This is a genomic window from Diaphorobacter sp. MNS-0 (assembly GCF_019602835.1).
Classification (GTDB): Bacteria; Pseudomonadota; Gammaproteobacteria; order Burkholderiales; family Burkholderiaceae_C; genus Diaphorobacter; species Diaphorobacter nitroreducens.
In genome coordinates this window covers 2,168,065-2,225,735 of record NZ_CP080761.1, presented here as the reverse complement: position 1 = coordinate 2,225,735, position 57,671 = coordinate 2,168,065, and the positions used below count along the sequence as shown (strand labels likewise).

Genomic DNA, 57,671 nt, shown 5'->3' with positions numbered 1-57,671 from the left:
CGGATCTAATTTCACAGCCTCATACAGAGTTTTGTCCGAAATAAGCTTGAAATGAGTCTCTTTCCGGAGTCTCTTCACCTTCGCGATCACATGATCCATCAAATCACCCCCTCTCTAAAAAAGTGTAGTTGTTGATCCGAAATGCCCGCTGTATAACAACATCATCTGGTGTCTTATATTTTTCCTTGCTAATAAGAAATATCGACGCTCCCGCACTCGTTTTTATGGTGTAGAAATCGTACCCGTACAGCAAAAAAAGGGGATTAAAGTACAGCGCCTGTGATTTATAAGTAAATAAAAATAGAACGCCATATACAAAGAAGAGTGTTTCCCAGTTGCCGATACTTAATGCCACAAAAAAATAACCAAGGTAGCTAGGAAGAAAGCTGTTGTTTGCGTGTTCGATGCTGGCAACTTGCCCCTTCTTGAATTCGTCCTTCCCGAGTAGTTTTCCCAGCCAAAGGCTTAGACCGGTAAAGATGATAGGCACCACCATGTAGAGAATATATGAAAGGTAGTTTGGGAGTTCAGCTAAATACTTAATGTCAGGAAAGAAGTACGACAAAGCGTACCCTTTCTGGACAAGGAAGGTAATTACAAGCAATGAGGTTGCATTGAAGGCCAGAAGGATTCTAAATATTCTGTTGAAGTCAGATAAGTTTAAGCCCACGATATCCTCCGTTTAGTGAGCTTTACCGCCAATTTCGACAGAAGTCGTGGCGCAATATGGCTCGATCATTTTTGCTCCAGCAGCCCATCCACATCCTTGAGCTTGCGATAGATAGCTGGGTTTTCGCCCACCGCAAGCGCCTTGAAATGCGCCGTGCCGCACTTGATCCGGGCGCTTTCTGCATCACGCAAGTCGTCATCGAACAGGCTGCTCTTGGTTTCCACCACAAAGTACAGCATCTCCTGACCATCGCGCTCCACCAGCACGGCCCAGTCGGGGTTGTAGGTTCCCAATGGAGTAGGTACTTTGAACCAGCCGGGAAGCTTGGCATAGACCTTGATGGCCTCATTACGCTCCAACGCCTCGGCGAAGTCACGCTCGACCGTTGAGTCATACACCACGTGTTCGTAAACCGATTTCGTGGTGTCCTGCACCAGGTTCTTCAGGTAGCCCGTCAGCTCTTCGGTCTCGAAAAGCTCCTGGGCATAGAAATGCTCATCGCCAAGTCGCTGGTACTTGATGCCGTCCACCAACGCCAGCCGCTTGCAGCGGTTGATGGCATCCGCAGCCAACTCGATGAACTGCTGCGGGTTGCGCTTGAAGTCGTTCAGCCGGTGGCATTCGGTCAGAATGCGAGCAATCGTTTTGCGGGTGAGGTGCGTTCGATCCTGCAGCTCCGTCAGAACGTCGGGCAGTTCAATGTCACCCTCGTTCAAAGTGATCGAATCAGACACTGACAGCAGGGACGCATCGACGCCGGCCTTGTTAATCGCCATGCCGGCCTTTCTCCATTGCAGCCGTGTCTTGGCAACGGGAGGGGCGTCGTTCAAGGCTTCAATACAGCGTTCGATCAGCTTCTCATTGTCAAACTGCACCCGGTACGTGGTTTTGTGTTTGATGCGATCCCACAGGGCGCGGAATTCTGGGCTGATGAGCACCGACTTACGCACGGCAATCTGTTTGCGGTCATCGGCGTTCTTGACTTCCAGCTTGCCGGAAAGCTTCTTGAGCACCGCGACGACTTGCTGACGTTGTGCCTCGAACTCATTGGGTAACGACAGGGTGCCGTCCTTCAGCGCAGTCTTTAACGTGTCCTGCACCTTGCCCTTGTCATTGATGTAGCCCTGTGCCTTCAAGTGTGCCCACAAGGTCTTGGAGGCCTCAAAGCCCATTGGCTGTACGTCACCGGCAGCTTGCACCACGGCAATGCCAGCAAACTCGTGGTCTTGCACCACGCCAAACAGAATCCCGGTGTCTTTCTCGATGTCTTTCTGCAGGTTCTCGGCGAACTGCTCATAGCTTTCGGTGGCGATCACCGTCAGCGTGTTGACCTCGAACCCGCGCAACCGCTCACCCTTTTGGTTCACGCACAGCCGCAAGCCTCGGCCAATCGTTTGCCTGCGCCAACGCTCGGTTTCACGGGTTGAGAAGTTGCAGATCTGGAAGACGTTGGGGTTGTCCCAGCCCTCCTTCAGGGCAGAGTGCGAAAAGATGAACTTCAATGGCGACTCAAAGCTCAGCAGCTTTTCTTTGTCGCGCATGATGAGGTTGTAGGTGTCATCGTCAGCCGCTGTGCTGCCACTGGTGTCCTTGACCATCTCCACCGTCTTGCCACCGATCTTTTTCTTGTCGATGGAGAAGTAGCCGTTGTGCACCTCGTGGGCGGCCATGCTCAGGTCCACCTCGGCAAACAGGCTTTGGTAGTCGGGGTGACGTGCCCAGCGTTTGTATTCTTCCTCGAACATCAAGGCGTAGTCCCCCTTCACCGGGTTGCCTTGGTCGTCGTACTGGCGGTACTTCGCCACCTCGTCGATGAAGAACAGGCTCAGCACCTTCACCCCCAGCGGGCGCAGCCGTTTTTCCTTGTCCAGGTGCTCCTTGATCGTGCGGCGGATCATTTCGCGTTGGATGGCACTGGCTTCCACATCGCCCCAGGCTTCACCCACCCGCAAGTAGACCTCGCTGCCAGGCACTTTCAGCTCCAGGTACTGATCGCCCTTAGCGGTACGGATCTCACCAATACGGATGTCGGCGTACAGCGGGCGGCCCGTCTCCTGTTCCAGGTCAAAACCGTCTTGTACTGTGATGACATCACGACGCACCACACCGGCTGCGTTCTCACGGTCCACTTCGATGCTGGCCGTGATGACACCACGCTTATTGCTGACCGCTAGCAGCTTGACGTAGGGCTTGTTGTTACCCCCTTGCACCGTGGCTGCAGCAACCTCAATCTGCTTCACCAGCCGCTGCTCGTAGGCATCCACAGCGTCGAGCCGGTACACCATGTTGTGCTTGTCAACGTGCGTAGCCGAATAGCGCAAGGTGCAAAGGGGTGACATGTGGGCCAAGGCCTTCTTGCCTTTGCCGTCAATGCCGCCGTCCACGCTCTGCGGCTCATCCACGATCAAGATGGGTTGAGTACCGCGAATCAGGTCGATGGGGCGCTCACCGCCCGTTTTCTCACTGGCGCGATACATCTTGTTCTTGGACTTTTCCCGGCGTTTGGCCTCGTCCGACTCTTCTGCCAGCGCGGCAGTTTCATCCCCGAACTTGTTGATGGCACCGACCGTGATGACCATGATCTGGATGTTCGGGCTGGTCGCAAAGTTACGCACCTGGCCGAGCTTGTCCGAGTCGTACTGGAAGAACTCGTAGCCTTTGGCACCGGGGTACAGGGCCTCGAAGTGCTCACGGGTGATCTGCAGTGTCTTGTTCACCCCCTCTTTGATAGCGACCGATGGCACCACAACCACGAACTTCGTGAAGCCATACCGCTGGTTCAACTCGAACACGGTTCGCAAGTACACGTAAGTCTTGCCCGTGCCGGTTTCCATCTCCACGGTGAAGTCCAGCGGCAGGGACGCAGACAAAGGCTGAGACGGCGGTAGGCCATTGCGAAGCTGAACCTGTTGCAGGTTGGCATTCAGCTCTTCGTCGACCACCAGTTGCAGCGCATTGCCAATGCCGCCACTTTCAGTGAAGTGTTTGCCCTCAAAGCTCTGCTGAGCATCCCCACCCAGCGCCTGTGCTGTGACCGTAAAAACCGAGCGGCAGACCTCCTGACCACGGAACAGGTCACACACCGCCTCGATGGCCTCCCTCTGGTAAGGCAGGTCGGATTCAAAATGCAGTTTCATCAGAGGCTCCGCACCTGCTTGATGCCATGCTGTTCAAGAATTGCCGCCAGGTTGCTCTTGGCAATGTCGTTCTCGAACGCGCTGTCCCGGAAGACGGCTGTGGTGTCACCCACGGTGCCTTGCTCCTCGCGCCAGGCGGCCAGACCCAGAGCCAGCGCCTCCGCGTCAGACGCCTTGATGCTTTCATCCAGGCAAGCCATCAGCACACCGGCGCCGACGCTGCTGACTTGTTTGCCTGCAATTTCGCGTACTTCGATGGGAACGCAAAGGTCCAGCCCGAGCTTGAGCAGGATTTCGTAGAGGATGTCGTCGCTGCTGCGGCCTGTTTCTAGGTGTTCGAGGTGATCGAACAGGGATGTTTTCAGGTCGCTTGCCTTGGGGTTCCAGACACGGATGTTGGACGTATCAAGTTTGAAGACACGGAAACCAACGTCCCCTTTGAACAGTGGACTGTTTTCTTTGACACGTTTTCCGGCACCTTTAATTCGTGCTTTGGTTATGTCGGCAATTGAAGTCCAGCCTGCACTTTCCGCTCCGGGAAGAGGCTCCGGCAGTTGAACCAAGATACAACGTCGATTACCGCCATCTTCTGCGTTTTGCTGAAAAACAGCATCCATGGTGCTGCCCGTTCCCGCGAAAAAATCAACGACCAAATCATTATCATCGGGGTTGGTGGCAATCTGTAGGATGCGGCGCAGCAACCGAGTTGGTTTCGGTGTGTCGAATACCACATCAGAGTTTGGAAAATCCACGGTGGCAATCAGTTCCTTTTTTGCCTCCTGCGTGTGCCCAACCTCTTCATAGGACCACAAAGTTTGAGGGACCCTCCCGCCTTGCACATCGGACAGAAAACGTTTGAGACGCGGCATATTATTGCCATCATTCCCCCACCAAATTCGATTATCTCGATCAAGCTCGTCAAATTTTTCTTTTGACACGCGCCAGTATGTTCCTGAGGGTGGTCCATCAATTACCCTGCCTGAAGGGCAAGTAACCGGATATGTGCCTGCTCCGTAAAAGTTTCTGGCAGTTAAGTTGTCAGATGCCCAAGGTCCCCGCTCGTCATTGTCAAGATTTCCATACCTGGCTTCCATTTCTTCGCTACGAGGCAATAACCGAGGGGTCCATTTGTCCGCATTTTTTGCATAAACCACGATGTAATCGTGATCTTCAGAAAAGTGTTTGGCAGAATTCTTGGGGGCAAAAACTTTCCGCCAAATCACGCAAGCGATAAAGTTTTCCTCACCAAACACTTCGTTCATGACTGCACGAAGATTGTGAATCTCATGGTCAGCAATGCTGACAAACACTACGCCATCGTCGCGCAGCAGGTTTTTTGCCAATTTCAGACGAGGGTAAATCATGTTGAGCCAGTCGGTATGGAAGCGACCGCTGGCATCAGTGTTAGTCGTTAACTTGGCCCCGTCCTGAGCTTGTCCCGTCAGCTCCAGGTAGTTTTTGATGTTGTCCTGAAAGTTATCGGGATAAACAAAGTCTTTGCCCGTGTTGTACGGCGGGTCGATGTAGATAAGCTTGACCTGGCCGCCCTTGTTGCCATAGCTCTTCTGCAGCAACTTCAGCACTTCGAGGTTGTCACCCTCGATCATCAGGTTTTGCGTCGTTTCCCAATCAACGCTTTCACCCGGGCAGGGGCGGAGGGTGCCGGTGCTCGGCGTCAGCGCAATCTGCCGCGCCTTGCGCTTGCCATGCCAGTTCAAGCCGTACTTCTCATCCCCGTCATAGGCAGTGGCATCTCCTACCAGCGCCTTCAGTACGTCCACATTGATGGCCGCAGTTCCTCCGGTTTCAGTCAACAGTTCGGGAAACATGGCCCGCAGCTTGGCAATGTTTTCTGCCACCAAGTCGGCGCTTTGCGCCTCGGATGCGTGCGCTTCGATTTTTTTAATGGTCATTTCGTTGATCTCTTGTGATTCAGGGGCATCGGCGAACTCAAACGTCCTGCGGATTACCCATTTGGTGATCGAAGGACTGACGTATCAGCCCCATCACATACGGTAGATCGTCCATGTTTGATAACCCCACCTCTACGTCACCGTTGCCCCAACGGCCAATGTTTGAAATGTCCCGGCACATGCCCTTGGGGTCCTCGATGTCTTCAATGCTCAGATTCAGAACGAGCAACAATCGCTTTGCTTGTGGCACCACATCGACAAAGTTGGTTTCCGCTTTGTACGCTACGTACAACTTCAAAAATTCTTCGTTCACGCAGGGGTCCAGCGCGAGGATCGCTTTACGTAGCGCCTCGAACAAACCTTGCATTGGGCCGCTCGCCAAGTGGGGATGGTCAGTGATGGTGTACTGCTGACCGCCCTTGGCGGCTGCCGGTCGATAAGCATCCAACACATCAGCAGCGAGTTGCGGCGCGGTCCAGACCTTGGCTGCCTCGGTCGCCAACCTGGTTGCACGTGCCTTGATGGCATCTTCGTCCCACTTTTCGACCTCACCCAACCCCTCGTTCAGGTTCAAAGGGCTGTACTTGAAGCCGATCTTCTTGCCATCCTTGCTGGTGACCTGATCGCGCTTGTATGCGAAAGGGTGATCGCTGTATTCGCTGTTGTAGCCGGTCAGTGTCAGATTACCCAGTGTGTGCAGCCATGTTTGCTGAACGCGCTGCCATTCGGGGCCAAGTTCGGTTTGCCACTCAGCAGAAAGTGCTTCGTTTTGAGGCATGACGTGCTCGATGGTGTAGTCCTCCACCACCACCCGCTCTTTCCGGCCATGGTTTTCAAGGCGACGCAACCAGTAGCTTCGGCTTCGGAAGTTGTACAGGTCCCGCAGTTTGATTTCCCGTTGAAACTCCTCGTCGCTGGGGAAGCGGCGGTATGACGGCAGCAACAAAAAAGCCGCCTTCACGCTTTCCAAATAGCGGTCCTTCTTCAGGGTGCCGCTCATGCCCGCAAACGTTTTGTTCAACGAGTTCGTGGGGATGGCACAAATCGCACGGCGGAAGACGTAGCTCTCTACCAACCGCACGATGGTCAGCACTTCTTCGCTGGTCAGGCGGCCCTGCTTCAAGTCGTGGTACACGTCAAGCAGGAAGGGATAGGCCACATCGACCTTCAACTCCCGCAGATCATGGAAGGCCTGCTTGAGCGCACTGTCTTGCTCTGCTCCCAAGGCCATCGCGCAGTAATAAGTGGCGTAGGCATGGATGTCGGTTACCAAGCTGGTGATGTCGCCCTTGAAGCTGGCAGCAAAGCTCTTGAACGCGGTGTACACCTCGCGCACATTGGGAATTTCACCCGTCTTGGCGGTCAAGTAGTGACGCATGAAGGGGTCAAAGTGCACCCCGTAGGCAGTCTGCCCAAACGCTTTCTCCATGGGACGCCAGTACGTCTTGTACAGGTCGGTTTGCAGCTTGGGCTCAAGCCCCATCAAGATGTAGTTGCGAATCAGGTCGGCCTGACTGAGTTCCAAGCCGGTGGAGTTCATGCTCTCGAAAATGAGCTGCGGATTGTCTTGTGAGCGGTCCAGCGACACGTCCACGATCACGAGCTTGGACAGTCCACGGCAAATGGCTTCCAGTTCGCCCTGATGGGCTGCAATCAGCTCCTGGAACAGCTCATAGTTCTCCACGATGCGGTGACTGGCTTCAGTTGGCATCGGGGCGTTGTTCAGGATCGCCAACAAAGTGTCTTTGTCGGTCTCCGAAAGGATCAACTTGTAGTGGCGTTCGCCATCCTCGTAGGGGTTCAGCAGGTAATAGTTGCGAAGTTTTTTGGTTGAAAACGTCTCCAGCAGCTCCGCTACGCCCTTGGCCTCGAAGTGCTTGGCAAGGGCGGCAATCAACAACGTACTCGTGGTCAATCGCTGTTGCCCGTCGATGACCATCAACGGCTCCTGCGCCACCACGTTGTCTTGCCCCCGTTTGACATAGACGACTGCGCCAATGAAGTGGGCCTTGATCGCGTCGCTACGTCCTGCTCGCAGCAAATCCGCCCATAGTTGGCGACATTGCGTGGCCGTCCATGAGTAGTTGCGCTGGTAGATGGGAATGGCGAACTGCGGCGATTTTTGCAGAAACAGGAGCAGGCTGGCTTCGGTTGCTTTCACTCTCTCATCCCTTAAACATTGGCAGCGACACGCTGGCGTTCGGCCAACAGCGCCTTGATTTCTAGGTTGGCTGCCACTTGGCGGGCCAGTTGTTTTTCTTTGCTGGCGGCTGATCGCAAGCTGGCAATCTTGGCATCCAGTTCCCGGCATCGCTGCAGTGCCGCACGGCGCTCAGCGGCATGGGCGGGCGATTGGCTCAGCGCAAACCGCCCGGATACGGTGGCGGCTTGCCATGCTGACAGCGTGTCTATCCAGCCCTGATACAGCGCGTACAGATTGGCGCGAGGCTGTTGGCTCATGGTCAACGCCGCCAGAAAGGCAGAGCAGAACTCATCGGTCACGAGCATGGCGAACGAAGGCTCCCCATCGAGCACTGTTTTGTCTGCCTCTTGCTGCGCCCAGCGGATGTGGCACATTGACATGAACAGGTGCTCGCCTTCGCTCAGCACCACTACAACAGGATACGGAATGGCGCGGTGGAGCAGTTCGCTGATGCGCCTCACCTTGGTTGAGTTTGGGGGCGGTCCGCCCAAATCACGCATGGCGACAGTCAGTACAGCCACCTCCAGGTAGGTGCGCTGTGCGTCGTTAAAGTCAGGGACTCCGGCATTGGCGGGCTTGAGAGCTGCGACCCACGTCACCTGTTCAATATGGTCCTGAATCAACTTGCGGTCTGCTGCCGTGGGGACTCCGTTTTCAAGCAGCATTTTCTTGGGAACACGCTGGTTCACCATAGCCGCTGAGGGCAAGCCCATGGCTGATACGACTTGATTGGCGGTTAAACCCTGCAAGTCTTGACTCATGCTGCAGCACCTTCCGCGTGGTTGGGCAGGACCACCAGATAAGCCAGCACTTCAAAGTCATTCGACCCAGCGAACTCGCCTTTCATGGCATGGGTGCCGCCAGGGGAGAACAAGCTGGCGATAGCCCGCTCTTCTGACTTTCCAACGATGGATGACACAGCCGCAGACAAGAGCTTTTGTGCGTGGCGCATGTCTTCGCCTTGCTTGGTGGCACGGTCGAACTGGGCGCACGCGGAGGCGTCAGGCAGGTCACGACCAAGGCTCAGGCGCTTGAGCCGATCCAGGATGCGCTTGGCTTGCGTGTAGGGCAACAGCACGGTGCCGTCCTCCCCCACGTGAACCAAGTAATGCGGCGCAAGGGGGTAGCCGGGATCGATGGCTTTTTCAGCCGCTGCGTCCTCGGCACGCAGGCAAAAAATGATGCCAGGGGGTATCTCTGCATCGATGCTGGTGGTGACCGCAAAGCAACCCAATGGCAGGGACTCCAGCTTGCCAGGATGCGCTTTGACGAACTCGGCCAGGTCAATGCGGAAGTCGGTCAGTGTCAGGTCGGTGATGGCAACGCCGCTGGACAGATCTTCCAAATCGATGACGGTCTCTTGCAGCTTGAGCAACTGGTTGCGCCGGTACTCCAGATCGTTCATCTGGTTGCCGGACTGCTGCTCGATGATGTTTTCCTCGCCTGTGGCGGAGATGTCGAGTAGCACCATGCGGCCACTGACGCGCTGTTCCAGGTTGATGTACTCCTCCAGCTCCATGTTGGGCCAGAAGTTGACCAGTTGAATGCGGCCATTGGTGGAGCCGATGCGGTCGATACGGCCAAAACGCTGGATGATGCGAACAGGGTTCCAGTGAATGTCGTAGTTGATGAGCCAGTCGCAGTCTTGCAGGTTCTGGCCCTCGCTGATGCAGTCCGTGGCGATCAACAAGTCGATTTCGCCTTCACCGGCCAACTCCTCGGGGCGCTCTTTTGAGCGTGGCGAGAAGGCTGTCAGGATGCTCGTCAGATCACGCCGCAAGCTGGGAAGGGTGGTTTGGTTGCGACCAGACCCGGTGACCAAGGCTGTTTCAAGACCCATCTCTGCTTTGGCCCATCCAGCCAGTTGCTCGTACAGGTAGGTGGCGGTGTCGGCGAAAGCCGTGAACACCATGACCTTGCGGTTTCCGGGATTGATGGGGTTCTTGCACTTGCTGGCGATTTGCTCCCGCAGTTTCAGCAGCTTGTCGTCGCGTGCAATGCTGACTTGCTCTGCCGCCGCATACAGCGTGGCAAGGCGATTGCGGTCTTCGATTAGGTCTTGCTTCCAGCGCAACAGATCAACATCGCCCAACAGCACCTTGACCTTGCGACCAACCAGCAAAGTTTCAAAGGCCGGGTCATCGATGTCCACGTCTTCAATGTCGAGCTCTTCGATCTCCTCGCTGTGCGCTTCGATCTGTGCCAGGGTTTTTTCGACGTCTTTAAGCTGTCGATGCACCGTCAATGCAAATGACGACACCGCACTTTCCATGCGCTTGAGCACATTGACGCGCAGCAGGTGAATCAGGCTTTCTTCGCGGTCCACCTGTCGGAAGAAGCTCTCGCCACCACGAATCTGGGTGCTGTACTTGGCGTCGTAGGCAGCCTGCTTGTGGGGCAGTACATAGCGCAGGGGGGCGTAGGCAGCGAGGTTAAGCCGCTTGATTTCCAGGTTGATGTCCCGGATCGAGCGAAACTCGCCAGCCCGGTCTACATCCGCCTTGATGTTGATCGGCGGCAAACGGTCAGGGAAGCGACCAGTCTCGCTTGTACCGTAGTACTTTTCAATGTGACGGCGGGAGCGGGCAATGGTCAGGTGGTCGAGCAAGGCGAAGTAGTCAAAGCCGAGCATCTCCACCAGCAGCGAGGGTGTCTTTTCTTCGTTGGGTAACTCAAGCCAGCGGTTGAAGGCCTTCTGCGCCCGCCGTGTGGTGCTGTCGATGCTGGCAATGCCGTGCTCAAACAAGGCGGTGTCATCGCCTTCTGTGACGAAGGAGATCTGGTTTCGCAAGTCAGCCAAACGGTTGTTGACCGGCGTGGCCGACAGCATCAGCACACGGGTCTTCACACCCTCGCGGATGATCTTTCGCATCAGCCGGTCATACCGGGTCTCGTTGCCTTGGCGGGGCGATTTCTTGTTGCGGAAGTTGTGCGACTCGTCGATCACCACCAGGTCGTAGTTGCCCCAGTTGATGTGGGACAGGTCGATGTCGCCGGAATGGCCGCCGTCGCGTGACAAATCGGTGTGGTTGAGCACGTCATAGTTCAGGCGATCAGGAGCGAGAACGTTGCGCCGGTCGTTGGCCTTGTAGAGCGTCCAGTTGTCCCGCAGGCGTTTCGGGCAAAGCACCAGCACTCTGTCGTTGCGTAGCTCGTGGTACTTAATGATCGCCAGCGCCTCGAACGTTTTCCCCAAGCCAACGCTGTCAGCGATGATGCAGCCGCCAAACCGCTCCAGCTTGTCAATGGCCCCCACGACGCCATCCCGCTGGAACTTGTACAGCTTCTTCCAAACCACTGTGTTGCGAATGCCTGTGGCCGATTTGACGATACGCTCCTCGTCAAGACCGTCACCGCTGGAGGCAAACAGGCGCTGCAGCATCAACGCATACACGCTGGTGGCGTCTCGATGGGCAGAGAGGCTTTTGACCGCTGCGATCAGGTCGGCTTTGGCTTGGGGGTGCTCCTTCAGCGTGGCCCATTGCATGTCAAACCACTGGCTGAGCATTTGCGCTTCAGCAGGGCTTTCGGACGCCTGAATCAAGCTGAGAGGGTTGCCGGGGGTGACGCCCAAGCCTTCGCTGCTGAACGAAAAGGAGCCGAGCGCAGCCTGTTGTGCGGAGCCTTGTGCATCCCTCAGAACCAACGTGCCCTGGGGAATGGGGCCGCTGGCGTGACGAACATCGGCTTTGCTTTCAAGCCAGGCAGCCAACTTTCTCGCAAGCCAGGGAGCCTGCAACTTGTTTCGGGAGGCTCGGTCAGCTGCTGTCCCCAACAAGCCCAACTGCTCCTGCTCTGTACCCTTTGTTGGTGCGGTGGAGGTTGGTGGCACCACCAGGCGCGCATTCGACAGGTGAGGCAGCTCTGTCAAAACCTCGGAGAAGGCATACAGAGAGAAGGATGGCGACACCATGTCCATCCGATGGTTGGGCTTGAGCCAGGGGCGGATCAGGTCCAAAACCCGATCAGATCCAGCGTTACTGACAAACTTCATTGCGTCCCCCCCTCGCTCGACATCCCGTTGATTCTTTTTGCTTCGCTCACGCACTGCCTCCCCAATGCCCCTCGAAGTCGAATGACAGTTGCTTGTGGTGCTTGATTGACAGCAGGAAAAGGGTGTCTTCAACCTGCACGTACAGCACCAGGTAGTGGCTCATCACGTACTCACGCAAGCTGGTCAACGAGGTGCCCACCAGAGCAGCCAGCTTGGCTTTCAGTACGGCAGTGGCGTTGGTGGCCTCCGCAGAGCCGACAGCACGGTTGAAAAAAGGCCTGCCTAGCTCTGGAAACCGTTCAAGGTTGGGCAGCACTGTGCCGAGTAGCTCGTCGATCAGTCCGTCGAATGCCTGAGGAGCTTCCGCCTCGGTCAGGAACTGTTCGATGTCGGCCAGGTTCCGCTCGAAGTTGGCGGTGAGCTTGATGTTCACACGGTTGGTCATCGGATGCCAACGGTGCTCAAGCGGCTGCGCGTCGTTTTTTGAAGGCTGTCAGGGCTGCACGAGCGTCTTGTGTGCGTCCGGCAGCCACGTCATCCAGGCCCTTGGATGCTTCGTCGATCAGCAGCAAGTGGATGCGCTCGCGCTCTAGCTGGTGGTAGTAATCCAAGCGTTTCGCATCAATGATGGCGATGAACGCCTCACCGTTCTTGGTGATGATCTTCTCGGCACCCGCGCGAACGTCCTCCGCCAACTCAGAAAAGTTGGCACGAGCGTGGGACAGGGGGATCACGTCGCTGGCTGAGATTGCCATGGGGCCTCCGGGTGACGCAGATAGTGCAGAATTTTGTACAGTCTACAGCGTGCCACCCGTCTTGGAAAATAACGCTGCGTTAGTTTTCCGAGAACAGGTGGCACTGATGGGGCGGAACCATGTCGGCACTACCCCAAGGCGTTGTCAAACTAAGTCACTCGTTGATGACCAGGCCGACAAACACGTTGCCGGAATTGCGACGCTTCGCTTGATAGCCCTTTTTGACCATCACGTCCTTGAACTCTTTGACCCCGATAGGAGACTGATTGTTGTTCCTGGTAAACAGTTTGTAGCTGGCGTAGGCTTCGGATGCAGCAACCGCACCTCCTTCAACCTGGCGACAACTGTTCTTGAACCAAGTACCCACCGTATCAGCGCCTTGCTTCAGAGCGTTCAGGTACTTCAAGGTGGATTCAGGCCAGAGCAGCTTACCTAAGCGGTGGTACTTCACGGCACCCTCGATCAACCAGTTCAGAATGCCCGAGGCCTCGGCTTTGAGTTGTTCTTCGAGGTTGCTGTTGCACTGATCCCCGGCAAACTTCTTGGTGAAGCGGATGGCGAACAGGCGACGCCACATGGCCTCATGCTCAAACGAGATACGGGGGAAATAGTTGCTACTCAGGAAGATCTTGCATTGCGGCTTGAACGTGGTCTGCGAGCCATAGTTCTGGCGATAGCTGATAGGGTCAGAGCCGGTGATATTTTTGACCAAAGCCTCCTCCAGCTTTTCCCCTTCACCAAACTCAGACGACTGCACGAGTCGTGCACCTACCATAGGAGCCAACGCGGGCGTCGGCGCATTGGGGTTGGTGTTGTGCTTCTTGAGCAGCGAGTAGCTAACGGTGGTGGCGTACGCCCCAAAGACATGTTTCATCGTGTTGAGCAAAACACCTTTTCCGTTCGATCCTTCGCCGATCAGAATGAACATCACTTGATCTCGGACGTGACCGAACATGGCATAGCCGAAAGCAATGTGCAGCGCCTCAAGCAGTTGAACATCTTCACCGGTAATCTGGCTCAAAAATGTCAAAAAGCGAGGACAGTTCGCGCCAGAGATGAAGGGTGCCCCCATAGGCTTGCTCAGAAAATCCCCTGGCATTGCTTTTCGAACTACACCGGTGGTTAGGTCCATGGCAGCATATTTTTGCCCGCCCATGCCTTCAGGGATTTCCACCGCCACGGTGTCCACACGTGCGTCGAACACGTCAGACCTGATATGGCACCGTGAGTCAGTGCTGGCAAAGCGCATGACCTCTGTCATCCCTGCGATGCTTGCAAGCCTTGTGCTCAAGGGATGACGAGGGTTCTCACGAACAAAATCCTGAAGATATTGCCGGACCACGCCCTCGACGCTGGCTTTCTGTGACAGCCAAATGCCTGAGATAAAGGCATACCAACGATCCTCGATGGGGGAGTACTTCAAGCGCTCGCTCAGGTCTTGGACGAGCATCGAAGCAAAGTCAAGCATGTTCTCTGGGCCACGCGACCAGCTCACGTTGGACGCGCCCCCTCCCTGGCGTGCCAGGTAGCGCAGAGTGTCCCCAGTAATGCCTCCTTTGGCGCTGATGCTTTTCCACTGGCGCTTAGCTTCCTCTTCGTCGTACTTTTTGGATTGTGCAGACCACGGCAAGAACAATTCCAGTCCACCGTTATCAAACGACGACTTCAACGCCATAGCCACCTTGATCCAAATATCGCGATCACTTGGATCAATCTGCTGGAGGTATTGAATTGCCTCATCCTTTGTGATCGCCTTATTACTACGAAAAGTCGAATTTTGGTTTATCACAACCGCTGATTTGACGCTGGATTCAACAGCCTTTGGCAGTTGCGCTCGCTGCAAACCCAACCCTTCCATCAACTCATTTGCTGAATATGACGGCAAGCTTTTGTCGCAGTGCTCCAGCGTGACTAAAAATGGGCGATACGGATCTTTATGATTAAAAGTGCCGGGCAGTCGCATGACTCTCGCCAAATTCGATACCTTGGGGTCGCCGCCATACTTATCAGCCAGTGCCTTCTGTATCGCCTTGAATTTATTTGGCTTACAGCTGCGCGCCAACCAATATACGTGATAGTGCCCCTCTGAGGTTTTAACCACAATGTGCGGCTTCAGTTTGAATTTGCGCAGCAGTTTGTCTAAAGAAATGTGCTTCCATTCATTCCCATCGTAATCAAGGAAGAAGGCATTTACCCGAGCGATGTTTTCATCCTTGGTGCCCTTGCCATCAGACAGGTTCGGCATCATGAAGATGGCGTTGCCCTTTTTATTAAGGTCGGTGAGTGTTTCCCAGAGACCTTTTAATTTGCCCCGATGTTTATGAGGCACCTTATTTTTTCCGGAACCCTCAGTCACAGTCAGAAAGTCAGCGATACCATTACCCAACAAGGCCTGCTTGAACCGAAAGGCATCACGGCGGTTTTTATCCGTTGCTTTGTTTGACTTGCGGGTGCTGGGCAAGCGTGTAGTGGAGGGTTTTTTCATGACCGTTCCTCCCCAAGTGCGTCGTGCTCTCCCTCTGTGGTGGAAGGAGTGTAGGGAACCTCGGCACTTTTATTTTTCAAGTCATTGACTGAAAAAATACCGTGTGCCAAACCTTCCACTTCTTCCACTTTGTCGGGGGGAGGGGGCACCATGCGACCGCTCGCATTGTTACGCTCGATATAAGCACAGACCTCCTGAAAATCCCAGAGATTCTTACAACCAGGCCAGCGTACAGGCCGTGGTAAAAGCCCTTTTTTAATGTAGCGGTAGCGAGAGGATGCAGACAGACCGATCATTGCATCCAGCGTTTTGCTGTCGATCAATCTACGGGGGATGGTGGAGGCAGATGTTTTTGTGCCACCAAATTGATGCGTATGGTTTACGCTGCGATTTTGAATGACCTGTTTTTTGGGGTCGTTGATGAAATTAAATTCACTCATGTTCATCTCAATATCCACGGCAAGACCGGGAATAAAAGAAATGGACACAACTCACATTATTTTATAATTTTCAGGCAGAATTTTCGAGCTATTTTTTGTCAATAGCTAGGCTGCAAGGATTGCGCCGATTTCATAAAGAAAACCTTCAGAACCTTCTGAAGAACGTTGTGTAATATTGATTAGTTTGTGATGTACATATCTCTCCTTTGCACGTGCGGCTGGATTGAGACATGACCTAATTCGTCATTATTTCTTTATAAGCAGAATTTTCAGATCAACGTCGTTGGTGACGCCGATCAGGCTGCTGCGAATGGGCCAAGCTGCGTTGGCATTGAGAAAGACACCAAGGAACCTTGGTACTTTGTTTTGATTTGTTGTTGAATTTACTCAACTTGCACAGCTATAGGTTGCCACAGAAAGGCTATGAATGCAACATCACTCACGTGATTTCGATGCTTTGACTGAACTGACAGGTGGCACCGTTAGCCAGAGGTGGCTGCTTGGCATATGGATGGCGGGAGGGATGAGCACATGTTCGCCCAGTCATTCATCATCTTGAGCCGTTTGTCGAACATGTCTCCACGTCGGTATGCGGCCTCCACTTTGTTGGACACGGTGTGTGCCAAAGCCATCTCTGCCATCTCTGCTGGGTAGTCCGTTGCCTCTGCTGCCCAATCTCTGAATGTTGACCGAAAACCATGTACTGTCATGTCGTTGCGTCCCATCCTGCGCAGTACAGCCGTCAATGTCATGTCCGACAGGGGCTTGCGGTCACGAATGCTGGGGAACACTACTTGCTCCCCTTCTCGTCTGAAAGGCAGCAACTCCTTCAACAGAGCCACTGCCGGAGGGCTCAGTGGAATGCGGTGTTCACGTCCTGCTTTCATCCGCTCGGCAGGGATGATCCAAAGGCTTTCGGTAAGGTCCACTTCCCCCCAGGTCATGCCACGAACCTCTCCGGATCGCGCAGCGGTCAGGATCGTGAACTTCAACGCCAGAGCACCGATGCCTGGTTGCCCTGACAAGTCTTTCATGAAGTCACCAACATCCTTCCATGGCAGGGCGGCGAAATGCTGGACACGCGAAACTTTGCTCCTGGCTGGGAGCAACGTGTCGAGGTGTCCCTTCCAGCGTGCCGGGTTCTCCCCCGTTCGAAATTTGCGAACAGTTGCCCAGTCCAAGATTGCCTCCAGGCGTCCTCTCAGCCGCGATGCGGTTTCGGCCTTGGTTGCCCAAATGGGCTCCAGTGCTTTCATGATGTGAGGCGTATCCACCTTGTCAACAGCCACCGCTCCAAGCACCGGTGAGGCATAGGTCTTGATGGTGTTTACCCATTGATCGGCATGTTTGGGGTTTTTCCACCCGGCCTTGTGCGCGGCGATGTACTGCGTGGCGCACCAGTCAAAGTCAACAGCCTTGGCCGATTCGGCGGCAGCCTGCGCCATGGCCTCGCGCTTTTGTTGCACAGGGTCGGTTCCCTGCAGGATCTGTCGCTTGAGCATCAACGCTTTTTCCCGAGCGTCAGCCAAAGTCACCACTGGATAGGAGCCCAAACCAGTCCACTTCTCGCGCCCTTGAAAGGTGTATCGCAAGATCCAGGACTTCGACCCGTGCGCTGTTACTTTGAGCCAAAGGCCTGCGCCGTCACCGTGATACCCGGGCTCCTTGAGCCTCGCCACTTGCATCTGCGTCAGCTTGTTTGCCCTTGCCATTTTTTCGCCTTGAGGTAGCTGTTACGGGTGGGAGCATAACTCAACCGTTATACGAATTGTTATACGGAAAGATCGCTGCAAGAGGTTGAATTGGTTTGACTTGAGTTGACATCAGAAATTTCAAAATCAATTTTAAGTTGTTGTTTTTATTGGCTTAATTTCTATTTTTGTGAAATCTTTTGAACCACTTTGGAGTCCGGATTATAAGGACGCCCTCTCCGCCAGGCGTTCCAAGGGTTAGCAGGTACTCATCTGCTAACCCTTTTTCGTTGCGATTCCTCTAAGAACGAGGCCCGCAGCAGAGGCAGCCCCCCGCAAACCATATAAGGTTGGCGTGTGAACCAAGCTGGGCCGGTTATGCCTTCCTGGATGGCGAGATGACCGCCTCGCCTGCGACGGATGCGGGCCAGCCTGTGCAGGGCAAGCGGCCCACGCTGACTCCCCGGCACAGCGCGAACCTGTGGGTGACCAAGGCACTGGGGCACGGCTTTGGCCTGGGCGGCGGCCTGAACTATGTGGGAGCGCGGTTCGCCAACCCCGGCAACACGGTTACCTTGCCTGGCTACACCACGGTGGATGCCATGGCCTAACTACCGCCAGGGCGCCTGGGATGTGCAACTCAAGCTGAGCAATCTGTTTCGACCACCGCTATATCGTGGCGGGCATGGCAGTTCGCCGAACCTGAACCTGGCGGGTGCCCCGCGTTCGGCGCAGCTGGTGGCACGCTACGGATTCTGAGATTCAGGCCTCGGGGCATGCCGCAGGAGTCTTGGCGCGCCGACAAAGGCTCGATCATGGGCAACCAGCCGTCCTGAAAGTCCGCGCACAGTGACCGAAACGAACAACGGGCCTTACAGGCCCGTTGGTTCTTCAAGCAAGGGCGGTGTGGCGCACCCACCCCGCAGTCATTTCCGCAGGCTCACACCTGGTCTGCCGAAAGCCCGGCGGTTTGGCTGAAGCCGCCGTCCACATAGGTGATCTCGGCGGTCACGCCGCTGGCCAGGTCGGACAGCAGGAACGCGGCCACGTTGCCCACGTCTTCGATCGTCACGTTGCGACGCAGCGGGGCGGCGTCAGCCACGCGGCCCAGCAGCTTGCCGAAGTCCTTGATGCCGCTGGCGGCCAGGGTCTTGATGGGGCCCGCGCTGATGCCGTTGGCACGGATGCAGCGGCCGTCTTCAGTGCGGCCCACGGCTTCGGCCAGGTAGCGCACGCTGGCTTCCAGGCTGGCCTTGGCCAAGCCCATGGTGTTGTAGTTGGGGATGGAGCGCAGGGCGCCCAGGTACGACAGCGTCAGGAGCGCCGACTTGTCGTTCAGGTAGGGCAGGGCCGCCTTGGCCATGGCCGGGAAGCTGTAGGCGCTGATTTCGTGGGCCACCTTGAAGGCTTCGCGAGAGAGGCCTTCCAGGAAGTTGCCGGCGATGGCCTCGCGCGGAGCAAAGCCGATGGAGTGCACGAAGCCGTCGAACTTGCCCCAGGCGGCGCCGATGTCGGCAAACAATTTGTCGATCTGCGCGTCGTCGGCCACGTCGCAGTCAAAGACCAGCTTGGAGTCGAATTCGGCGGCGAACTCGGTGATGCGGTCCTTGAAGCGCTCGCCCACGTAGCTGAAGGCCAGTTCCGCGCCTTGTTGGTGGCAGGCCCTGGCGATGCCGTACGCGATCGAGCGATTGGACAGCACGCCCGTGATGAGCAGCTTCTTGCCGGCGAGAAAACCCATTGTTGTTCTCCTGAAATGCGATGTGCGAAGGGAAATGGCAAGCGTGGCGCGGGGGCTTGCGGGCCGCTTGCGTGGTGCAGAATTGTCGCATGCGGTTCTGGCGTATCTGTTTATTGATCGGTTGGCTGGGAGGGAGCAGCGTGGCGGGCGGGGCGGCCTGGGCCGCGCATGCCTACGCGATGTGGGGGGCGCCCGCGCTGGCGGCCGGCTTCGCGCACTTCCCCTACGTCAACCCACAGGCGCCCAAGGGCGGCGAACTGCGCCTGGTGAGCAATCTGCGCACCTCCACCTTCGACAAGTACAACCCATTCACGATCCGCGGCAACGCGCCGGCCTACCTGTCGGCGCTGATGTTCGACTCGCTGCTCACCGGATCGCTGGACGAAACGGCCACCGGCTATGGACTGCTGGCCGAGGATGTGGCGGTGGCGCCGGATGGCCTGTCGGCCACCTTCAGGCTGCGGCCCGAGGCGCGCTTTCACAACGGCAAGCCGGTGCTGGCCCAGGATGTAAAGCACAGTTTCGACACCCTGATGGGCCCTTACACCTCACCGGGCTACAAAACGCTCCTGATCGAGGTGGCCGGTGTGGATGTGCTGGACGACCGCACCGTGCGCTACCGCTTCAAGGCGCCCAACCGCGAACTGCCGCTCACCGTCGGGGGGCTACCCGTGTTCAGCCGCGACTGGGGACGGGGCGCCGACGGCAAGCCCAAGCCGTTCGACCAGGTGGTGATGGACATCCCCATCGGCAGCGGACCGTACAAGATTGGGCCCGTCAACTTCGGCAAGGACATCACCTATGTGCGCGACCCCCAGTATTGGGCGCGCGACCTGCCCGTGCGCAAGGGGACGGCCAACTTTGACCGTGTTCTGGTCAAGATCTACAAGGACAACACCGCGCGGCTGGAGGCGCTGAAGGCCGGCGAGTTCGATCTGATGCGGTTTTTCAGTGCGGGCGACTGGGCGCGGCGGGTCAACGGCCGCAAGTTCGACACGGGTGAGCTGGTCAAGGGCGAGTTCGCCAACAAGCTGCCCTCGGGCTTCCAGAGCTACGTATTGAACACGCGCCGCCCGCTGCTGCAGGACCGCCGCGTGCGAGAGGCCCTGGGGCTGGCGTTCGACTTTGAGTGGATGAACCGCCAGCTTTTCTATGGTGCCTATCAGCGCGTGCGCGGCATCTTCGGCAACACCATGTGCGAGACCCACGGCATGCCCACGCCGCAGGAGCTGGCGCTGCTGGAGCCCTGGCGCAAGGATCTGCCCCCCGCGGTCTTCGGCCCCATGTTCGAGCCGCCCACCACCGACGGCGCCACCACGCTGCGCGACAACCTGCGCCGCGCGCAGGCGCTGCTCCAGGAGGCCGGCTGGCAGGTGCAGGATGGCGTGCTGCGCAACGCCAGCGGCCAGGCCATGGTGCTGGAATACATGGACAGCAGCGAAGGCGGCGTGCGCACGTTGTCCTCGTGGATGCGCAACCTGCAAAAGCTCGGCATCACCCTCAAGTTCCGCTCGGTGGACTTCGCGCTGTACCAGCAGCGCCTGCAGAAGTTCGACTTCGACATCACCACCATTGCCTACCAGGGCACCAACAACCCGGGGCAGGAGTTTGCCGACCTGTTCGGCAGCGCGGCGGCAGACCAGGAAGACTCGGGCAATTTCCCCGGCGTAAAGAGCCCGGCCGTGGACGCAATGATCCGTGCCATGGTCTCCGCCAAGACGCAGGAACAGATGTTGCCCGCGTGCCATGCGCTGGACCGCATCATTGCGCATGGCCACTACCTCATTCCGCAGTGGTCCGCGGGCACCCATCGCATGGTCTACAACGCCTGGCGACTGGACCGGCCCGAAGTGGTGCCGCCGTATTCGACCGGAGAGATGTGGGCGGTGGATACGTGGTGGGCCCGTTCGCCTGCGTTGACCGCCGAGACCGCGCCCAAGGCCGCGACGCCGCGCAAGGACTGAAACCGCCATGTTCGCCTACATCCTCAAGCGCATCCTGCTCATGCTGCCCACGCTGTTGGGCGTGTTGCTGTTGACCTTTGTCGTGATCCAGTTCGTGCCGGGCGGTCCGGTGGAGCAGTACCTGGCCGAGGCCAAGGCCGGCGCTGCCGGCATGGGCGGGGGCGGCGAGGGCGGCGGCATGGCCTATCGCGGCGCGCAGGGCGTGGATCCCAAGCGGCTGGAGCAGATCAAGCAGCTCTATGGCTTTGACAAGCCAGCGCACGAGCGCTTCTTCCAGATGCTGGGCCAGTTCGCGCGCTTCGACCTGGGGCGCAGCTTCTTTCAGAACAAGGACGTGTGGCAACTCGTGAAGGAGAAGCTGCCCGTGTCCGTCAGCCTGGGGTTGTGGACCTTCTTCATCAGCTACCTCGTGGCGGTGCCGCTGGGTGTGGCCAAGGCGGTGCGCGCCGGCTCGCGCTTTGACTTCGTCACCACGCTCATCATCCTGGTGGGCTACGCGATCCCGGGTTTCGTGCTCGGCGTGGCGCTGCTGGTGATCTTTGGCGGGCAATTGCAGTGGTTCCCGCTGCGCGGGCTGACCTCGGCCAACTGGGACGAGCTGGGCCTGTGGGCCAAGGTGACGGATTACCTATGGCATATCGCGCTGCCCGTCACGGCCATGGTGGCCGGCAGCTTTGCGGTGACGGCGATGCTGACCAAGAACGCTTTCCTGGAAGAGATCCGCAAGCAATATGTGCTCACCGCGCGTGCCAAGGGACTGACCGACCGGCAGGTGCTCTACAAGCACGTGTTTCGCAATGCGCTGATTCCCATCATCACGGGCTTCCCATCCGCCTTCATCGGCGCGTTCTTCGCGGGCTCGCTGCTCATCGAGACGCTGTTCTCGCTCGACGGCCTGGGCCTGCTGTCCTATGAGAGCGTGATCCGCCGCGACTACCCCGTGGTGTTGGGCACGCTGTACCTGTTCACGCTGATCGGGCTGGTGACCAAGCTCATCAGCGACCTGTGCTACGTGTGGGTGGATCCCCGCGTCAAGTTTGATTGAAATATGGCTCCAACGCCCGACCACCAAGCGCTAGCAGCTATTGATTCGGTAGCTAATGGGACGCCTGCAGCGCCCGTTGCCGCCTCGGCGTCACCCAGCCGGCGCGCCTGGCAGCGCTTTCGTGCCAACCGCCTGGGGTTCTGGAGCCTGGTGGTGTTCTGCGCGCTGGTCGTGGTCAGCCTGGGGGCAGAACTGGTCAGCAACGACCGGCCCCTGGTCGTGCGCTATGAGGGTCAGACGTATTTCCCGTTGTTCAACGATTACCCCGAGACGACTTTCGGCGGTGACTTCCAGACGCCCACCGACTACCTCGACCCCTTCATTCGCGAGCGGCTGTCGCAGGGGGATAACTGGGCGCTGTACACGCTCAACCGCTACGGGCCAAACACGCTGAACTACTTCGCGAAGGAGCCCAACCCCTCGGGCCCGTCGCGCGACAACTGGCTGGGCACGGACGACCGCGGGCGTGACCTGCTGGCGCAACTGATCTACGGCTTTCGCGTGAGCGTGTTGTTCGGCATTGCCCTCACCGTGGTGGGCGTGGCGCTGGGCGTGGCGGCGGGGGCGGTACAGGGCTTCTTTGGCGGCAAGACCGACCTGGCTTTCCAGCGCTTCATCGAGATTTGGGGCTCCATGCCCGAGCTGTACCTGCTCATCATCTTCAGCGCCGTGTTCGCGCCCAGCATCGGGCTGCTGCTGGTATTGCTCAGCCTGTTCGGCTGGATGGGGCTGTCGGACTATGTGCGCGCCGAATTCCTGCGCAACCGGCAACTGGACTATGTGAAGGCCGCGCGGGCGCTGGGCGTGTCCAACGGCCAGATCATCCGCCGCCACATCCTGCCCAATAGCATGACGCCGGTGGTGACCTTTCTGCCGTTTCGCATGGGTGCGGCGATCCTGGCGCTGACGTCGCTGGACTTCCTGGGCCTGGGCGTGCCGCCCGGCACCCCCAGCCTGGGCGAGCTGCTGTCGCAGGGCAAGAACAATATCGACGCGTGGTGGATCTCCATCTTCACCTTCGGGGTGCTGGTCACCACGCTGCTGCTGCTCACCTTCATGGGCGATGCGCTGCGCGACGCGCTGGACCCCCGCAAGAACTGAGGCATCGTGAACCCTTCTGCCATGCGCGCTGCGCCCCCCCTGTCTCCCTCGTCCGCGCCGCTGCTGCAGGTGCGGGACCTGCGGGTGCGCTTCGGCGCCAAGCAGGTGGTGCATGGCGTGAGCTTCGACATGGCCCCGGGCGAAAAGCTCGCGCTGGTGGGTGAATCCGGCTCGGGCAAAACAGTGACCGCGCTGGCGCTGCTGCGCCTGACGGGCGATGCGCAATTGGAGGGGAGCGCGCTGATGCACGGGCGTGATCTGCTCCAACTGCCTGAGCGCGAACTACGCGGCGTGCGCGGCGGCGATATCGCCATGGTGTTCCAAGAGCCCATGACGGCGCTGAACCCGCTGATGACGATTGGCGACCAGGTGGCCGAGGTCTTGGTGCTAAAACAGGCCCTGAGCAAGGCGCAGAGCGCGCAAGCAGCTATCGAACTGCTAGCGAGTACCGGCATCCCCGAGCCGGCGCGGCGCGCGGGCAGTTTTCCGCACCAGCTTTCGGGTGGGCAGCGCCAGCGCGCCATGATCGCCATGGCCCTGGCCAGCCGACCGAAGCTGCTGCTGGCCGACGAGCCCACCACCGCGCTGGACGTGACGCTGCGCGGCCAGATCCTGGACCTGCTGTCCGACCTGCAGCGCCAGACGGGCATGGCCGTGCTGCTCATCACGCACGACCTACTGCTGGTGCGCCGCTTTGCCGATCGCGTGGCCGTCATGGAGCAGGGCGCGGTGGTGGAGCAGGGTACCGTCGCCCAGGTGTTCGACGCACCGCAGCATGCCTACACGCGCAAGCTGATCGGCAGTACGCCGCGGCGGGATGTGGTGGAAGGCGGTGCCGACGGCGACGCCGTGCCCGCCGCGCAGGCAAGCGGCCTGCGCGTGGCCTACCCCGTGCCGGTGCCGGGCATCCGCGGCTGGTTTGCCAAGGGCGAATTCGTGGCGGTGAAGGACGCGGGCTTTCGCATTGCGCAGGCGCGCACGCTGGGGGTCGTCGGCGAATCGGGCTCGGGCAAGTCCACGCTGGCCCAGGCGCTGCTGGGCCTGCTGCCGTCGCGCGGTGACCTGCAGGTGGCCGGCCAGGCCTGGCAGCAGCCCGCCCACCGCAACACCGCGCACAACCAGCAGCTGCGCCGGAAGGTGCAGGTGGTGTTCCAGGACCCGTTCTCGTCCCTGTCGCCGCGCATGACCGTGGAGGAGATCGTGGGCGAGGGCCTGCGCGTGCACATGCCTGCGCTGGACGTGGCCGAGCGCCGCGCGCGCGTGGCCGCCATGTTGGCCGAGGTGGGCCTGACGGACGCGCAATTCCCCGGCCTGCTGGCGCGCTACCCGCATGAGTTCTCGGGCGGCCAGCGCCAGCGCCTGGCCATTGCGCGCGCGCTCATCGTCGAGCCCCAGGTGCTGGTGCTGGACGAGCCCACCAGCGCGCTGGACGTCACCATCCAGCAGCAGGTGCTGAGCCTGCTGCAGCGCCTGCAGAAGGAGCGGGCGCTGTCGTACCTGCTCATCACGCACGACGTGGCGGTGGTGCGCGCCATGGCGCATGAGGTCATCGTCATGAAGGACGGCGAGGTGGTGGAAAGCGGCAGCGTGCACCAGGTGCTGGATGCCCCGCGCCACGCCTACACGCAACGGCTGGTGCAGGCCGCGCAGCCGGTCTGACCTGCCCGGCGGCGGGTCGCGCAGCAGGGTGTGCGGGGCCGTGGGCGACTACCGCGTTTGGTGTAGGACACGGGCGCGATCTGCTTGCATGTCCGTTGGCCGGTTGCTCTGCTATTCATAGCGTTGAATTTCGATTTCATCTGCCTGTCCGGTGTTTTACAGCGCAGAAGTCGGCTCCCGCTTTTCTGGCGATTTCATACATCAGGCAACACCTGACATTTGGCTGCCAGGTGCCGCGGGGTGCCGTTCTCACAATGCGCCCCGGGGCGGTAGGCTGGTCTGACGGCACCTTCCTCGGCAAGAAAAACCCCGGAGGCAATGAACATCATGCGCACGAAAACCCTCTCCTGTTGCAAGTATCTGGCTGGCGCCACCGCGCTGGCTGCCCTGGTCGCCTGTGGCGGCGGCGGTGGTGATGGCGGTGACGGTAGCGGCACCGGCACGCTGAAGCTGGCGCTGACCGATGCCCCCAGTTGCAGCTATGACGCGGTGAACGTCACCGTGCAGAAAATACGCGTGCACCAAAGCGCTACGGCGGCGGATGACGCTTCCGGCTGGCATGAGCTCACGCTGAACCCCGCGCGCCGCGTGGACCTGCTGTCGCTGACCAACGGCGTGCTGGAGGAACTGGGCGAGCTGCCGCTGCCCACGGGCAAATACACCCAGATGCGTCTGGTGCTGGCGGGCAATGGCGGAGCGGCCCCCTTCGCCAACTCCGTCGTGCCCACAGGGTCGGGCGAAGTAGCGCTGACCACGCCCAGCGGCCAGCAAAGTGGCGTGAAGATGAACGTGAACATCGACATCGCCGCCAACCAGATGGCGGACTTCGTGCTCGACTTCGACGCCTGCAAGTCCGTCGTCACGGCCGGCGCATCGGGCCGCTACCTGCTCAAGCCGGTGGTGGCGGTGATTCCGCGCCTGGTCTCTGGTGTGCAGGGCTTCGTCGAACCCGTTGCTGGCGCCACGGTGACGCTGCAGTCCCAAGGCGAGGTGGTGCGCGCCACCGTGCCGGACGCTTCGGGCCGCTACCTGCTGCGGCCGGTGGTGCCGGGCAGCTACACGCTGGTGCTGACGGCACCCGGCCGCACCACGGCCGTGGTGACCCAGGTGCCGGTGCAGTCCGAGCTGGTCACCTCCGTCGGCACGTCCACGCAGGCCGTGGCGCTGCCGGCATCGCCCGTTGGCACCGTGAACGGCACCACGTCGGTGGATGCCTGGGTGCGGGCCCTGCAGCCGCTGGCAGCGGCTGGCACGGTGCAAGTGTCGGCCAAGCCCGTGGACGGCGTGACCGGCGCCTACAGCTTCACGCTGCCCACGGCCGCCCCGCTGGTGGCGCCGTATGCCGCGGCGCCCACTCCGCTCGTGTTCACGGCCGATGCCGGAGCCGCAGGGCGCTACACCATCCAGGCGCGCCTGGCGGGGCAGGCCGACAAGCAGCAGGCCTTGACCCTGGGCGCGGGAACGACCCAGACGGTGAACTTCACGTTCCCCTGACGCCCACCACGCGTTCCTAGAATGAAGGGCGCCAGTCCGCGACTGGCGCCCTTTTTTGTACGAACGCCCTTCCTGTCATGCCCCGCCTTGCTGCCAACCTCTCCATGCTCTACGCCGAGCATGCCTTCCTGGACCGCTTTGCCGCTGCCGCGCGCGACGGCTTCCGGGGGGTGGAATACCTCTTTCCCTACGACCATCCTGCGGAGCAGATTGCGCAGCGCCTGGCCGAACATGGACTGACGCAGGTACTGTTCAATGCCCCGCCGGGGGACTGGGCGGCGGGCGAGCGCGGCCTGGCCTGCCTGCCGGGGCGCGAGGCGCAATTCCAGGAGGGGCTGCAACAGGCGCTGCACTATGCGCAGGCGCTGCGCTGCGAGCGCCTGCACGTGATGGCTGGCGTGGTGCCGCCCGGGCTGGCGCACGCCGACGCACGCGCCTGCTACCTGCGCAACCTGCGCTGGGCCGCCGGCCAGGCCGGGCGCCAGGGCGTGCGGCTGATGATCGAGCCCATCAACGGGCGCGACATGCCCGGCTACTTCCTGCAGCGCCAGCAGGACGCCCATGCCGTGCTGCAGGAACTGGGCGCTTCCAACGTGCAGGTGCAGTTCGACCTGTACCACTGCCAGGTCATGGAGGGCGACGTGGCCACGAAGATCCGCCACTACCTGCCCACGGGACGGGTGGGGCATTTCCAGATCGCCGGCGTACCCGAGCGGCACGAGCCCGACCAGGGCGAACTGCAGGTCGACTACCTGCTGGGCGTGATCGACGAGGTGGCGACCACCTGCGGTTTCGACGGCTGGGTGGGCTGTGAATACCGTCCGGCGATCGCGGGCCCGGGCGGCACCTCGCAGGGGCTGGCCTGGGCGCGGCGCTGGGGTGTCGTGCCGCGCGGCGCGGATTGAGGGCGTTCGCCCCGGCGCGGGGCGGGGGCTAGGGCCTGTTCACACTATTTTTGCCAGATGCGTTGCGATCAAAAAGGGCCAGGCGCAAGGCGCCAAACGAAGCTGGGGTGCTACCCCAGCGAGGCTTGGCAACGCCGCGAATGGCCCTTTTTGATCGCAACCCGGAGGGAACGGAGTGAAAACCGCGCCATTCGTCGTTGCCCTCCTAGCCAAGGCCCCGGCCTTGGCGTCGTCACGCGCCTAGATTGGCGCGGTTTTCACGCCATTCGCACTGGCAAAAATAGTGTGAACAGGCCCTAGCGTAGGGACGTCACAGTTCAGATAAAAAAGGCCTGCAGCGCTTATGCAGTAAGCGCTAGCAGCTATTGAATCGATAGTGAACCCGTCAGCGCAGCACCAGCACCGGCACGCTGCACAGCCGCAGCAGCGCGGTGGTGGTGCTGCCGACGATGAGCTGGCGGATGCGCGAGTGCCCGTAGGCGCCCAGCACCAGCAGTACGTTGCCGTGCGACTGCAGCAGGGCCGGCAGCGCCTCCTCCGGCACGCCCGGCACGATCTGCGTGGTGATGTCGAAGCCTGCGGCCTCCAGGTGTGACTGGGCGCTTTGCAGCGCTTCCAGCATCTCCAGCGTGGGCTCGCCGGCCAGGGCCAACAGGCCGGGCATGCCGCGCAGCAGCGGGCTGCGGCCCACGGCCTCTACGGCGCGGCGCGCGGTGGCGCTGCCGTCAAAGGCCACGACGAAGCCCGCCGGCGCCACGAACTCCGGCATGGTCACCACCATCACCGGCTGGCGCACGTTGCGCACCACGCCTTCCACACGGTAGTCCAGCCGCAGCTTGCGCGCGGCGGTGGCGCGGTGCTGGCGCCCCAGCACGAACAGGCGCGCGCTGGGTTCGTGCTCCAGCAGCACGTCGGTCAGCTCGCCCTGGCGCAGCAGCGCCTGCAGCGACGGCACGCGGGCGGCATCCACGCGCGCCTGGGCCTCGGCCAGCATGCGGCGCGCGGCCTCCTGAGCGACGTGGCTGCGCTCTTCATCGAGGGTATTCAGGCGCTGCAGCAGCAGGTCCTGCGCGCCCATGCCGATGACGCCGCTGTAGTCGCCCACGGGCGGCATAGGTTCAGGCCGCTCCAGTGCGTGCAGCAGCGCCAGGGGGGCCTGCAGGCGCTGCGCGGCCCACAGGGCCCCGTCCACCACGGCGTGGGTGGTGGCCAGCCCGTCGATGCAGGCATACACGGTGTCGTGGGTGTTCATGGCTTCCTCCTGCGCACGCATGTGATGGCCCGAGTGTGGCATCGCAGAGCGTGCAGTGCCACCGGGGGTGCCCCGCAGGCCGTGGGCGCGGGTGAACGCAAGTTTCAGGGAAATCGGGCTCCAGCGCTTGTCCGTCAAGCGCTGCCAGCTATTGTTTTGATGGCATTTCGGCATGCATCGGCCGCTGCTGCATCACCCGTGCGTACAGCGCCTGCGCGGCCACCGACAGGCCCCGGTCGCGCCGGCGCACCAGGTAGATCTGCCGCGTGAGCCCGGGCAGGGCCAGCGGCCGGGTGGCGAGGCCCTCCTGCTGGAAGTGGAACAGCGTGAGCGTAGGCACCACGCTGATGCCCAGCCCGGCCCGCACCATGCCCATGACGGTGGCCAACTGCTCCACTTCCATCAGCGTGCGCATCGCATGGGGATGGAAGGCCGCCTCCAGGTACTGGCGCACGCTGCTGTGCCGCGCGAGATGGATGAATGGCCACTCGGCCAGGGCGCGCCATTGCGCGGCGGCGCTGCGCCGGCCGGCGGGCAAGGGCTGCCGGGCGAGCGGATGGTCCGCGCGGCAGACCAGGTGAAAGCCGTCCTCGCAGAAGGGCTCGGCCTGCAGCTCGGGCGTGTCCGCGCGGATGGCGGCCAGCGCGAAGTCGGCCTTGCCCGTGGCCACGCGCTCGATGCAAGGCTCGGACAGCACGTCGGCAATGTCCAGTTCCACGCCCGGGTGCTGTGCGCGAAAGCCGGCCAGCACACCGGGCAGCCACCCTGCGGCCAGCGAGGGCAGCAGCGCGACGGACACACGCCCGCGCCGCAGCAGTGCGGCGTCGCGCAGCGTGGCCAGCGCGGCATCCACCTCGGCGCGAATGCGCAGCGCCGACGCATGGAAGTTCTCGCCCTCGGCCGTCAGGCTCACATGGCGCGTGCTGCGGTCGAACAGGCGCAGACCCAGGTCGTCCTCCAGCGCGCGGATGAGCGCGCTGAAGGCCGGCTGCGACAAGTGGCACTGCGCCGCGGCGCGCGTGAAGCTGCGCTGCGCCGCCAGGGCAAGGAAGGCGTCGACCTGCCGTGTGGAGATATTCATTTGATATCCAGATGAATTGATCTTGACAATCTATTTCACAGAATAACCTGCCGTGCCTACAGTGCGCCCTGGAGACATTCCCCAAGGACCCCTGCAATGGCGAACCCCTCACCCCTGCTCATCGGCTGTGCGGCCGGCTTCTCGGGCGACCGCCTGGATGCTGCCGCACCCGTGGTGCAGGCGCTGGTGGACAGCGGCCGGCCCGGCGTGCTGATCTTCGAGACCCTGGCCGAGCGCACGCTGGCGCTGGCCCAACTGGCGCGCCGCGCCAATCCCGATGCGGGCTATGAGCCGCTGCTGGATGAGCTGCTGCGGCCGGTGCTCGCGCAATGCCTTGAACACGGCGTGCGCATCGTGAGCAACTTTGGCGCGGCCAATCCGCGGGGCGCTGCGCTGCGTATCCAGCAACTGGCAGCCGAGCTGGGCGCGCGCCGCCCGCGCGTGGCGGTGGTGCACGGCGACGACCTGAGCGGCGCACAGCACCGCGCCGTGCTGGAGCGGGCGTTGGGCCCGTCCATGCCCGCGCAGCCCATCGTGAGCGCCAATGCCTACATTGGCGCGGAACCCATCGCCCAGGCGCTGCGCGCGGGGGCCGACATCGTGGTCTGCGGCCGCGTGGCCGACCCTGCGCTGGTGCTGGGCCCGGCGCTGGCGCATTACGGCTGGTGCATGGACGACTGGGACCGCCTGGCGCGCGCCACCATGGCGGGCCACCTGCTGGAATGCGGCGCGCAGGTCACGGGCGGCTACTTTGCCGACCCGGGCTACAAGGACGTGCCGGGCCTGGCCCGGCTGGGCTACCCGATCGCCGAGATCGACGCCGACGGCCATTGCACCCTCACCAAGCCGCCGGGCACGGGGGGGCGCGTGGACGAGCGCACGGTCAAGGAGCAGCTGCTGTACGAACTGCACGACCCCGCCGCCTACCTGACGCCCGACGTGGTGGCCGACATCACCCAGGCGAGCGTGGCGCAGGTCGGCAGCGACCGCGTGCACCTGCAGGGCGTGCGCGGCCATGCGCGGCCGCCGTCGCTGAAGGTGAATGTGTGCTTCGAGTCCGGCTGGTTTGCCGAGGGCGAGATTTCGTATGCCGGCGCGCGCGCCGAGGAGCGCGCCCGCCTGGCGGGCGACGTGCTGCGCGAGCGGCTTGCGAGCGTGGCACCGCTGCGCGTGGACCTGATCGGCGTGGCCAGCGTTTGGGGTGACGACGCAGGGCGGTGGCTGGCGGCGCAGGCAAGCCAGGGCGCGCAGGACGTACGCCTGCGCGTGGCACTGCAGCACCGCGACCATGCCAGCGCGCAGCGCCTGGTGCGCGAGGTGACGGCGCTGTACTGCTGCGGCCCGGCGGGGGGCGGCGGTGTGCGCACGGCCATGCGCCCGCGCCTGGGCACCGTTTCCTGCCTCGTGCCGCGCGAGGCGGTCAATCCTGGCTACACGCTGCTGGACTGAAGGACCACGATGAACCCTACCGATCTCACGGTTCCCCTGTATCGCCTGGCGCACGGCCGCACGGGTGACAAGGGCGACCGCTCCAACATCAGCGTGATCGCCTGGCACCCGGCCCTGTGGGACGTGCTGGTGCAGCAGGTTACCGAGGAGGCCGTGGCGCGCCAGTTCGCGGCGCGCGGGCCCACGCGCGTCACGCGCTATCTGTTGCCCCAACTGCAGGCGATGAATTTCGTGCTGGATGGCGTGCTGGACGGCGGCGTGAACGACGCGCTCAACCTCGACAGCCATGGCAAGGCGCTGTCCTTTCTGTTGCTGGACCTGCCGGTGCGGATGCCGGCGGCGCTTGTACATCACCTGGCCGGAGCGCATTGACGCGCGCCGGCGGCATTTTTCATCACCACAACCAAGGAGACACCATGAACCCGTTCCCGCATCGCCGCCGTGTACTGGCTGCCTCCGCTGCGGCCGTCCTGTGTGCCGCGGCCGGCGCCGCCAACGCACAGGCTCCCGCCTATCCTGCCAAGCCCGTCACTTTCGTCGTGCCGTTTGCGGCCGGCAGTGCCACCGACCAACTGGCGCGGGCACTGGGCCAGGCCGTGAGCACCGATGCGCGGCAACCCGTGGTCGTGGAGAACAAGGCCGGCGCCAGCGGCATGATCGCCGCGCAGTCCGTCGCCAAGGCACCGGCGGATGGGTACACGGTACTCATCACCACCAACACCACGCATGCCGCGAACGAACACCTGTACAAGAAACTGCCCTACGACCCGGTGAAGGATTTCGCCCCCGTCACCGGCCTGGGCAAGGGCGGCCAGGTGCTGGTGGTGAACGCGGGCGCTCCCTACAAGAACGTGGGCGACCTGCTGGCCGCCGCCCGCAAGAACCCCGGCAAGCTGAGCTTTGGCAGCGGCAGTTCTTCCAGCCGCATGGCCGGCGAGATGCTCAAGCAACTGGCGGGGGTGGACATCCTGCATGTGCCGTACAAGAGCAACCCGTTGGCCATCACCGATCTGCTCGGCGGGCAGATCGACCTGATGATCACCGACACGTCCACCGGCGTTCCTCAGGTCAAGGCGGGAAAGCTGCGCGCGCTGGGGTACTCCACGCAAACGCGCAGCACGCAGCTGCCCGAGGTGCCCACGCTGGATGAGGCAGGCGTGAAGGGCTATGACATGGGCTACTGGTTTGCGGCCTACGTGCCCGCCGGCACGCCCGCGCCCGTGGTGGCGCGGCTGAACGCGCTGCTGGCGCAGGCGACGAGGAGCCAGGCCGCCCAGTCGTTCTTCGAGACCGCAGGCTCCGAGGCCTGGACCACCACGCCCGAAGAGCTGGCGCGCTTTCAGGCCGCCGAGACCCAGAAGTGGGGCAGGGTGATCAAGGCTGCGGGTATTGAGGCGGAATGAGTGCGTCGGCGGGGTTGAAGGCGTTTTGGCCTTCAATGCCCGCCCATCAAGCGCTGGGAGCTACTATTTCAGGAGCGTTCTGCGCCGTCGTGCGGCGCGAACAGGTCCCAGGTGGCGATGAACAGCGCGGCGATCATCGGGCCGATCACAAAGCCCGTGAGCCCGAACAGCGCCATGCCGCCCAAGGTGGAGATCAGCACCACGTAGTCGGGCAGCTTGGTGTCCTTGCCGACCAGCACGGGACGCAGTACGTTGTCCACCAGCCCGATGACGAATACGCCATAGGCGGTGAGGATCACGGCCTGCCCCGGCGCGCCGGTCGCCAGGAAGTAGATGGCCACGGGCCCCCAGATCAGGCTGGCGCCCACGGCGGGCAGCAGCGACAGGAACGCCATCAGCACGCCCCACATCACCGGCCCCTGGATGTTCAACAGCCAGAAGATCAGGCCACCCAGGGCGCCCTGGACGGCGGCCACCACGATGTTGCCCTTCACGGTGGCGCGGATCACGGTGGTGAACTTGATGGCCAACTGCTCCTTGTGCCGCGCATCCAGGGGGATGGCCTCGCGGATGCGCGCCGCCAGCCGCGCGCCGTCGCGCAGCAGGAAGAACAACAGGTAGAGCATGACGCCGAAGCTCACCACGAACTGCAGCGTGTTCTGGCCCACGTCCAGCGCCTTGGTGGCCAGGAACTGGCTGGCCTGGGCGCCGATCGTGGTCAGGCGGGCTTGCAGCTCCGCGCGGGTGGTGAGGTGAAAGCGGTCCAGCAGCTCCAGCATCCAAGGGGGCAGTGCGGCCAGCACCTGCTGCAGGTAGGCGCCGAAGTTCAGCTGCCCGGAGCGGGCGCGCTCGTAGGCCACGCTGGCCTCCTGCACCAGCGAAGCGCCGATCAGCGTGACCGGCAAGATCACGATCACCAGGCACACGCCCAGGGTGGCAAGCGCGGCCAGGTTGCGCCTGCGCGGCATGCGCCGCTGCAGCCGCCGGTGCAGCGGCGTGAACAGGATGGCGAGCACCACACCCCAGAAGATGGCGCCGTTGAGCGGCCAGAGGATGGCGCCAAAGGCCAGCGTTACGACGGTGAGCAGGAGCAGCAGGGTGCGGGACTGGAGCGTGGGCGGGTTCATGGGGGCGGTGGAAGGAGCGAAGCCCAAAATGTAAGCCACACACACGCCTGTCTTGATACACCGCTCGCCGCGCGCGCAGGCGTTCAATGGCACAATAGCGGCCGCAAACGAGGCCCTTCCCCTGCCACAGTCGCATCCGCCAACCGGTTCAGCCGTGACGCGGAAGGTTTGTTAACCAGCTAACGCTTCCTTCAGGGAAGTGGAGGTCAGCGGAATATGAGCGATCCGACATCCGTCTACCAAGCCTACCAAGGCAACACCTATCTTTTCGGCGGCAACGCGCCCTACGTCGAAGAGATGTATGAGAACTACCTTGCCAACCCTGGCAGCGTGCCAGACTCCTGGCGCGAATACTTTGACGCACTGCAACATGTGCCCGCGGTAGACGGCAGCAATGCCAAGGACGTTCCCCACCTGCCCGTCATCAACGCCTTCGCCGAGCGCGCCAAGGCCGGCGGCACCAAGGTCGTGGTGGCCAGCGCCGACGCCGAGATGGGCCGCAAGCGCACCGCCGTCCAGCAACTGATCGCCGCGTACCGCAACGTGGGCCACCGCTGGGCCGACCTGGACCCCCTCAAGCGCACCGAGCGCCCCCAGATTCCCGAACTGGAGCCGTCGTTCTACGGCTTCAGCGATGCCGACCAGGAAACGGTGTTCGACGCGAGCAACACCTTCTTCGGCAAGGACAAGATGCCCCTGCGCGAGCTGCTGAACGCGCTGCGCGAGACCTACTGCGGCACCATCGGCGTGGAGTACATGTACGCCACCGACCAGGTGCAAAAGCGCTGGTGGCAGCAAAAGCTGGAAAGCATCCGCAGCAAGCCCAACTTCTCTGCCGACAAGAAAAAGCGCATCCTGGAGCGCCTGACGGCCGCCGAAGGCCTGGAACGCTACCTGCACACCAAGTACGTGGGCCAGAAGCGCTTCTCGCTCGAGGGGGGCGAGTCCTTCATTGCCGCCATGGACGAGTTGATCAACTCCGCAGGCGCGAAGGGCGTGCAGGAAGTGGTGATCGGCATGGCCCACCGCGGCCGCCTGAACGTGCTGGTCAACACCCTGGGCAAGATGCCCAAGGACCTGTTCGCCGAGTTCGAGCACACCGCCCCCGAGGACCTGCCCGCCGGTGACGTGAAGTACCACCAGGGCTTTTCCTCCGACGTCTCCACGACCGGCGGCCCGGTGCATCTGTCGCTGGCCTTCAACCCCTCGCACCTGGAAATCGTGAACCCCGTGGTCGAGGGCTCGGTGCGCTCGCGCATGGACCGCCGCGGCGACCCCAAGGGTAAACAGGTGCTGCCCGTGCTGGTGCACGGCGATGCGGCCTTTGCCGGCCAGGGCGTGAACCAGGAAACCCTGGCCCTGTCCGAAACCCGTGGCTACACCACGGGCGGTACGGTGCACCTGGTCATCAACAACCAGATCGGCTTCACCACCTCCGACCCGCGCGACCTGCGCTCCACGCTGTACTGCACCGATATCGTTAAGATGATCGAGTCGCCCGTGCTGCACGTGAACGGCGACGATCCGGAAGCCGTGTGCCTGGCGGTGCAGCTGGCGCTGGAATTCCGCATGGAATTCGCCAAGGACGTGGTGGTGGACATCGTGTGCTACCGCAAGCTCGGCCACAACGAGCAGGACACGCCGGCGCTGACCCAGCCGCTGATGTACAAGAAGATCTCCCAGCACCCGGGCACGCGCAAGCTCTACGCCGACAAGCTGGCCGCGCAGGGCCTGGGCGAGACGCTGGGCGAGGACATGGCCAAGGCCTACCGCGCCGCGCTGGAGGAGGGCAAGCACACGGTCGATCTGGTGCTCACCAACTTCAAGAGCAAGTACGCCGTGGACTGGAGCCCCTTCCTGGGCAAGAGCTGGACCGACGCCGGCGACACCGCCATCCCGCTGGCCGAGTGGAAACGCCTGGCCGAGCGCATCACCACGGTGCCGGAAGGCTTCACGGTCCACACCCTGGTCAAGAAGGTGCTGGAAGACCGCGCCGCCATGGGCCGTGGCGAGATCAACGTGGACTGGGGCATGGGCGAGCACATGGCCTTCGCATCGCTGGTGGCCTCGGGCTACCCGGTGCGCCTGTCGGGCGAGGACAGCGGCCGCGGCACGTTCACGCACCGCCACGCCGTCATCCACGACCAAAAGCGCGAGAAGTGGGACGAAGGCACCTACGTGCCGCTGCAGAACGTCGCCGAGAACCAGGCGCCGTTCACTGTCATCGACTCCATCCTGTCCGAGGAGGCCGTGCTGGCCTTCGAATACGGCTACGCCTCTAACGACCCCAACACCCTGGTGATCTGGGAAGCGCAGTTCGGTGACTTCGCCAACGGCGCGCAGGTGGTGATCGACCAGTTCATCGCCTCGGGTGAGGTGAAGTGGGGCCGCTTGAACGGCATCACGCTGATGCTGCCGCACGGCTACGAAGGCCAGGGCCCGGAGCACAGCTCGGCGCGCCTGGAGCGCTTCATGCAGCTGGCCGCCGAGGCCAACATGCAGATCGTGCAGCCCACCACGGCCAGCCAGATCTTCCACGTGCTGCGCCGCCAGATGGTGCGCCCGCTGCGCAAGCCGCTGGTCATCATGACCCCGAAGTCGCTGCTGCGCAACAAGGACGCGACCTCGGTGCTGTCGGAGTTCACCGAAGGCAGCTTCCAGACCCTGCTGGGCGAGAAGGACGAGGCCGTCGCGCAGAACGCCGCCAAGGTCAAGCGCGTGATCGCCTGCTCCGGCAAGGTGTACTACGACCTGGTCAAGAAGCGCGCGGAGAAGGAAGCCACCGACGTGGCCATCATCCGCGTCGAGCAGCTCTACCCGTTCCCGCACAAGGCCTTCGCCGCCGAGCTGAAGAAGTACCCGAATGCCACCGACATCGTGTGGTGCCAGGACGAACCGCAGAACCAGGGCGCCTGGTTCTTCATCCAGCACAACATCCACGAGAACATGCTCGATGGCCAGAAGCTGGGCTATGCCGGCCGCGCCGCCTCCGCGTCGCCCGCCGTGGGCTACGCGCACCTGCACCAGGAGCAGCAAAAGGCGCTGGTCGAGGCCGCGTTCGCCAAGCTCAAGGGTTTTGTCCTGACCAAGTAAGGCCGAGAACCCCCGCTACTGAAGTACAGACAAAACCCTCTTTTGGAAAGCATTCGAAACATGTCCATCGTTGAAGTCAAGGTCCCCCAGCTGTCCGAATCCGTGGCCGAAGCCACGATGCTGCAATGGAAGAAGAAGGCCGGGGAGGCCGTCGCCCAGGACGAGATCCTGATCGAGATCGAAACCGACAAGGTGGTGCTGGAAGTGCCCGCGCCTGCGGCCGGCGTGCTCGCCGAGATCGTCGTGGGCGATGGCGGCACGGTGACCTCCGACCAGGTCATCGCCAAGATCGACACCGAAGGCAAGGCCGCTGCGGCCGCGCCGGCACCGGCGCCGGCAGCCGCCGCTGCCGCACCGGCGGCCACGGCCTCCGCGCCGGCACCGGCCGCGGGTGGCAGCAAGGGCGACGTGGCCATGCCCGCAGCCGCCAAGCTGCTGGCCGAGAACAACCTGTCGGCCTCGCAGGTGCAGGGCAGCGGCCGCGATGGCCGCGTGACCAAGGGCGACGTGCTGTCGGCCGTGGCCGGCGGGGTGAAGTCCACCGCGGCCGTCATCCCCACCGGCGTGCCCACCAAGGCCCTGCCGCAGGTGGCCGCGCCCGCGTCCAAGGAAGAGCTGGGCGAGCGCCCCGAGCAGCGCGTGCCCATGACCCGCCTGCGCGCGCGCATCGCCGAGCGCCTGCTGCAATCGCAGTCCACCAACGCCATCCTCACCACGTTCAACGAAGTGAACATGGCGCCGGTGATGGACCTGCGCAAGAAGTTCCAGGACGCATTCACCAAGGAGCACGGTGTGAAGCTGGGCTTCATGTCCTTCTTCGTGAAGGCAGCGGTGCATGCCCTCAAGAAGTACCCGGTGCTCAACGCCTCGGTGGACGGCAACGACATCGTCTACCACGGCTACTTCGACATCGGTATCGCCGTGGGCTCGCCGCGCGGCCTGGTGGTGCCCATCCTGCGCAACGCAGACCAGATGAGCTTTGCCGACATCGAAAAGAAGATCGCCGAATTCGGCAAGAAGGCGGCCGACGGCAAGCTGGGCATCGAAGAGATGACCGGTGGCACGTTCTCCATCTCCAACGGCGGCACCTTCGGCTCGATGATGTCCACCCCCATCATCAACCCGCCGCAGTCGGCCATCCTGGGCGTGCACGCCACCAAGGACCGCGCCGTGGTCGAAAACGGCCAGGTCGTAGTGCGCCCGATGAACTACCTGGCCATGTCTTATGACCACCGCATCATCGACGGCCGAGAAGCCGTGCTGGGCCTCGTGGCCATGAAGGACGCGCTGGAAGACCCGTCGCGCCTGTTGTTCGACCTGTAATTCCCACAGGGTTCGACGCATACGAAAACCCACCCCCGGCCCGGTCCAGCGGTGGGTTTTTTCTCATCACCAGATACTGTTTTTGAACCATGAGCAAGCAATTTGACGTCATCGTGATCGGCGCAGGCCCTGGCGGCTACATCGCCGCCATCCGCGCCGCCCAGTTGGGCATGAATGTGGCCTGTATCGACGAGTGGAAGAACGCCGCTGGCGGCGCCGCGCCCGGCGGTACCTGCACCAACGTGGGCTGCATTCCCTCCAAGGCGCTGCTGCAGTCGTCCGAGCATTTCGAACATGCCAACCTGCACTTTGCCGACCACGGCATCACCGCCACGGGCGTGAGGATGGACGTGGCCAAGATGATTGCCCGCAAGGACAACGTCGTGAAGCAGAACAACGACGGCATCCTGTACCTGTTCAAGAAGAACAAGGTGACCTTCTTCCACGGCCGCGGCTCCTTCGTGAAGGCGGTGGACGGCGGCTATGAAATCAAGGTCACCGGCAAGGCCGAAGAAACGCTGACCGCCAAGCAGGTCATCGTGGCCACCGGATCCAACGCACGTGCGCTGCCCGGTGCGGCCTTCGACGAAGAGCAGATCCTGTCCAACGACGGCGCGCTCGCCATCGGCAGCGTGCCGAAGAAGCTGGGCGTGATCGGCTCCGGCGTGATCGGCCTGGAAATGGGCAGCGTGTGGCGCCGCCTGGGTGCCGACGTGACCATTCTGGAAGGCTTGCCCACGTTCCTGGGCGCGGTGGACGAGCAGATCGCCAAGGAGGCCAAGAAGGCCTTCGACAAGCAAGGCCTGAAGATCGAGCTGGGCGTGAAGATTGGCGAAGTCAAGACTGGCAAGAAGGGCGTGAGCATCGCCTACACCAACGCCAAGGGCGAGGCCCAGGTGTTGGAAGTGGACAAGCTGATCGTCTCCATCGGCCGCGTGCCCAACACCACCGGCCTGAACGCCGAAGGGGTGGGCCTGAAGCTGGATGAGCGCGGCGCCGTGGTGGTCGACGGCGAGTGCAAGACCAACCTGCCCGGCGTGTGGGCGGTGGGCGACGTGGTGCGCGGCCCCATGCTGGCGCACAAGGCCGAGGAAGAGGGCGTGGCCGTGGCCGAGCGCATGGCTGGCCAGCATGGCCATGTCAACTTCAACACCATCCCCTGGGTCATCTACACCAGCCCCGAGATCGCCTGGGTCGGACGCACCGAGCAGCAGCTCAAGGCCGACGGCGTGAAGTACAAGGCGGGCACCTTCCCGTTCCTGGCCAATGGCCGCGCGCGCGCGCTGGGCGACACCACCGGCATGGTGAAGTTCCTGGCCGACGCCGCCACGGACGAAATCCTGGGCGTGCACATCGTCGGTCCGATGGCTTCCGAACTGATCGCCGAAGCCGTGGTCGCCATGGAGTTCAAGGCATCGAGCGAAGACATTGCGCGCATCTGCCATGCCCACCCCTCGCTGTCCGAAGCCACCAAGGAAGCGGCGCTGGCCGTGGACAAGCGCACCCTCAATTTCTGATAATTTGAGGCAAAAATAGCTGCCAGCGCTTGTGTGACAAGCGCTGGCAGCTATTGTTTTTGAAGCATAGGGATAACATGCGGGTGAACGTCAGGCAGGCGTACGAGGCCGAGCTGGCCGCCAAGGGCTTCAAGAGCGATCCGGCCCAGTTGCGGGCCGTGGATGCGCTGGAGCGTTGTGCCCAGGAATGGGGAGCGTACAAGCAGCGCCGCTCCAACACGCTGAAGAAGCTCATCAACCGGCCCCAGGTGCCGCGTGGCGTGTACATGTACGGCGGTGTGGGGCGGGGCAAGAGCTTCCTCATGGACTGCTTCTTCAACGCCGTACCCATCAAGCGCAAGGTGCGTCTGCACTTTCACGAATTCATGCGCGAAGTGCACCGTGAACTGGCTGGCCTGCAGGGGACGCAGAACCCCCTGGATGTGCTGGGTGCGCGCATCGCCAAGCGCTATAAGCTGATTTGTTTTGACGAGTTCCACGTCGCGGACATCACTGACGCGATGATCCTGCACCGCCTGCTGGCGGCGCTGTTCGACAACGACGTGGGCTTTGTCACCACTTCCAACTTCAAGCCCGACGAACTGTACCCCGGCGGCCTGCACCGCGACCGCATCCTGCCCGCCATCGACCTGCTCAACGAGCGCATGGAAGTGGTGAACGTGGACAACGGCACGGACTATCGGCGCCGTGCGCTGGAGCTGGTCGAGCTCTACCACACGCCCCTGGGCCCCGCGGCGGACGCGGCCATGCAGCACGCCTTCCAGCAGCTGGCCGAAGTGCGTGACGAAGACCCGGTGCTGCACATCGAGGCGCGCGAGATCAAGGCCATCCGCCGTGCGGGCGGCGTGGTGTGGTTCGACTTCCGCGAGCTGTGCATGGGCCCCCGGTCGCAGAACGACTATCTGGAAATCGCCTCGCAGTTCCACACGGTGCTGCTGTCCAACGTGCCCTACATGCCTGTCAGCATGGCGTCGCCCGCGCGCCGGTTTACCTGGCTGGTGGACGTGCTCTACGATAGGCGCGTGAAACTCGTCGTCTCCGCCGCCGTGCCGCCCGAGCAGCTCTATACGGAAGGCCCCCTGGCGCATGAATTTCCACGCACCATTTCGCGCCTCAACGAGATGCAATCCAAGGAATTCCTGGCGCTTGAGCGGCGCGTCGTCGATACCGGACTGACCTGATGCCTGCACTGCCTTCCCGCTTTCTTGCCGCAGCCCTCCTGTGCATGGGTGGGGCAGCGCTGCCTCCCCTGGCGGCGTGGGCTGCCGACGCTCCTGTGACCGATGCAGCGCAGGCGCAGCGGCAGCGCCGGACCCAGCGTGAGCACATCCAGGCGCAGCGCCGGGAGATCGAGGCGCAGCGTGAGCGCGGCGAGGCGGCTTGCTACCAGCAATTTGCCGTGGAGGATTGCCTGCGCAGGGTGCGTGTACAGGCACGTGAGGCCGACAACGTGCTGCACCGCCAGGAAGTGCAGATCAACGATGCGGAGCGCCGGGAGAAGGCGGGGCAACGCCTGCAAGCAATCGAGGAGCGCAAGCAGGAGCAACGCCAGAAACTGGAAGCCGGGGAGCGTCCCGCCCCGATGCGGGTGGCGCCTCGCAACGCGCCGCAGAAGCCCCGCGAGCAGGAGGCGCGCGACCGTGCGCAGCAGCAGAGCCGCCGCGCAGCCGAGCATTCGGCCGATGTGCAACGCCGTGAGCAAACGCAGCCCCAGCGCATCCAGGATTCCCGCGCCCGCTACGAGGCCAAGCAGCAGAAAGCGCGTGAGCGCCGCGAACGCCTTGAGCGCCAGCAAGCCGAGGCGGCCGGCCGCAAGCCGTCGCCGGCATTGCCGCCGCCGGCCCCGGCCGCGGGCAGCGACCGTTGAGTGCCCTTTAGGGCCCGGTGGACGCCACGGCCCATGCGGGGCCGTCTTCCACGCGCGTTTTAGGTGGCGGGTGTGAGTTGCGCCAAGCGTGGAGGCTTCTTTTCCTCTACCAGAGTTTCGATCTTCACGATGGCGAGCGACAGGTTGTCGCCGCCTCCGCGTGCGCGCGAGCGCGCCTTGTCGATGAGGAACTCGGTGGCCTCGCGCGGCGTCAGCGAATCCAGGACCGACGCCAGTTCCGCAGGTGAGAAGTAGTGCCACACGCCGTCGCTGCAGGCCAGCAGCACGTCGCCCGGCTGCATCTGCGGAATCAGGTGGGTGGTGATGGGAGGGTCGCTCTCGGTGCCCAGACAGCCGACGAGGATGTTGGAGTGGGGGTGGGTGTTGGCCTCGGCTTCCGTGATCTCGCCACGGTCCACGAGCGCCTGCACATAGGAGTGGTCGCTGGTGCGGAACACCAGCCGCCCCCCCTGGAAGTGGTAGATGCGCGAGTCCCCTGCGTGGGCCCAGTGGCAATCGCCGCGTGGGTTGATCACGAATGCCGCGATGGTGCTGTGTGGCTCCTGTTCCGCGGAAATCGCGGTGAGGCGGATCACGATGTGCGCCTCCTCCACGATGTGCTTGAGCAGGGCGGCGGCGTCGTCCGTTTCTGGCGAATAGCGTTCAAACAACTGGCGCGCGGTGAGCATCACCTGGTCGGACGCCTTGCGTCCTCCGCTGCGGCCACCCATGCCATCGGCCACCACGCCCAGTACGCATCCATTGAAACGCGGGTGCGACAGCAGGGCGACCTGGTCTTGCTGGTACTCGCGGTCACCCTTGTGGATGCCGGTCGACGCAATGAGGCGGAACGCTTTGGTCATGGGATTGGAGCGGAGGACGAAAGGCCGCCTCGCAGTCGCGAAAGCGGGGGAGCCGCCTATTATGATCAACTCCCGGGCCTTGTCATCGCTGGTGCGTCTGCTTGTGTTTTTAGAGCATCACGGCCGGTGCAAGGCCATTCCTTTCTGACACTTCTTTTGGCCTGCGGCGCATGTCCTTGAGCGATCTCGTCCTCCCGGTGTTTGCGCCCGACGGACCCCTGGCGCGTGTGCGGCCTGATCTGCGTTCCCGCCCGGGGCAGGCGGCCATGGCCGTCGCTGTGGCGCAGGCCATCAACGCCCGGGAGTCACTGGTGGTGGAAGCGGGAACGGGGATTGGCAAGACCTTTGCCTATCTGGTTCCCGCACTGCTGAGCGGCGAGCGTGTGCTCATTTCCACGGCCACCAAGACGCTGCAGGACCAACTGTTGACGCGCGACCTGCCGCTGCTGCAGCAGGCGCTGGCGCTCCCGCTACGCGTAGCGGCCCTCAAAGGCCGGGCCAATTACCTTTGCCTTTACCGACTGGAGCAGGCGCGTCGCAACGGGGAGGGGCATGACGAAGCAGTCGCCCACGATCTGGCGTGTGTCGAGCGATGGGCCCAGTCCACGCGCAGCGGAGACCTGGCGGAGGTCCCCGGTCTGGATGAATACTCAGCCGCCTGGAGGCAGGTCACTTCGACGGTGGACAACTGCCTGGGTTCCGGATGCCCGCGGTTGCGCCAATGCCATGTCTACCGCGCACGGCACGACGCGCAGGCGGCGGATGTGCTCATCATCAACCACCACCTGTTCTTTGCGGACCTCGGTGCGCAGGGGGCGGGGGCCGCGCAACTGCTACCGGACACCCGGGTCGTGGTGTTCGATGAAGCCCACCGGTTGGCCGAGACCGCGGCCCAGTTCCTGGGCACACATGTCAGCACCAGCCAGCTGCTGCAACTTGGGCAGGATGTGGTGGCGGCTGGGGCGCGGCATGCGCGCGGCGCTGCGGATTGGCAGGGGTTGCTCCAGCACCTGCGCCAGTGCGCGCACGCGCTGCGCCTGGCGGTCGCTCCGGGCGAAGATGCCGATGCAGCCGGCTCCCGCATCGCCTGGACGGGCATCACACCCGAGGCCTTGGATCCGTCTGCCTGGGACGGTGCGCTGGAGGGGGCGGTGGCGGCACTCCGCGCGGTGCTGGCCGCACTGGACGGCGTGGCGCAGCACGCTCCCGATCTGGCCCACCTGCACAGCCGGACGGTCGCGTTGCTGGAGCGTGTACTGCATTTCTGTTCCGACGCGGACGCTGGCACGGTGCGCTGGATTGAATCTGCAGGCGCGTTGCGCATGGTGGAAACACCCCTGGATGTGGCCGGCGCCCTGCGCACGCTGTGGAAGGGAAAGCCCCCCACGCAGGGCGCCTGGGACGAGAGCGACGAACCGCCTGCCGCGTCCGCACCGCGTTCGTGGATCTATACCTCCGCCACGCTGGGCGATGGCAAGGACCTGCGCTGGTTCACCGATGCCTGTGGATTGGAGGGCGCTCGTACCCTGCAGGTGCCTAGCCCCTTCGACTACGCGCGGCAGGCGGCGCTGTATGTGCCGCCCGCACTCCCGCTGCCTTCCGACGCGGGGCACAGCGTTCAGCTTGCGCGCTGGGTGGGTGATGCCGTAGCAAGGCTTGGCGGGCATACGCTGGTGTTGACCACCAGTCTGCGGGCGCTTGCGGTGATCGCGGATGAGCTATGCCGCCGTTTCGCGCCCGGCGGCGGCATCGAGGTGCTGGTGCAGGGACATGCCTCACGGTCGCGCATGGTGGAGCGCTTTCGTGCCCAGCTTGACGCGAGCGGCCGGCCGGCGGGCCATGTGCTCGTGGGGGCGGCGTCGTTCTGGGAGGGGATCGACGTGCCAGGCGAGGCCCTGCAGATGGTGGTGATCGACAAGCTGCCATTCCCCGCTCCGGGTGACCCGTGGGAGCAGGCGCAGGCACGGCGGCTGGCGGACCAGGGTGGCAACGTGTTCCGCAGACACGCCCTGCCATCGGCGGCAGTGGCGCTCAAGCAGGGGGCCGGCCGGCTGATCCGCAACGAGAACGACCACGGCATACTGGTCATCGCCGACACACGTCTGTTGCACAAGGGCTATGGCAAGCCTCTGCTGCGGGCATTGCCCCCCATGCGGAGGCTGCATACGCAGGAAGAGTTCGGCGCGGCACTGGATGCCCTTACCAGAACTTCCACCAGGGGTTCGCCTTCGCCTTGAATCCCGTCTGCGGCAGGCTGCTCTGAGGATAGGAAGCATCCATCACGCGGCGGGTGTCGTCACGCAGTTGCGTGAGTCCCAGCGCGTCGTACGACCGAACCAGGATGTACAGAGCCTCTTCCGTCGCTGGAACGTCCTTGTAGTCGGCAACCGCACTCTGCGCGCGGCTCACGGCGGCCACATATGCGCCGCGTTCATAGTAGTAGCGCGCCACGTGTACCTCGTACTGCGCCAGCGAGTTGACGATGTAGGTCATGCGCTGGCGGGCGTCGGGCGTGTAGCGCGACTCGGGGAAGCGGGTCACCAGTTCGCGGAAGGACTCGAACGAGTCCTTGGCGGCCTTCTGGTCGCGCTCCGACAGGTCCTGGCGCGAGAGCCACGAGAACAGGCCCAGGTTGTCGTTGAAGTTCACCAAGCCTTTGAGGTACAGCGCATAGTCGTACGCTGGGCTGGCGGGGTGCAGTTTCATGAAGCGGTCCAGCGTGGCAATAGCCTGCGCCTTCTCGCCGCCCTTGTATTGCGCGTAGGCCTTTTCCAACTGGGCCTGTTGTGCCAACGGCGTGCCGGCGGCGCGTCCTTCCAGCTTTTCCAGCAGCGGCACGGCTTTGTCGTAAGAGCCGCCATTGAGCTCGTCGCGTGCTTCCGAATAAATCTTGTCGGTACTCCAGCCAGCGGTCTTGTCTTCAGGCGTGCTGGAGCAGGCAGCCAGCAGGCCGGCGGCGAGCAGGGCAGAAATCAAAGGCAGGGGAAAACGCGGCATGGCGGCAGCTCTTGTACTAAGGGTGTGCGACGGCGGCGGCACCTCCATGGAACTGCCGCATGGCGCCATTGTAAGGATGCTGCGCGCGGGGCCCTGAGCAAGCATGGGACATGCCCGCGTTCCTACAATGCCGCATGTTTGTCCACTTGCGCTTGCACACTGAATTTTCCGTCGTGGACGGAACCACCCGTATCGACGAGGTCGTCAAGGCGGCGGCGAAAGACGGCCAGCCCGCCCTGGCGATCACTGACCTGAACAACCTGTTCGGCGCGATCAAGTTCTACAAGGAAGGCCGGGGCAAGGGCGTCAAGCCCATCCTGGGCGCCGAAATCTACCTGGAGGGCGAAGCGGCAGGCGCACCCTCGCGCATGGTGCTGCTGGTGCAGAACCGCACCGGGTATCTGAACCTCTCCGAACTGCTGACCCGCGCGTGGACGCGCAACATCGTCAAGAACCAGGCGCTGTGCACCTGGCAGTGGCTGCAGGAATTGGGCGACGGCCTGATTGCCCTCGCTGGAGCGCAGGCCGGTCCCGTGGGGCAGGCGCTCATGAAGGGCGATGACGCCGGAGCTGCGCAGCTGGCGCTGCGTCTGGCGGGCATCTTCCCGCACCGCTTCTACCTGGAGGTTCAGCGCGCCGGACGCACTGACGACGAAGCCCATGTCACCGCCGCGGTGCAGCTTGCCGCGCGCCTGGCCCTGCCGGTGGTAGCCACCCACCCGGTGCAGTTCGCAACGCCGGACGATTACGAGGCGCACGAGGCGCGCGTGTGCATTGCCGAGGGCGAGATCTTGGCGAATCCGCGGCGCGTGCGCCGTTTCACGCGCGAGCAGTATTTCAAGAGCAGTGCCGAGATGGAAGCGCTGTTCGCCGACGTACCCAGCGCCCTCGCCAACACCGTTGAGGTGGCCAAGCGCTGTAATGTGTCGCTGGTGCTGGGCAAGCCGCAACTGCCGAACTTCCCCATTCCGGGTGGGATGACGATGGAGCAGTACTTCCGCCACGCGTCCCATGAGGGCCTGGAGGAGCGGCTGCTGCACCTGTACCCGGACACCGCCGAGCGCGACCGCCAGCGCCCCCGCTACCAGGAGCGGCTGGAGTTTGAACTGGGCACCATCCTGAAGATGGGCTTTCCCGGCTACTTCCTCATCGTGGGTGACTTCATCCAGTGGGCCAAGAAGAACGGCTGCCCGGTGGGCCCCGGGCGCGGCTCGGGTGCGGGCTCGCTCGTGGCCTACGCGCTCAAGATCACGGATCTGGATCCGCTGCAATACAACCTGCTGTTCGAGCGCTTCCTGAACCCCGAACGGGTGTCCATGCCCGACTTCGACATCGATTTTTGCCAGGCCAACCGCGACCGGGTGATCGACTATGTGAAGGACAAGTACGGCAAGGAGGCCGTGAGCCAGATCGCCACCTTCGGCACGATGGCGGCCAAGGCTGCCATCCGCGACGTGGGGCGGGTGATGGACATGAGCTACACGTTCTGTGACGGTATCTCGAAGCTGGTGCCCGGCAAACCCGGCCAGACCTATACGCTGGCCTACCCGCCAGAGCCCAAGAAGGAGGGGGACAAGAACAACTACGCCCTGGAGTTGGAACCCATCCTGTACGAGCGCGTGCGCAAGGAGGAAGACGTGCGCACCATCATCGAGATGGCGCAAAAACTCGAAGGGATGACGCGCAATATTGGCATGCACGCCGGCGGCGTGCTGATCGCGCCGGGCAAGCTGACCGATTTCTGCCCGCTGTACCAGCAGCCAGGCAGCGAATCGGCGGTGAGCCAGTACGACAAGGACGACGTGGAGGCCATCGGCCTGGTGAAATTCGACTTCCTGGGCTTGGCGACGCTGACCATCCTGGAAATCGCGCGTGAGTTCATCATGCAGCGCCACAAAGGGCAGGAAAACTTCGCGTTCGAGAACATTCCCCTGGACGATGCTGCGACCTACAAACTGTTCTCGGACGGCAAGACAGAAGCCGTGTTCCAGTTTGAAAGCCGGGGCATGCAAGGCATGCTCAAGGAAGCGCGCCCAAGCAGGCTGGAAGACCTGATCGCCTTGAATGCCCTGTACCGGCCCGGCCCCATGGACCTGATTCCCAGCTTCGTGAACCGCAAGCACGGCAAGGAGGTGGTGGAGTACCCGCATCCGCTGGTGGAGCCCGTGCTGGCCGAGACCTACGGCATCATGGTCTACCAGGAGCAGGTGATGCAGACGGCGCAGGTGCTGGGTGGGTACTCGCTCGGCGGCGCCGACATGCTGCGCCGCGCCATGGGCAAGAAAAAGGCCGAGGAAATGGCCGAGCACCGTGCCATTTTCCGCAAGGGTGCAGCCGAAAAGGGTATCAGTCAGGACAAGGCCGACGAGGTCTTCGACCTGATGGAAAAGTTTGCGGGTTACGGCTTCAACAAGTCGCACGCCGCCGCCTATTCGCTGCTGGCCTACCACACCGGGTGGCTCAAGGTGCACTACACGGCGGAGTTTTACTGCGCCAATATGACCGTGGAAATGGACGACACCGACAAGCTCAAGGTGCTCTATGAAGACGCGGTCAAACATTTCGGCATGACCTTCGAGCCGCCGGACATCAACCGCGGCAATTACCGCTTCGAGCCGGTGACGGACAAGGTCATCCGCTATGGCCTGGGCGCCGTCAAGGGCACGGGACAGCAGGCGATCGAGGCCATCATCGCCGCCCGCGAAGGGCAGGGCGTGGGCCCACAGGGCGCAACCCGGGGGCCTTTCAAGAGCTTGTTTGACTTTTGCGTACGCGTGGACCGCACGCGCGTCAACAAGCGCACGGTGGAGGCGCTCATCAAGGCGGGCGCCTTCGATGCCCTGCAGCTCAACCGTGCCGCGCTCGTGGCATCCCTCGATCGGGCGTTCGAGTTTGCCAATGCGCAGATCGCCAACGCCAACCAAGGCGGGCTGTTCGACATGATGGGCGATGACGCCATCGGCTCCAGCACGCAGGAGCCTGATCTGGTGGATGTGATGCCCTGGGGCATCAAGGAACGGCTGATGCAGGAGAAGACCGCGGTGGGCTTCTACCTCTCGGGCCACTTGTTCGATGAAGTGCACCAGGAAGTGCGCCGCTTCGTGCGCACCGCTATCGACGAACTGGTAGACAGCCGCGAGACGCAGGTGGTCGCCGGCATCGTGAGCGACTACCGCGTCATCAACGGGCAGCGCGGCAGGCTGGCGTTGTTCAAGCTGGACGACAAGTCGGGCGTCATCGAGGCTTCCGCCGACGAAGGGCTGATCAACGCGAACGCCGGCCTGCTCAAGGACGATGAATTCGTAGTGGTGAGTGGTCGGCTGCAGTTGGACCACTTCAGCGGAGGCCTGCGTATGAAGGTGCAGCAGGTCTGGGATTTGGCGGGTGCGCGGGCACGCTATGGGCGCTATCTGCAGGTGTGCCTGGGGCAGCAGTTGCCAGACATCGGGGCGCTGGTGCGTGACTATCCTCCGCAACGGGAGGAGACAGAACACGGCGAGGTGCTTGCCCATGGCCTGCGCGTGCGCATGCAGTTGCGCTGCACAGCGGCGGCCGGCGCGGCCACGGCCGAGGTGCAGTTGGGAGAGGCCAGCCGGTTCTTTCCCAGCGATGCCGCGCTGGCCGCGTGGAGCGCTCAGGCGGGCAGCGGTGCTGTGAATGTGGTCTATGAGTAGGGCTGTGATCAGCGCTTGAAAAAAGCCCGCGCGGCACCATGTGCGGTCTGCTCAGGTGCCGCATCGGCCTCGCTAGAATGAAATTCATGGCAACCACCCCCCCAATCCCCGCGCCGGTGCCGGCTCCCACCCCTCCGTCCTGGGACGAGGGTGGTTCGGTCGTGCTGGAGCGGCGTACGCAGAAGACCCAGCCGCCCCAGATGTACCAGGTGGTCATGCTCAACGACGACTACACCCCCATGGAATTCGTCGTCGTCGTGTTGCAGGAGTTTTTCAACAAGGACCGCGAGGCCGCCACGCAGATCATGCTGAAGATCCATCTGGACGGCAAAGGCGTGTGCGGTGTGTACACGCGCGATGTCGCCGCTACCAAGGTGGACCAGGTGCTGGAAGCGGCGCACAAGGCAGGCCACCCCCTGCAATGTTTGAGTGAGCCCGTTGAATAAGGGGGCATTGCTCCCGATCTACAGTCATCCCTAACACGCAAGCACAAAGGAGTTCTCACATGATTGCCCAGGAACTGGAAGTCAGCTTGCACATGGCCTTTGTCGAGGCACGCCAGCAACGCCACGAGTTCATCACCGTGGAACACCTGCTGCTGGCACTGCTCGATAACCCCAGCGCGGCCGAGGTGCTGCGTTCATGCGCTGCCAACATCGACGATCTGCGCGCATCGCTGACCAACTTCATCAAGGACAACACCCCGCAGGTCGCCGGTACCGACGAGGTGGACACACAACCCACGCTGGGCTTCCAGCGGGTGATTCAACGCGCCATCATGCACGTGCAGTCCACGGGCAACGGCAAGAAGGAGGTCACGGGCGCCAACGTGCTTGTGGCCATCTTCGGCGAAAAGGACTCCCATGCCGTGTACTACCTGCACCAGCAGGGCGTGACGCGCCTGGACGTGGTGAACTACATCGCCCACGGCATCAAGAAGGGCGAGCCGCCGGAGCCTGCCAAGGCCCAGGGCCAGGCCGACGGGGAAGAGGGCGCGCAAGGCGAGCGCAGTGAAAAGGCGTCGCCCCTGGAGCAATACACCCAGAACCTGAACCAGGCGGCCAAGGACGGCAAGATCGACCCCCTGATCGGCCGCAACTACGAGGTCGAGCGCACGATCCAGATCCTGTGCCGCCGCCGCAAGAACAACCCGCTGCTGGTGGGTGAGGCCGGCGTGGGCAAGACCGCGATTGCCGAGGGCCTGGCCTGGCGCATCACGCAGAATGACGTGCCCGAGATCCTGGCCGAGGCCACGGTGTATTCGCTGGACATGGGCGCGCTGCTGGCGGGCACCAAATACCGCGGCGACTTCGAGCAGCGCCTCAAGGGCGTCTTGAAGAGCCTGAAAGACAAGCCCAACGCCATCCTGTTCATCGACGAGATCCACACGCTGATCGGTGCGGGCGCGGCGTCGGGCGGGACACTTGATGCGTCCAACCTGCTGAAGCCTGCGCTGTCTAGCGGGCAGCTCAAGTGCATCGGCGCGACTACCTTCACCGAATACCGCGGCATCTTCGAAAAGGACGCGGCGCTGTCGCGGCGCTTCCAGAAGGTGGACGTGGTCGAGCCAACGGTACAGGAGACCATCGACATCCTCAAGGGGCTCAAGAGCCGCTTCGAGGAGCACCACAGCGTGAAGTACGCCGCCGCCGCCTTGCAGGCCGCGGCCGAGCTGAGTGCCAAGTACATCAATGACCGCCACCTGCCCGACAAGGCCATCGACGTGATCGACGAGGCTGGCGCCGCGCAGCGCATCCTGACGCCGTCCAAGCGCAAGAAGACCATCGGCAAGGCCGAGATCGAGGAGATCGTGGCAAAGATCGCCCGCATTCCGCCTGCCAACGTGTCCAATGACGACCGCGGCAAGCTGCAGACGCTTGAGCGCGACCTCAAGAGCGTGGTCTTCGGCCAGGACAAGGCGCTGGAGGTGCTCGCCGCCGCCGTCAAGATGGCACGCTCGGGACTGGGCAAGGCGGACAAGCCGATCGGCTCCTTCCTGTTCTCGGGCCCCACAGGCGTGGGCAAAACCGAGGCCGCCAAGCAGCTCGCCTACATCATGGGTGTGGACCTGATCCGCTTCGACATGTCGGAGTACATGGAGCGCCACGCCGTGAGCCGCCTCATCGGTGCGCCTCCGGGCTACGTGGGCTTCGACCAGGGTGGTTTGCTGACCGAGGCCATCACCAAGAAGCCGCACGCCGTGCTGCTGCTCGACGAAATCGAGAAGGCACACCCGGACATCTTCAACGTGCTGCTGCAGGTCATGGACCACGGCACGTTGACGGACAACAACGGGCGCAAGGCCGACTTCCGCAACGTCATCATCATCATGACGACGAACGCGGGCGCCGAGACCATGAACAAGGCCGCTATCGGCTTCACGAATCCGCGCCAGGCGGGCGACGAGATGGGCGACATCAAGCGCCTGTTCACGCCCGAGTTCCGCAACCGCCTGGATGCCATCGTGAGCTTCAAGCCGCTGGATGAGCAGATCATCCTGCGCGTGGTGGACAAGTTCCTGCTGCAGCTCGAGCAGCAACTCGCCGAGAAGAAGGTGGAAGTTACCTTTACCGACGCGCTGCGCAAGCACTTGGCCAAGAAGGGCTTTGATCCGCTCATGGGCGCGCGCCCCATGCAGCGCTTGATCCAGGACACTATCCGCAAGGCGCTGGCGGATGAGCTGCTCTTCGGTCGTCTGACCGAAGGCGGGCGTCTGACGGTGGACATTGAGCTCAAGACGGACGACAAGGGCGTGGAGACTTCCGAGGTGCTGCTGGACATCCAGCCGGTGCCCAAGAAGGAGCGCGGAGCCAAGTCCGAACCGGCCGAACCCGAAGAAGCCACCGCCGACTGATTCCGGCACCGCCGCGTTTTAACAAACCCGCAGCCCGCGCTGCGGGTTTTTTTATGGGCGCGCGCCATGCTTATGAACAAAAGCGCCTCCGGCGCCCAACCACCAAGCGAGAGCAGCTATCGATAAGAGAGCGAATTGCTGGGGTGGTCGTGCGAATGGGAGCCCCGGGGACGCTCCAGGGGGCTGCGTGCCTTGTGCCGAACGTGTTTATTGATAAGATAGTAATAAATTACTTTCTTTTGGTGATTGCATGAGTGAGCTGCCCAAGTACCTGCCCGCCGACGAACGGCGCATCGCCACGGTGGAGGCCGTGGTCGATCTGGCGGCCCAGCAGAACCCCAGCGACATCACCACCACCGCCATTGCCCAGCATATGGGCGTGACGCAGGGGGCACTGTTTCGGCATTTCGCGTCCAAGGACGCCATCCTGCAGGCGGTGATGTCGTGGGTGGCGCAGCGTCTCATGGCGCGCGTGGACGCGGCCGCGGATGGGGCAGCCTCTCCCCTGGCGGCGCTGGAGGCTGTGTTCATGGCGCACATCCATTTCGTGTGCGAGCGGCCCGGTGTGCCACGCCTCATCTTTGGGGAGCTCCAACGCCCTGGCCAAACCCTGCCCAAGCAGATGGTGCAGACCCTGATCACGGCCTACGGCGAGCGCCTGCGCGGGCTGCTGGAAACCGGCAAAGCCGCGGGAGAGCTGGACCCGCAACTGGATGCGCAGGCCGCTGCCGTGCTGTTCATCGGCACCGTGCAGGGGCTGGTGATGCAGTCGCTGCTCGCGGGCGACGTGCAGCGCATGCGCCGCGATGCGCAGGGCGTGTTTGCCATTTACCGCCGCGGCATCGGAAGAGCGCTATGAAGTTTCCCCGTCTGCAGCGCCGCACGCTGGCGCTGATCGCCGTCATTGCGCCGCTGGTGGCGCTGTTCGTCTATGTCGCTCTGCGTTCGGGGCCGCTGGCGCCCGTGGCGGTCACGCTGGGCAGCGTGCAATCGCGCGCCATTGCCCCGGCACTCTCGGGCATCGGCACGGTGCAGGCGCGGTATCTGTACAAGATCGGCCCCACCTTCGCGGGGCGCGTGCAGCGCCTGGACGTGCAGGTGGGCGACAGGGTTGAGGCTGGGCAGGTGCTGGGCGAAATGGACCCGGTGGACCTGGACGACCGCGTGCGCGCACAGCAGGCGGCCATTAAGAGCGCCGAAGCCGCGCTGCGCCAGGCAGAGGCCAGGCAGAGCTATGCGCAGACCCAGCACCAGCGCTACGGGCAACTGGTGGCGGTGCGCGGCACCAGCGAGGAAAGCTACGCCACCAAGCAGCAGGAACTGGCCGTGGCAGACGCCGCGCTGGCCGCTGCCCGCGAGGATGCGAGCCGTCTGCGCGCTGACTTGCAGGCATTGCGCGCGCAGCGTGGCAACCTGCGGCTGGTGTCGCCCGTGGCCGGCATGGTGGCTGCGCGCGATGCCGACCCTGGCACGACCGTGGTGGCGGGGCAGGCGGTGGTAAAGCTCATCGACCCGGCCAGCCTGTGGATCGACACGCGCTTTGACCAGATCACCGCCCAAGGGTTGGCGGCGCAGCTACCGGCCGAGGTGGTGCTGCGCTCGCGCCGCGGGGACAACCTGGTCGGCAGCGTGCTGCGCGTCGAGCCCCTGGCGGACGCGGTGACAGAGGAGACGCTGGCCAAGATCGTCTTCGATGCACCGGTTACACCGCTGCCCCCCGTCGGTGAACTGGCCGAGGTCACCGTGCGCCTGCCGGCACTGCCCGAAGCGCCCACCATCCCCAATGCGGCCATCCGCTTCGTGGACGGGCAGCGCGGCGTGTGGAAGCTGGTCGGTGGCAAGCCGCAGTTTGCGCAGGTACGCCTGGGCCGTGCGGACCTCGACGGCCATGTGCAGGTGCTGGACGGGCTGGCCGTGGGCGACTCCATCGTGGTGTACAGCGAGAGGGCGCTCACGGCGCGCAGCCGCGTGCACGTGGTCGAGCGCATTGCCGGGGTGGCGCCTTGATCAGCCTGGCAGGGCGCGACATTCTGCATGCCTGGGGGAAGTTCGTCTTCACCGGCATCGGCCTGGGCCTGCTGATCGGCGTGACGCTGACCATGGCGGGCGTCTACCGCGGCATGGTGGACGACGGCAAGGTGCTGCTGGACAACAGCGGCGCCGACCTGTGGGTGGTGCAGAAAGACACGCTGGGCCCCTACGCGGAATCCTCCAGCGTGCCCGACGACCTGTGGCGCGGCATCCGCGCCATGCCGGGCGTGGCGCAGGCCGCCAACATCACCTACCTGACCATGCAGGTGGGCCACGGCGACAAGGATGTGCGCTCCATGGTGGTGGGCATCACCGCGAGCGGCCCAGGCGCGCCCGGCTGGCCACCGCAGTTGGTGGCGGGGCGCCAGATCACGCGCGGCCATTACGAGGCCGTCGCCGACGTGGCAGCCGGCGTGCGTCTGGGCGATGTGCTGAAGATTCGGCGCAACCACTACACGGTGGTGGGCCTCACGCGGCGCATGGTCTCGTCCAGCGGCGACCCAATGGTGTTCATACCGTTGAAAGATGCGCAGGAGGCGCAGTTTCTCAAGGACAACGACGCCATCCTCATGCAGCGCCGCCGCACCGAGGCCAACCCGGCCTTCAACCGCCCCGGCGTTCCCGACCTGCTGGATGCGGTGGTGGCCTCGCAAACCAGCAACAGCTATGTGAATGCCGTGCTGGTGCGCGTGCAGCCGGGCTTCACATCTGAGGAGGTGGCCGAGCCCATCCGCCGCTGGAAGCGGCTCACGGTGTATGACCGTTCTCAGATGGAAGGCATCCTCGTGGGCAAGCTCATCGCCACATCGGCCAAGCAGATCGGCATGTTCCTGGTGATCCTGGCGCTGGTCAGTGCGGCCATCGTGGCTTTTCTCATCTACACACTGACGATGGACAAGATCCGCGAGATTGCCGTGCTCAAGCTCATCGGCACGCGCAACCGCACCATCGCCTGGATGATCCTGCAGCAGGCGCTGGTGCTGGGCGTGATCGGCTTCGTCGTTGGCAAGATCACGGCCACCTTTGCCGCGCCGCTGTTTCCCAAATACGTGCTGCTGGTGCCGTTCGATACGGTGGCGGGGTTCATCGCGGTGCTGGCGATCTGCGTGCTATCCAGCGTGGTGGCCATCCGCATGGCGCTGCGGGTCGATCCGGCCGAGGCGATAGGGTGAGGACGCAGCAATGAGCAGGAAAGGGATCCACATCGAGCGCCTGACCAAGCGCTACGGCTCCGGCGACACGGCGTTCCTCGCCCTCAAGGACGTGAACATGCACGTGGCACCGGGTGAGGTGGTGGGCCTGATCGGCCCGTCCGGCTCGGGCAAGAGCACGCTGCTCAAGTGCCTGGGCGCGGTGATCGACCCCACGTCGGGCCGCATGACGCTGGGCGACACGGTGATCTATGACGACGGCTGGCAAGTACCCGACCTGCGCGCGCTGCGCCGCGACCAGATCGGCTTCGTGTTCCAGGCGCCGTACCTGATCCAGTTTCTGGATGCCACCGACAACGTGGCGCTGCTGCCCATGCTGGCCGGCGTGCCCAACGACGAGGCGCGCCGCCGCGCACTGGAGTTGCTCACGGCCCTGGACGTGCAGCACCGGGCCACGGCCATGCCATCGCAACTGTCGGGCGGGGAGCAGCAGCGTGTGGCCATCGCCCGCGGCTTGGTCAACCGCCCGCCGGTGATCCTGGCCGACGAGCCCACGGCGCCGCTGGATTCGCAACGTGCCATGGCGGTGATCCGCATCCTGAACGACATGGCGCGGCGCCTGGAAACGGCCATCATCGTCGTCACGCACGACGAGAAGATCATCCCCACCTTCAAGCGCATCTACCACATACGCGACGGCGTGACCCACGAGGAGGCGGGCGAGGGTCGCGGCTTCGAGTGAAGCGGCGATCTTGATGAAATCAGGCTCTAGCGCTCATGCAGCAAGCGCTAGTAGCTATCAAAAAAGGAGTAAAACAACGCGGTGACGCCGGCTCAGGGCGTCAGCAGTCGCTGCAATAGTTCGCGCGTGGCATAGCCATCGGCGGGCAAGCCCACACTTTGCTGGTAGCGGCGCACCCCAGCGCGCGTGGCGGGTCCTGCCACGCCGTCGGGCGTGCCGGTGTCCAGGCCGCGTGCGTTCAGCGCCTCCTGCAGCGCGCGTACTTCGCTGCGCGACAGAGGCTGCAGTTCGCGCGGCCAGGCGGATGCCAGGCCCGCGCCGCCGTCGATCTGCCGTGCCAGCAGGCCCACGGCCAGGGCGTAGTTCACCGAGTTGTTGTAGCGCAGCAGCGCGCGGAAGTTGGGCCCGACCAGGATGGCGGGTCCACGCGCGCCTGCCGGGGTAAGGACGGAGGCGTCCTGCAGCGGCGGCAGCTCCGCGTCACCCACGCCGCGCACCCCTTCAGCGGCCCAGTCGCTGCTGGCCTGGCGCACGCTCAGCTCTGCGCGTGCGTAGTCGAAGCCGGGCGGCAGCAGCACTTCGGCGCCCCACGGCTCACCGCTCTTCCAGCCCGAATGGGACAGGAAGTTGGCCGTGGACGCCACCACGTCGGGCACGCTGCCCCAGATGTCGCGCCGCCCGTCCCCGTCCGCATCCACCGCATGGGCAAGGAACACCGAAGGCAGGAACTGCGTGTGCCCCATGGCCCCGGCCCAGGAGCCGATGAGCGCGTCGGCCGCGATGTCGCCCTGGTCCACGATGCGCAACGCGGCCAGCAACTCGCGCTGGGCCCATGCGCTGCGGCGCCCGTCGTAGGCGAGGGTGGCCAGCGCATCCACGGTGCGGAAGCTGCCGAAGTTGCGGCCATAGTTGCTCTCCATGCCCCAGATGGCCGTGACCACGCTGGCGGGCACGCCGTAGCGCTGCGCTGCCGCGTCCAGCGCGTCGGCGTACTGGCGGCGCTGCTCGCGTCCCTGCGCAATACGCTGGGGTGACACTGCGCTGTCCAGGTAGGCCCAGGGCGGGCGGGTGAATTCGGGCTGGGCGCGGTCCAGTTCCACCACGCGCGGTTGCCACTGTGCCTGGCCCAGGGTGGCGGCCACGGTCTGCGGGCGGATGCCGGCGGCCAGCGCCTCGCGTGCAAAGGCGCTCACCCAGGCGTGGAAGCCGGCCAGCGTGGTTGCGGTGGTGTCGGGCGCCGCCGGCGCGACCGGCGTGCTCGCCGGTTCCACGGTGGATGCTGCCGGGGCAGGCGCCGGGGTGGTGGGCGCTGCGGGCGACGGCAGTTGGGGGATGACCGGCGCGGGAGCAAGGGCGCTGGGTGCAGCGGATGGAGCCGCTACGGCGGGGGTCGCTGGCGGAGCGGAGGCGCACCCCGCCAGTGCTGCCAGGCCCAGTGCGGAGGCGGCGGCGCGGCGCCGGGCGAGGGTGTCGGGCATGAAGAGAAAACGCATGCGGCCATTGTGCCGGCCTGCCATGCATACTTCGCCCTGGCACTGTTTCCGGCTGCAACTTCTACCTCATGCACACTTTTCTCTGGCACGACTACGAAACCTTTGGCGCCAACACGCGCCGCGACCGCCCCGCACAGTTCGCCGCCGTCCGCACCGATGCCGAGCTCAACGAGATCGGCGAGCCGCTGATGATCTACTGCCGCCCGGCCAACGACTACTTGCCGGATCCGCAGTCGTGCCTGATCACCGGCATCACGCCCCAGCTGTGCCTGGAAAAGGGTTTGCCCGAGCGCGAATTCGCCGCCCGCATCGAGGCCGAGCTGGCGCTGCCGGGCACCATCGGCGTGGGCTACAACACCATCCGTTTCGACGACGAGATCACGCGCTTCATGTTCTGGCGCAATCTCATGGACCCCTATGCGCGCGAGTGGCAGAACCAGTGCGGCCGCTGGGACCTGCTGGATGTGGTGCGCCTGACCTACGCGCTGCGCCCCGAGGGCATCGCGTGGCCCGAGGTGGACGGCAAGCCCAGCTTCCGCCTGGAGCATCTGTCCAAG

General features: G+C 63.0%; 41 protein-coding genes and 1 pseudogene (1 of these 42 running past the window's edge). 24 read left to right on the top strand and 18 right to left on the bottom strand.

Going from position 1 to position 57,671, the window contains the following annotated elements:
* Window positions 1–103: 103 nt before the first annotated feature.
* The 11 genes from K2L43_RS10575 to K2L43_RS10525 all read right to left on the bottom strand — a co-directional run bounded on the left by K2L43_RS10575 (window position 104) and on the right by K2L43_RS10525 (window position 17,282).
* Entirely contained in the window at window positions 104–496 is a 393-nt protein-coding gene (locus K2L43_RS10575) for a hypothetical protein (protein ID WP_220637508.1), read from the bottom strand.
* A 239-nt stretch (window positions 497–735) separates the two neighbouring features.
* Complete coding sequence (locus tag K2L43_RS10570; protein ID WP_220637507.1) at window positions 736–3,807, bottom strand: type III restriction-modification system endonuclease; 3,072 nt, start codon at window positions 3,805–3,807, stop codon at window positions 736–738.
* Complete coding sequence (locus K2L43_RS10565; protein WP_220637506.1) at window positions 3,807–5,720, bottom strand: site-specific DNA-methyltransferase; 1,914 nt, start codon at window positions 5,718–5,720, stop codon at window positions 3,807–3,809. The genes K2L43_RS10570 and K2L43_RS10565 overlap by 1 nt, the downstream gene beginning before the upstream one ends.
* Window positions 5,721–5,757: 37 nt before the next feature.
* A complete protein-coding gene (locus K2L43_RS10560; RefSeq protein WP_220637505.1) occupies window positions 5,758–7,881 on the bottom strand; it encodes a DUF262 domain-containing protein in 2,124 nt (707 codons plus the stop codon).
* 11 nt (window positions 7,882–7,892) lie between these two features.
* Window positions 7,893–8,684 carry a DUF4391 domain-containing protein gene (locus K2L43_RS10555; protein ID WP_255580429.1) on the bottom strand — a complete coding sequence of 264 codons (792 nt, stop codon included), beginning with the start codon at window positions 8,682–8,684 and terminating at the stop codon, window positions 7,893–7,895.
* Window positions 8,681–11,917: a helicase-related protein gene (locus K2L43_RS10550; protein ID WP_220637504.1), complete on the bottom strand. Its 3,237-nt coding sequence runs from the start codon at window positions 11,915–11,917 to the stop codon at window positions 8,681–8,683. Before K2L43_RS10550 ends, K2L43_RS10555 begins: the two co-directional genes overlap by 4 nt.
* 46 nt (window positions 11,918–11,963) lie before the next feature.
* Window positions 11,964–12,350 (bottom strand): type II toxin-antitoxin system RelE/ParE family toxin, encoded by a 387-nt coding sequence (locus K2L43_RS10545; protein ID WP_370632948.1) that lies wholly within the window; start codon window positions 12,348–12,350, stop codon window positions 11,964–11,966.
* Between the two features lie 28 nt (window positions 12,351–12,378).
* On the bottom strand, window positions 12,379–12,672 hold the full coding sequence (locus K2L43_RS10540; RefSeq protein WP_220637502.1) for a type II toxin-antitoxin system Phd/YefM family antitoxin: 294 nt from the start codon (window positions 12,670–12,672) through the stop codon (window positions 12,379–12,381).
* 154 nt (window positions 12,673–12,826) lie between these two features.
* A complete protein-coding gene (locus K2L43_RS10535; RefSeq protein ID WP_220637501.1) occupies window positions 12,827–15,157 on the bottom strand; it encodes a phage/plasmid primase, P4 family in 2,331 nt (776 codons plus the stop codon).
* Window positions 15,154–15,645 carry an AlpA family transcriptional regulator gene (locus tag K2L43_RS10530; protein WP_143225961.1) on the bottom strand — a complete coding sequence of 164 codons (492 nt, stop codon included), beginning with the start codon at window positions 15,643–15,645 and terminating at the stop codon, window positions 15,154–15,156. The genes K2L43_RS10535 and K2L43_RS10530 overlap by 4 nt, the downstream gene beginning before the upstream one ends.
* Before the next feature lie 434 nt (window positions 15,646–16,079).
* On the bottom strand, window positions 16,080–17,282 hold the full coding sequence (locus tag K2L43_RS10525) for a tyrosine-type recombinase/integrase (protein WP_370633112.1): 1,203 nt from the start codon (window positions 17,280–17,282) through the stop codon (window positions 16,080–16,082).
* Window positions 17,283–17,659: 377 nt separating this feature from the next.
* Between K2L43_RS10525 and K2L43_RS10520 the strand changes: the two are divergent.
* Window positions 17,660–18,047 (top strand): annotated as a pseudogene (locus K2L43_RS10520) (TonB-dependent receptor domain-containing protein); the annotation flags it as partial.
* A gap of 181 nt (window positions 18,048–18,228) precedes the next feature.
* Here the strand turns inward: K2L43_RS10520 and fabI are convergent.
* Window positions 18,229–19,029 (bottom strand): enoyl-ACP reductase FabI, encoded by an 801-nt coding sequence (gene fabI / locus K2L43_RS10515; protein WP_047351315.1) that lies wholly within the window; start codon window positions 19,027–19,029, stop codon window positions 18,229–18,231.
* Window positions 19,030–19,118: 89 nt separating this feature from the next.
* On the opposite strand from fabI, the gene K2L43_RS10510 reads away from it, so the two are divergent.
* From K2L43_RS10510 to otnI, 6 genes are all read left to right on the top strand, one after another.
* Window positions 19,119–20,993 carry an extracellular solute-binding protein gene (locus K2L43_RS10510; RefSeq protein ID WP_220637500.1) on the top strand — a complete coding sequence of 625 codons (1,875 nt, stop codon included), beginning with the start codon at window positions 19,119–19,121 and terminating at the stop codon, window positions 20,991–20,993.
* Window positions 20,994–21,000: 7 nt separating this feature from the next.
* Window positions 21,001–22,038, top strand: a complete 1,038-nt coding sequence (locus K2L43_RS10505) for a microcin C ABC transporter permease YejB (RefSeq protein ID WP_196995475.1) — start codon at window positions 21,001–21,003, stop codon at window positions 22,036–22,038.
* Window positions 22,039–22,041: 3 nt separating this feature from the next.
* Window positions 22,042–23,139 (top strand): ABC transporter permease, encoded by a 1,098-nt coding sequence (locus K2L43_RS10500; protein ID WP_220637499.1) that lies wholly within the window; start codon window positions 22,042–22,044, stop codon window positions 23,137–23,139.
* Window positions 23,140–23,160: 21 nt separating this feature from the next.
* Window positions 23,161–24,798: an ABC transporter ATP-binding protein gene (locus tag K2L43_RS10495; RefSeq protein ID WP_220638990.1), complete on the top strand. Its 1,638-nt coding sequence runs from the start codon at window positions 23,161–23,163 to the stop codon at window positions 24,796–24,798.
* Between the two features lie 327 nt (window positions 24,799–25,125).
* Window positions 25,126–26,292: a DUF4382 domain-containing protein gene (locus K2L43_RS10490; protein ID WP_220637498.1), complete on the top strand. Its 1,167-nt coding sequence runs from the start codon at window positions 25,126–25,128 to the stop codon at window positions 26,290–26,292.
* 77 nt (window positions 26,293–26,369) lie between these two features.
* Window positions 26,370–27,197 carry a 2-oxo-tetronate isomerase gene (otnI, locus tag K2L43_RS10485; protein WP_220637497.1) on the top strand — a complete coding sequence of 276 codons (828 nt, stop codon included), beginning with the start codon at window positions 26,370–26,372 and terminating at the stop codon, window positions 27,195–27,197.
* 385 nt (window positions 27,198–27,582) lie between these two features.
* Here otnI and K2L43_RS10480 read toward each other — a convergent pair whose 3' ends face one another.
* Together K2L43_RS10480 and K2L43_RS10475 are read right to left on the bottom strand one after the other, a co-directional pair.
* The gene (locus K2L43_RS10480) at window positions 27,583–28,449 is read right to left on the bottom strand and encodes a universal stress protein (RefSeq protein WP_088888505.1); all 867 of its coding nucleotides are present in this window, start codon (window positions 28,447–28,449) and stop codon (window positions 27,583–27,585) included.
* Window positions 28,450–28,597: 148 nt separating this feature from the next.
* Window positions 28,598–29,530 carry a LysR family transcriptional regulator gene (locus tag K2L43_RS10475; protein WP_123675767.1) on the bottom strand — a complete coding sequence of 311 codons (933 nt, stop codon included), beginning with the start codon at window positions 29,528–29,530 and terminating at the stop codon, window positions 28,598–28,600.
* A 96-nt stretch (window positions 29,531–29,626) separates the two neighbouring features.
* Here K2L43_RS10475 and K2L43_RS10470 point away from each other — a divergent pair, with 96 nt between their 5' ends.
* Genes K2L43_RS10470 through K2L43_RS10460 form a run of 3 tightly spaced genes read left to right on the top strand, consistent with a single transcriptional unit; the run spans window position 29,627 to window position 32,382 of the window.
* Window positions 29,627–30,979 (top strand): acyclic terpene utilization AtuA family protein, encoded by a 1,353-nt coding sequence (locus K2L43_RS10470; protein ID WP_220637496.1) that lies wholly within the window; start codon window positions 29,627–29,629, stop codon window positions 30,977–30,979.
* Window positions 30,980–30,988: 9 nt separating this feature from the next.
* Window positions 30,989–31,351 (top strand): hypothetical protein, encoded by a 363-nt coding sequence (locus K2L43_RS10465; protein WP_011805082.1) that lies wholly within the window; start codon window positions 30,989–30,991, stop codon window positions 31,349–31,351.
* A 44-nt stretch (window positions 31,352–31,395) separates the two neighbouring features.
* A complete protein-coding gene (locus K2L43_RS10460; RefSeq protein ID WP_220637495.1) occupies window positions 31,396–32,382 on the top strand; it encodes a tripartite tricarboxylate transporter substrate binding protein in 987 nt (328 codons plus the stop codon).
* 68 nt (window positions 32,383–32,450) lie between these two features.
* Here the strand turns inward: K2L43_RS10460 and K2L43_RS10455 are convergent, their stop codons facing one another.
* Entirely contained in the window at window positions 32,451–33,509 is a 1,059-nt protein-coding gene (locus K2L43_RS10455) for an AI-2E family transporter (protein WP_047351228.1), read from the bottom strand.
* A 216-nt stretch (window positions 33,510–33,725) separates the two neighbouring features.
* Here K2L43_RS10455 and K2L43_RS10450 point away from each other — a divergent pair, with 216 nt between their 5' ends.
* From K2L43_RS10450 to K2L43_RS10430, 5 genes are all read left to right on the top strand, one after another.
* Window positions 33,726–36,602 (top strand): 2-oxoglutarate dehydrogenase E1 component, encoded by a 2,877-nt coding sequence (locus tag K2L43_RS10450; protein WP_220637494.1) that lies wholly within the window; start codon window positions 33,726–33,728, stop codon window positions 36,600–36,602.
* Between the two features lie 60 nt (window positions 36,603–36,662).
* On the top strand, window positions 36,663–37,925 hold the full coding sequence (odhB, locus tag K2L43_RS10445) for a 2-oxoglutarate dehydrogenase complex dihydrolipoyllysine-residue succinyltransferase (protein WP_172206984.1): 1,263 nt from the start codon (window positions 36,663–36,665) through the stop codon (window positions 37,923–37,925).
* A gap of 89 nt (window positions 37,926–38,014) precedes the next feature.
* A complete protein-coding gene (gene lpdA, locus K2L43_RS10440; RefSeq protein ID WP_220637493.1) occupies window positions 38,015–39,442 on the top strand; it encodes a dihydrolipoyl dehydrogenase in 1,428 nt (475 codons plus the stop codon).
* A gap of 83 nt (window positions 39,443–39,525) precedes the next feature.
* On the top strand, window positions 39,526–40,623 hold the full coding sequence (gene zapE, locus K2L43_RS10435; RefSeq protein WP_172209269.1) for a cell division protein ZapE: 1,098 nt from the start codon (window positions 39,526–39,528) through the stop codon (window positions 40,621–40,623).
* Window positions 40,623–41,309: a hypothetical protein gene (locus K2L43_RS10430; RefSeq protein WP_220637492.1), complete on the top strand. Its 687-nt coding sequence runs from the start codon at window positions 40,623–40,625 to the stop codon at window positions 41,307–41,309. The genes zapE and K2L43_RS10430 overlap by 1 nt, the downstream gene beginning before the upstream one ends.
* Window positions 41,310–41,368: 59 nt before the next feature.
* Here the strand turns inward: K2L43_RS10430 and K2L43_RS10425 are convergent, their stop codons facing one another.
* Entirely contained in the window at window positions 41,369–42,172 is an 804-nt protein-coding gene (locus tag K2L43_RS10425) for a PP2C family serine/threonine-protein phosphatase (protein ID WP_011805090.1), read from the bottom strand.
* A gap of 170 nt (window positions 42,173–42,342) precedes the next feature.
* Between K2L43_RS10425 and K2L43_RS10420 the strand changes: the two genes are divergently transcribed.
* Window positions 42,343–44,409, top strand: a complete 2,067-nt coding sequence (locus K2L43_RS10420) for an ATP-dependent DNA helicase (RefSeq protein WP_220637491.1) — start codon at window positions 42,343–42,345, stop codon at window positions 44,407–44,409.
* Here the strand turns inward: K2L43_RS10420 and K2L43_RS10415 are convergent.
* On the bottom strand, window positions 44,372–45,169 hold the full coding sequence (locus tag K2L43_RS10415) for an outer membrane protein assembly factor BamD (protein ID WP_015913419.1): 798 nt from the start codon (window positions 45,167–45,169) through the stop codon (window positions 44,372–44,374). The two genes, K2L43_RS10420 and K2L43_RS10415, sit on opposite strands and share 38 nt — an antisense overlap.
* Before the next feature lie 134 nt (window positions 45,170–45,303).
* Here K2L43_RS10415 and dnaE point away from each other — a divergent pair, with 134 nt between their 5' ends.
* From dnaE to K2L43_RS10380, 7 genes are all read left to right on the top strand, one after another.
* Window positions 45,304–48,843: a DNA polymerase III subunit alpha gene (gene dnaE, locus K2L43_RS10410; RefSeq protein ID WP_220637490.1), complete on the top strand. Its 3,540-nt coding sequence runs from the start codon at window positions 45,304–45,306 to the stop codon at window positions 48,841–48,843.
* Window positions 48,844–48,920: 77 nt separating this feature from the next.
* Window positions 48,921–49,289 (top strand): ATP-dependent Clp protease adapter ClpS, encoded by a 369-nt coding sequence (gene clpS / locus K2L43_RS10405; RefSeq protein ID WP_015913417.1) that lies wholly within the window; start codon window positions 48,921–48,923, stop codon window positions 49,287–49,289.
* 59 nt (window positions 49,290–49,348) lie between these two features.
* Entirely contained in the window at window positions 49,349–51,697 is a 2,349-nt protein-coding gene (clpA, locus tag K2L43_RS10400; protein ID WP_220637489.1) for an ATP-dependent Clp protease ATP-binding subunit ClpA, read from the top strand.
* Between the two features lie 250 nt (window positions 51,698–51,947).
* Window positions 51,948–52,556, top strand: a complete 609-nt coding sequence (locus K2L43_RS10395; RefSeq protein ID WP_011805096.1) for a TetR/AcrR family transcriptional regulator — start codon at window positions 51,948–51,950, stop codon at window positions 52,554–52,556.
* The gene (locus tag K2L43_RS10390) at window positions 52,553–53,704 is read left to right on the top strand and encodes an efflux RND transporter periplasmic adaptor subunit (protein ID WP_011805097.1); all 1,152 of its coding nucleotides are present in this window, start codon (window positions 52,553–52,555) and stop codon (window positions 53,702–53,704) included. The genes K2L43_RS10395 and K2L43_RS10390 overlap by 4 nt, the downstream gene beginning before the upstream one ends.
* Complete coding sequence (locus K2L43_RS10385) at window positions 53,701–54,900, top strand: ABC transporter permease (RefSeq protein ID WP_220637488.1); 1,200 nt, start codon at window positions 53,701–53,703, stop codon at window positions 54,898–54,900. Before K2L43_RS10390 ends, K2L43_RS10385 begins: the two co-directional genes overlap by 4 nt.
* 10 nt (window positions 54,901–54,910) lie before the next feature.
* A complete protein-coding gene (locus K2L43_RS10380; RefSeq protein WP_015913233.1) occupies window positions 54,911–55,621 on the top strand; it encodes an ABC transporter ATP-binding protein in 711 nt (236 codons plus the stop codon).
* 92 nt (window positions 55,622–55,713) lie between these two features.
* Here the strand turns inward: K2L43_RS10380 and K2L43_RS10375 are convergent, their stop codons facing one another.
* On the bottom strand, window positions 55,714–57,114 hold the full coding sequence (locus K2L43_RS10375; RefSeq protein ID WP_220637487.1) for a lytic murein transglycosylase: 1,401 nt from the start codon (window positions 57,112–57,114) through the stop codon (window positions 55,714–55,716).
* A gap of 68 nt (window positions 57,115–57,182) precedes the next feature.
* Between K2L43_RS10375 and sbcB the strand changes: the two genes are divergently transcribed.
* Window positions 57,183–57,671, top strand: the 5' portion of a protein-coding gene (gene sbcB / locus K2L43_RS10370; RefSeq protein ID WP_220637486.1) for an exodeoxyribonuclease I. It continues 951 nt past the right edge of the window; the window shows 489 of its 1,440 coding nt (coding positions 1–489); the start codon lies at window positions 57,183–57,185; its stop codon lies off the right edge, out of view.

Bases quoted from the DNA above. Each gene is read 5' to 3' on its own strand.
- K2L43_RS10480 (WP_088888505.1), bottom strand. From the start codon at position 28,449: ATGAACACCCACGACACCGTGTATGCCTGCATCGACGGGCTGGCCACC.
- K2L43_RS10565 (WP_220637506.1), bottom strand. From the start codon at position 5,720: ATGACCATTAAAAAAATCGAAGCGCACGCATCCGAGGCGCAAAGCGCC.
- K2L43_RS10555 (WP_255580429.1), bottom strand. From the start codon at position 8,684: ATGAGTCAAGACTTGCAGGGTTTAACCGCCAATCAAGTCGTATCAGCC.
- lpdA (WP_220637493.1), top strand. From the start codon at position 38,015: ATGAGCAAGCAATTTGACGTCATCGTGATCGGCGCAGGCCCTGGCGGC.
- K2L43_RS10395 (WP_011805096.1), top strand. From the start codon at position 51,948: ATGAGTGAGCTGCCCAAGTACCTGCCCGCCGACGAACGGCGCATCGCC.
- K2L43_RS10490 (WP_220637498.1), top strand. From the start codon at position 25,126: ATGCGCACGAAAACCCTCTCCTGTTGCAAGTATCTGGCTGGCGCCACC.
- K2L43_RS10510 (WP_220637500.1), top strand. From the start codon at position 19,119: ATGCGGTTCTGGCGTATCTGTTTATTGATCGGTTGGCTGGGAGGGAGC.
- K2L43_RS10460 (WP_220637495.1), top strand. From the start codon at position 31,396: ATGAACCCGTTCCCGCATCGCCGCCGTGTACTGGCTGCCTCCGCTGCG.
- K2L43_RS10420 (WP_220637491.1), top strand. From the start codon at position 42,343: ATGTCCTTGAGCGATCTCGTCCTCCCGGTGTTTGCGCCCGACGGACCC.
- K2L43_RS10475 (WP_123675767.1), bottom strand. From the start codon at position 29,530: ATGAATATCTCCACACGGCAGGTCGACGCCTTCCTTGCCCTGGCGGCG.
- dnaE (WP_220637490.1), top strand. From the start codon at position 45,304: ATGTTTGTCCACTTGCGCTTGCACACTGAATTTTCCGTCGTGGACGGA.
- K2L43_RS10525 (WP_370633112.1), bottom strand. From the start codon at position 17,282: ATGCAAGTGGCGAGGCTCAAGGAGCCCGGGTATCACGGTGACGGCGCA.
- clpS (WP_015913417.1), top strand. From the start codon at position 48,921: ATGAAATTCATGGCAACCACCCCCCCAATCCCCGCGCCGGTGCCGGCT.
- K2L43_RS10415 (WP_015913419.1), bottom strand. From the start codon at position 45,169: ATGCCGCGTTTTCCCCTGCCTTTGATTTCTGCCCTGCTCGCCGCCGGC.
- odhB (WP_172206984.1), top strand. From the start codon at position 36,663: ATGTCCATCGTTGAAGTCAAGGTCCCCCAGCTGTCCGAATCCGTGGCC.
- K2L43_RS10470 (WP_220637496.1), top strand. From the start codon at position 29,627: ATGGCGAACCCCTCACCCCTGCTCATCGGCTGTGCGGCCGGCTTCTCG.
- K2L43_RS10380 (WP_015913233.1), top strand. From the start codon at position 54,911: ATGAGCAGGAAAGGGATCCACATCGAGCGCCTGACCAAGCGCTACGGC.
- K2L43_RS10500 (WP_220637499.1), top strand. From the start codon at position 22,042: ATGGCTCCAACGCCCGACCACCAAGCGCTAGCAGCTATTGATTCGGTA.
- K2L43_RS10430 (WP_220637492.1), top strand. From the start codon at position 40,623: ATGCCTGCACTGCCTTCCCGCTTTCTTGCCGCAGCCCTCCTGTGCATG.
- K2L43_RS10375 (WP_220637487.1), bottom strand. From the start codon at position 57,114: ATGCGTTTTCTCTTCATGCCCGACACCCTCGCCCGGCGCCGCGCCGCC.
- K2L43_RS10575 (WP_220637508.1), bottom strand. From the start codon at position 496: ATGGTGGTGCCTATCATCTTTACCGGTCTAAGCCTTTGGCTGGGAAAA.
- K2L43_RS10570 (WP_220637507.1), bottom strand. From the start codon at position 3,807: ATGAAACTGCATTTTGAATCCGACCTGCCTTACCAGAGGGAGGCCATC.
- K2L43_RS10535 (WP_220637501.1), bottom strand. From the start codon at position 15,157: ATGAAAAAACCCTCCACTACACGCTTGCCCAGCACCCGCAAGTCAAAC.
- K2L43_RS10550 (WP_220637504.1), bottom strand. From the start codon at position 11,917: ATGAAGTTTGTCAGTAACGCTGGATCTGATCGGGTTTTGGACCTGATC.
- K2L43_RS10425 (WP_011805090.1), bottom strand. From the start codon at position 42,172: ATGACCAAAGCGTTCCGCCTCATTGCGTCGACCGGCATCCACAAGGGT.
- clpA (WP_220637489.1), top strand. From the start codon at position 49,349: ATGATTGCCCAGGAACTGGAAGTCAGCTTGCACATGGCCTTTGTCGAG.
- K2L43_RS10390 (WP_011805097.1), top strand. From the start codon at position 52,553: ATGAAGTTTCCCCGTCTGCAGCGCCGCACGCTGGCGCTGATCGCCGTC.
- K2L43_RS10505 (WP_196995475.1), top strand. From the start codon at position 21,001: ATGTTCGCCTACATCCTCAAGCGCATCCTGCTCATGCTGCCCACGCTG.
- K2L43_RS10495 (WP_220638990.1), top strand. From the start codon at position 23,161: ATGCGCGCTGCGCCCCCCCTGTCTCCCTCGTCCGCGCCGCTGCTGCAG.
- fabI (WP_047351315.1), bottom strand. From the start codon at position 19,029: ATGGGTTTTCTCGCCGGCAAGAAGCTGCTCATCACGGGCGTGCTGTCC.
- K2L43_RS10455 (WP_047351228.1), bottom strand. From the start codon at position 33,509: ATGAACCCGCCCACGCTCCAGTCCCGCACCCTGCTGCTCCTGCTCACC.
- otnI (WP_220637497.1), top strand. From the start codon at position 26,370: ATGCCCCGCCTTGCTGCCAACCTCTCCATGCTCTACGCCGAGCATGCC.
- K2L43_RS10465 (WP_011805082.1), top strand. From the start codon at position 30,989: ATGAACCCTACCGATCTCACGGTTCCCCTGTATCGCCTGGCGCACGGC.
- K2L43_RS10450 (WP_220637494.1), top strand. From the start codon at position 33,726: ATGAGCGATCCGACATCCGTCTACCAAGCCTACCAAGGCAACACCTAT.
- K2L43_RS10540 (WP_220637502.1), bottom strand. From the start codon at position 12,672: ATGGCAATCTCAGCCAGCGACGTGATCCCCCTGTCCCACGCTCGTGCC.